Source organism: Nocardia sp. NPDC003979 (genome assembly GCF_053605015.1).
Map to the genome: position 1 here is coordinate 1 of NZ_JBSGIJ010000026.1, position 57070 is coordinate 57070.

Annotated in this window: 55 protein-coding genes and 1 pseudogene (1 of these 56 cut by a window edge); 31 read left to right on the plus strand and 25 right to left on the minus strand. The window is 68.3% G+C overall.

The annotated features are described in order from the left end of the window. Together ACWEVR_RS30795 and ACWEVR_RS30800 are read left to right on the plus strand one after the other, a co-directional pair. A pseudogene (locus ACWEVR_RS30795) lies at positions 1-216 on the plus strand (diiron oxygenase); the annotation flags it as partial. A 12-nt stretch (positions 217-228) separates the two neighbouring features. Then, positions 229-1821, plus strand: coding sequence for an FAD-dependent oxidoreductase (locus tag ACWEVR_RS30800; protein ID WP_452469770.1), 1593 nt, complete (start codon positions 229-231; stop codon positions 1819-1821). 72 nt (positions 1822-1893) lie between these two features. On the opposite strand, the gene ACWEVR_RS30805 is transcribed toward ACWEVR_RS30800, so the two are convergent. Further along, entirely contained in the window at positions 1894-2655 is a 762-nt protein-coding gene (locus tag ACWEVR_RS30805; RefSeq protein ID WP_452469771.1) for an SDR family NAD(P)-dependent oxidoreductase, read from the minus strand. Between the two features lie 524 nt (positions 2656-3179). Here ACWEVR_RS30805 and ACWEVR_RS30810 point away from each other — a divergent pair. Further along, positions 3180-5291 carry an Hsp70 family protein gene (locus ACWEVR_RS30810; RefSeq protein ID WP_452469772.1) on the plus strand — a complete coding sequence of 704 codons (2112 nt, stop codon included), beginning with the start codon at positions 3180-3182 and terminating at the stop codon, positions 5289-5291. A gap of 803 nt (positions 5292-6094) precedes the next feature. After that, entirely contained in the window at positions 6095-6889 is a 795-nt protein-coding gene (locus tag ACWEVR_RS30815) for an HAD family hydrolase (protein WP_452469773.1), read from the plus strand. 2 nt (positions 6890-6891) lie between these two features. Here the strand turns inward: ACWEVR_RS30815 and ACWEVR_RS30820 are convergent, their stop codons facing one another. Further along, a complete protein-coding gene (locus ACWEVR_RS30820) occupies positions 6892-7314 on the minus strand; it encodes a VOC family protein (RefSeq protein ID WP_452469774.1) in 423 nt (140 codons plus the stop codon). Between the two features lie 92 nt (positions 7315-7406). On the opposite strand from ACWEVR_RS30820, the gene ACWEVR_RS30825 reads away from it, so the two are divergent. Then, on the plus strand, positions 7407-8369 hold the full coding sequence (locus ACWEVR_RS30825; RefSeq protein WP_452469775.1) for a helix-turn-helix transcriptional regulator: 963 nt from the start codon (positions 7407-7409) through the stop codon (positions 8367-8369). On the opposite strand, the gene ACWEVR_RS30830 is transcribed toward ACWEVR_RS30825, so the two are convergent. Beyond that, on the minus strand, positions 8343-8702 hold the full coding sequence (locus ACWEVR_RS30830) for a hypothetical protein (RefSeq protein WP_452469776.1): 360 nt from the start codon (positions 8700-8702) through the stop codon (positions 8343-8345). The genes ACWEVR_RS30825 and ACWEVR_RS30830 overlap by 27 nt on opposite strands. Positions 8703-8755: 53 nt before the next feature. Continuing rightward, positions 8756-10156 carry an MFS transporter gene (locus ACWEVR_RS30835; protein ID WP_452469777.1) on the minus strand — a complete coding sequence of 467 codons (1401 nt, stop codon included), beginning with the start codon at positions 10154-10156 and terminating at the stop codon, positions 8756-8758. Between the two features lie 102 nt (positions 10157-10258). Between ACWEVR_RS30835 and ACWEVR_RS30840 the strand changes: the two genes are divergently transcribed. Beyond that, entirely contained in the window at positions 10259-10867 is a 609-nt protein-coding gene (locus ACWEVR_RS30840; protein ID WP_452469778.1) for a TetR/AcrR family transcriptional regulator, read from the plus strand. Positions 10868-10921: 54 nt separating this feature from the next. Here the strand turns inward: ACWEVR_RS30840 and ACWEVR_RS30845 are convergent, their stop codons facing one another. After that, entirely contained in the window at positions 10922-11572 is a 651-nt protein-coding gene (locus ACWEVR_RS30845) for a hypothetical protein (RefSeq protein ID WP_452469779.1), read from the minus strand. Positions 11573-11638: 66 nt separating this feature from the next. On the opposite strand from ACWEVR_RS30845, the gene ACWEVR_RS30850 reads away from it, so the two are divergent. Next, the gene (locus tag ACWEVR_RS30850) at positions 11639-11932 is read left to right on the plus strand and encodes a hypothetical protein (protein WP_452469780.1); all 294 of its coding nucleotides are present in this window, start codon (positions 11639-11641) and stop codon (positions 11930-11932) included. Between the two features lie 332 nt (positions 11933-12264). On the opposite strand, the gene ACWEVR_RS30855 is transcribed toward ACWEVR_RS30850, so the two are convergent. From ACWEVR_RS30855 to ACWEVR_RS30875, 5 genes are read right to left on the minus strand one after another with little or no spacing between them, the layout of a single operon-like run. Then, positions 12265-13116, minus strand: coding sequence for a sirohydrochlorin chelatase (locus ACWEVR_RS30855; protein ID WP_452469781.1), 852 nt, complete (start codon positions 13114-13116; stop codon positions 12265-12267). After that, positions 13116-14411 (minus strand): sulfate adenylyltransferase subunit 1, encoded by a 1296-nt coding sequence (locus ACWEVR_RS30860; protein ID WP_452469782.1) that lies wholly within the window; start codon positions 14409-14411, stop codon positions 13116-13118. Before ACWEVR_RS30860 ends, ACWEVR_RS30855 begins: the two co-directional genes overlap by 1 nt. A gap of 1 nt (position 14412) precedes the next feature. Further along, complete coding sequence (cysD, locus tag ACWEVR_RS30865) at positions 14413-15372, minus strand: sulfate adenylyltransferase subunit CysD (protein WP_424991830.1); 960 nt, start codon at positions 15370-15372, stop codon at positions 14413-14415. After that, the gene (locus ACWEVR_RS30870) at positions 15369-16088 is read right to left on the minus strand and encodes a phosphoadenylyl-sulfate reductase (RefSeq protein ID WP_067642387.1); all 720 of its coding nucleotides are present in this window, start codon (positions 16086-16088) and stop codon (positions 15369-15371) included. Before ACWEVR_RS30870 ends, cysD begins: the two co-directional genes overlap by 4 nt. A 20-nt stretch (positions 16089-16108) precedes the next feature. After that, positions 16109-17902 (minus strand): nitrite/sulfite reductase, encoded by a 1794-nt coding sequence (locus tag ACWEVR_RS30875; RefSeq protein WP_452469783.1) that lies wholly within the window; start codon positions 17900-17902, stop codon positions 16109-16111. 431 nt (positions 17903-18333) lie between these two features. Between ACWEVR_RS30875 and ACWEVR_RS30880 the strand changes: the two genes are divergently transcribed. The 4 genes from ACWEVR_RS30880 to ACWEVR_RS30895 all read left to right on the plus strand — a co-directional run bounded on the left by ACWEVR_RS30880 (position 18334) and on the right by ACWEVR_RS30895 (position 21231). After that, positions 18334-18759 (plus strand): SgcJ/EcaC family oxidoreductase, encoded by a 426-nt coding sequence (locus tag ACWEVR_RS30880; protein ID WP_067642320.1) that lies wholly within the window; start codon positions 18334-18336, stop codon positions 18757-18759. Positions 18760-18998: 239 nt separating this feature from the next. Then, positions 18999-20198 carry a radical SAM family heme chaperone HemW gene (gene hemW, locus ACWEVR_RS30885; RefSeq protein WP_452469818.1) on the plus strand — a complete coding sequence of 400 codons (1200 nt, stop codon included), beginning with the start codon at positions 18999-19001 and terminating at the stop codon, positions 20196-20198. Positions 20199-20266: 68 nt separating this feature from the next. Continuing rightward, positions 20267-20800 carry a DinB family protein gene (locus ACWEVR_RS30890; RefSeq protein ID WP_452469784.1) on the plus strand — a complete coding sequence of 178 codons (534 nt, stop codon included), beginning with the start codon at positions 20267-20269 and terminating at the stop codon, positions 20798-20800. Between the two features lie 188 nt (positions 20801-20988). Continuing rightward, positions 20989-21231 carry a hypothetical protein gene (locus ACWEVR_RS30895; protein ID WP_067486687.1) on the plus strand — a complete coding sequence of 81 codons (243 nt, stop codon included), beginning with the start codon at positions 20989-20991 and terminating at the stop codon, positions 21229-21231. A 57-nt stretch (positions 21232-21288) separates the two neighbouring features. On the opposite strand, the gene ACWEVR_RS30900 is transcribed toward ACWEVR_RS30895, so the two are convergent. Both ACWEVR_RS30900 and ACWEVR_RS30905 read right to left on the minus strand, forming a co-directional pair. Next, a complete protein-coding gene (locus ACWEVR_RS30900) occupies positions 21289-22962 on the minus strand; it encodes a hypothetical protein (protein WP_452469785.1) in 1674 nt (557 codons plus the stop codon). Continuing rightward, positions 22959-23354 carry a hypothetical protein gene (locus ACWEVR_RS30905; protein WP_452469786.1) on the minus strand — a complete coding sequence of 132 codons (396 nt, stop codon included), beginning with the start codon at positions 23352-23354 and terminating at the stop codon, positions 22959-22961. The genes ACWEVR_RS30900 and ACWEVR_RS30905 overlap by 4 nt, the downstream gene beginning before the upstream one ends. Before the next feature lie 252 nt (positions 23355-23606). Here ACWEVR_RS30905 and hrcA point away from each other — a divergent pair, with 252 nt between their 5' ends. The 12 genes from hrcA to ACWEVR_RS30965 all read left to right on the plus strand — a co-directional run bounded on the left by hrcA (position 23607) and on the right by ACWEVR_RS30965 (position 38882). Continuing rightward, positions 23607-24641, plus strand: a complete 1035-nt coding sequence (hrcA, locus tag ACWEVR_RS30910; RefSeq protein ID WP_067486696.1) for a heat-inducible transcriptional repressor HrcA — start codon at positions 23607-23609, stop codon at positions 24639-24641. 133 nt (positions 24642-24774) lie between these two features. Continuing rightward, positions 24775-25929, plus strand: coding sequence for a molecular chaperone DnaJ (gene dnaJ, locus ACWEVR_RS30915; protein WP_067486699.1), 1155 nt, complete (start codon positions 24775-24777; stop codon positions 25927-25929). A 6-nt stretch (positions 25930-25935) separates the two neighbouring features. Beyond that, positions 25936-26676: a 16S rRNA (uracil(1498)-N(3))-methyltransferase gene (locus ACWEVR_RS30920; protein WP_452469787.1), complete on the plus strand. Its 741-nt coding sequence runs from the start codon at positions 25936-25938 to the stop codon at positions 26674-26676. Positions 26677-26849: 173 nt separating this feature from the next. Then, the gene (locus tag ACWEVR_RS30925; protein WP_067487115.1) at positions 26850-27944 is read left to right on the plus strand and encodes a PhoH family protein; all 1095 of its coding nucleotides are present in this window, start codon (positions 26850-26852) and stop codon (positions 27942-27944) included. A 110-nt stretch (positions 27945-28054) separates the two neighbouring features. Next, positions 28055-28609, plus strand: coding sequence for an rRNA maturation RNase YbeY (gene ybeY, locus ACWEVR_RS30930; protein ID WP_067486705.1), 555 nt, complete (start codon positions 28055-28057; stop codon positions 28607-28609). A 5-nt stretch (positions 28610-28614) separates the two neighbouring features. Continuing rightward, positions 28615-29964 carry a hemolysin family protein gene (locus tag ACWEVR_RS30935; RefSeq protein WP_452469819.1) on the plus strand — a complete coding sequence of 450 codons (1350 nt, stop codon included), beginning with the start codon at positions 28615-28617 and terminating at the stop codon, positions 29962-29964. Then, positions 29957-30292, plus strand: coding sequence for a cytidine deaminase (locus ACWEVR_RS30940; RefSeq protein WP_452469788.1), 336 nt, complete (start codon positions 29957-29959; stop codon positions 30290-30292). The genes ACWEVR_RS30935 and ACWEVR_RS30940 overlap by 8 nt, the downstream gene beginning before the upstream one ends. Further along, the gene (gene era / locus ACWEVR_RS30945; RefSeq protein ID WP_067486714.1) at positions 30285-31190 is read left to right on the plus strand and encodes a GTPase Era; all 906 of its coding nucleotides are present in this window, start codon (positions 30285-30287) and stop codon (positions 31188-31190) included. The genes ACWEVR_RS30940 and era overlap by 8 nt, the downstream gene beginning before the upstream one ends. A 91-nt stretch (positions 31191-31281) precedes the next feature. Beyond that, a complete protein-coding gene (locus ACWEVR_RS30950; RefSeq protein WP_452469789.1) occupies positions 31282-34122 on the plus strand; it encodes an ABC transporter substrate-binding protein in 2841 nt (946 codons plus the stop codon). Positions 34123-34304: 182 nt separating this feature from the next. Continuing rightward, the gene (locus ACWEVR_RS30955) at positions 34305-35948 is read left to right on the plus strand and encodes a protein kinase domain-containing protein (protein ID WP_452469790.1); all 1644 of its coding nucleotides are present in this window, start codon (positions 34305-34307) and stop codon (positions 35946-35948) included. Continuing rightward, positions 35935-37149 (plus strand): DUF7373 family lipoprotein, encoded by a 1215-nt coding sequence (locus tag ACWEVR_RS30960; RefSeq protein ID WP_452469791.1) that lies wholly within the window; start codon positions 35935-35937, stop codon positions 37147-37149. Before ACWEVR_RS30955 ends, ACWEVR_RS30960 begins: the two co-directional genes overlap by 14 nt. Next, positions 37146-38882, plus strand: a complete 1737-nt coding sequence (locus ACWEVR_RS30965) for a serine/threonine-protein kinase (protein WP_452469792.1) — start codon at positions 37146-37148, stop codon at positions 38880-38882. The genes ACWEVR_RS30960 and ACWEVR_RS30965 overlap by 4 nt, the downstream gene beginning before the upstream one ends. A gap of 1 nt (position 38883) precedes the next feature. Here the strand turns inward: ACWEVR_RS30965 and ACWEVR_RS30970 are convergent, their stop codons facing one another. Next, the gene (locus ACWEVR_RS30970; protein ID WP_452469793.1) at positions 38884-40308 is read right to left on the minus strand and encodes an amidase; all 1425 of its coding nucleotides are present in this window, start codon (positions 40306-40308) and stop codon (positions 38884-38886) included. A 150-nt stretch (positions 40309-40458) separates the two neighbouring features. Here ACWEVR_RS30970 and ACWEVR_RS30975 point away from each other — a divergent pair, with 150 nt between their 5' ends. From ACWEVR_RS30975 to ACWEVR_RS30995, 5 genes are all read left to right on the plus strand, one after another. Then, complete coding sequence (locus ACWEVR_RS30975) at positions 40459-41325, plus strand: alpha/beta fold hydrolase (RefSeq protein WP_452469794.1); 867 nt, start codon at positions 40459-40461, stop codon at positions 41323-41325. Beyond that, complete coding sequence (locus tag ACWEVR_RS30980; protein ID WP_452469795.1) at positions 41312-41914, plus strand: TetR/AcrR family transcriptional regulator; 603 nt, start codon at positions 41312-41314, stop codon at positions 41912-41914. Before ACWEVR_RS30975 ends, ACWEVR_RS30980 begins: the two co-directional genes overlap by 14 nt. A gap of 65 nt (positions 41915-41979) precedes the next feature. After that, positions 41980-42750 carry a DNA repair protein RecO gene (recO, locus tag ACWEVR_RS30985; protein ID WP_067486735.1) on the plus strand — a complete coding sequence of 257 codons (771 nt, stop codon included), beginning with the start codon at positions 41980-41982 and terminating at the stop codon, positions 42748-42750. Positions 42751-42857: 107 nt separating this feature from the next. Beyond that, positions 42858-43670: an isoprenyl transferase gene (locus tag ACWEVR_RS30990; protein ID WP_067486738.1), complete on the plus strand. Its 813-nt coding sequence runs from the start codon at positions 42858-42860 to the stop codon at positions 43668-43670. Positions 43671-43744: 74 nt separating this feature from the next. After that, entirely contained in the window at positions 43745-44098 is a 354-nt protein-coding gene (locus ACWEVR_RS30995) for a hypothetical protein (protein WP_452469820.1), read from the plus strand. A 3-nt stretch (positions 44099-44101) separates the two neighbouring features. Here ACWEVR_RS30995 and ACWEVR_RS31000 read toward each other — a convergent pair whose 3' ends face one another. Further along, positions 44102-44845 carry an LGFP repeat-containing protein gene (locus tag ACWEVR_RS31000; RefSeq protein WP_357150055.1) on the minus strand — a complete coding sequence of 248 codons (744 nt, stop codon included), beginning with the start codon at positions 44843-44845 and terminating at the stop codon, positions 44102-44104. A 117-nt stretch (positions 44846-44962) separates the two neighbouring features. After that, a complete protein-coding gene (locus ACWEVR_RS31005) occupies positions 44963-45565 on the minus strand; it encodes a TetR/AcrR family transcriptional regulator (protein WP_452469796.1) in 603 nt (200 codons plus the stop codon). Positions 45566-45667: 102 nt separating this feature from the next. Between ACWEVR_RS31005 and ACWEVR_RS31010 the strand changes: the two genes are divergently transcribed. Next, on the plus strand, positions 45668-46633 hold the full coding sequence (locus ACWEVR_RS31010; RefSeq protein ID WP_452469797.1) for a hypothetical protein: 966 nt from the start codon (positions 45668-45670) through the stop codon (positions 46631-46633). Positions 46634-46759: 126 nt separating this feature from the next. Here the strand turns inward: ACWEVR_RS31010 and ACWEVR_RS31015 are convergent, their stop codons facing one another. Next, positions 46760-47866, minus strand: a complete 1107-nt coding sequence (locus tag ACWEVR_RS31015; RefSeq protein ID WP_452469798.1) for a Fic family protein — start codon at positions 47864-47866, stop codon at positions 46760-46762. A 296-nt stretch (positions 47867-48162) separates the two neighbouring features. Here ACWEVR_RS31015 and ACWEVR_RS31020 point away from each other — a divergent pair, with 296 nt between their 5' ends. Continuing rightward, on the plus strand, positions 48163-48429 hold the full coding sequence (locus tag ACWEVR_RS31020) for a hypothetical protein (protein ID WP_452469799.1): 267 nt from the start codon (positions 48163-48165) through the stop codon (positions 48427-48429). Between the two features lie 494 nt (positions 48430-48923). On the opposite strand, the gene ACWEVR_RS31025 is transcribed toward ACWEVR_RS31020, so the two are convergent. From ACWEVR_RS31025 to ACWEVR_RS31065, 9 genes are all read right to left on the minus strand, one after another. Continuing rightward, the gene (locus ACWEVR_RS31025; protein ID WP_452469800.1) at positions 48924-49682 is read right to left on the minus strand and encodes an ESX secretion-associated protein EspG; all 759 of its coding nucleotides are present in this window, start codon (positions 49680-49682) and stop codon (positions 48924-48926) included. Continuing rightward, complete coding sequence (locus ACWEVR_RS31030; RefSeq protein ID WP_452469801.1) at positions 49669-50985, minus strand: hypothetical protein; 1317 nt, start codon at positions 50983-50985, stop codon at positions 49669-49671. Before ACWEVR_RS31030 ends, ACWEVR_RS31025 begins: the two co-directional genes overlap by 14 nt. Next, complete coding sequence (locus tag ACWEVR_RS31035) at positions 50982-51362, minus strand: hypothetical protein (RefSeq protein WP_452469802.1); 381 nt, start codon at positions 51360-51362, stop codon at positions 50982-50984. Before ACWEVR_RS31035 ends, ACWEVR_RS31030 begins: the two co-directional genes overlap by 4 nt. Positions 51363-51373: 11 nt before the next feature. Next, positions 51374-52018 carry a DUF3558 domain-containing protein gene (locus ACWEVR_RS31040; RefSeq protein WP_452469803.1) on the minus strand — a complete coding sequence of 215 codons (645 nt, stop codon included), beginning with the start codon at positions 52016-52018 and terminating at the stop codon, positions 51374-51376. Between the two features lie 17 nt (positions 52019-52035). Further along, positions 52036-52536 carry a hypothetical protein gene (locus ACWEVR_RS31045; protein ID WP_452469804.1) on the minus strand — a complete coding sequence of 167 codons (501 nt, stop codon included), beginning with the start codon at positions 52534-52536 and terminating at the stop codon, positions 52036-52038. Next, positions 52533-54335, minus strand: a complete 1803-nt coding sequence (locus ACWEVR_RS31050; protein WP_452469805.1) for an alpha/beta hydrolase — start codon at positions 54333-54335, stop codon at positions 52533-52535. The genes ACWEVR_RS31045 and ACWEVR_RS31050 overlap by 4 nt, the downstream gene beginning before the upstream one ends. Then, a complete protein-coding gene (locus tag ACWEVR_RS31055) occupies positions 54335-54628 on the minus strand; it encodes a hypothetical protein (RefSeq protein ID WP_452469806.1) in 294 nt (97 codons plus the stop codon). Before ACWEVR_RS31055 ends, ACWEVR_RS31050 begins: the two co-directional genes overlap by 1 nt. An 85-nt stretch (positions 54629-54713) precedes the next feature. Then, a complete protein-coding gene (locus ACWEVR_RS31060) occupies positions 54714-55157 on the minus strand; it encodes a Fur family transcriptional regulator (protein WP_067487122.1) in 444 nt (147 codons plus the stop codon). Positions 55158-55162: 5 nt separating this feature from the next. Then, positions 55163-55513, minus strand: a complete 351-nt coding sequence (locus ACWEVR_RS31065) for an ArsR/SmtB family transcription factor (RefSeq protein ID WP_067486782.1) — start codon at positions 55511-55513, stop codon at positions 55163-55165. Between the two features lie 179 nt (positions 55514-55692). Here ACWEVR_RS31065 and ACWEVR_RS31070 point away from each other — a divergent pair, with 179 nt between their 5' ends. Then, on the plus strand, positions 55693-57070 hold the 5' portion of the coding sequence (locus ACWEVR_RS31070; protein WP_371851938.1) for a glycine--tRNA ligase. 23 nt of this gene lie beyond the right edge of the window; the window shows 1378 of its 1401 coding nt (coding positions 1-1378); the start codon lies at positions 55693-55695; its stop codon lies beyond the right edge, outside the window.

The following is a 57070-nucleotide window of genomic DNA, read 5'->3' on the forward strand; positions in this document are numbered from 1 at the left end:
TTCGAGATGCCCACGGCGGTCCGCAAGGAACTGTTCTACGGCTCCAAGGAGGCCAAACAGACCTTCGCCGACTACTACGTCGACGTGCGCGCCCTGGCCGAGGAGATCGGTCTGATGAACCCGATCGCCAAGAAGGTCTGGAAGCTGCTCGGCATCGATGGTCCGTCGAGCCGCTACCGTTCCGAGCCCAAGCGCTCCGCGAAGCACGCTGCCTGAGACGATAAATAGATGCCCTACGTTGTAACCCAGTCGTGCTGTAGCGACGCCTCGTGCGTCTACGCATGCCCGGTGAACTGCATTCATCCGACTCCGGATGAGCCGGACTTCCGTACGGCGGAGATGCTCTACGTCGACCCGGCCGCGTGTGTGGACTGCGGCGCCTGTGCCACCGCGTGCCCGGTCGACGCGATCACCTCCTCGAAGAAACTCACCGAAGAGCAGAAGCCCTTCATCGAGATCAACGCCGACTTCTACCGCGTGCAGCGCTCACGTCCCACGCTGGCCGCACCGGTGATGCCGCCCGCCATCGACACCGAGCGCTCGCCGCTGCGGGTGGCGATCGTCGGGTCGGGTCCGTCGGCGATGTACGCCGCCGACGAGCTGCTCACCCAGCCCCGGGTGGCGGTGACCATGTTCGACCGGTTGCCGCAGGCCTACGGCCTGGCCCGGCTCGGTGTCGCGCCCGACCACAAGCGCACCCGCAAGGTCGCCGACCTGTTCGACGTGATGTCGAAGCAGGACGACTTCGGCACCTACCTCGATGTCGAGATCGGCACGCACATCAGCCACGCCGAACTGCTCGAGCACTTCCACGCGGTGATCTACGCGGTCGGCGCGTCGGCGGATCGCAAGCTGAACATCCCCGGTGAGGGGCTGCCCGGCAACGTGTCGGCCACCGACTTCGTCGCCTGGTACAACGGTCATCCCGACCACGCGGAGGATCGGTTCGATCTGAACCAGAAGCGCGTCGTGATCGTCGGCAACGGCAACGTCGCCCTCGACGTGGCCCGCATCCTGACCGTCGACCCGGCCACCCTCGCCGATACCGACATCGCGCCCTACGCCCTGAAGGCGTTGCGCGAGAGCAAGATCGAAGAGGTGGTCGTGCTCGGCCGCCGCGGTCCGGCCGAGTCGGCGTTCACGGTGCCCGAGTTCGTCGGCCTGCTGGCCGCCGATATCGACATCGCGATCGAGGGCGAGCTGCCGCCGGTGACCCCGGAGCTGCCCTACAAGGTGGAGCAGAAGCTGCGTCTGCTGCACAGCGTGGCGCAACGCCCGTTCGGTGACCGCAAGCGCATCGTGTTCCGGTACCTGTCCTCGCCCGTGGAGATCCTCGGCGCCGAGACGGTGACCGGCGTGCGGGTCGAGCGCAACGAGCTGGTCACCGACGCCGAAGGTCGCACCAGCGCGGTGCCGACCGGCGACACCGAACTCCTGGAAGCGGGCGTCGTGCTCACCTCGGTGGGCTACCGTGGCGTGCCGACCAAGGACCTGCCGTTCGACGACGCGCGCGGCGTGATCCCGAACGAGGCAGGCCGGGTGCTCGACGCCCCCGGTGGCGATGTCGTGCCGGGAACGTATGTGACCGGCTGGATCAAGCGTGGTCCCACCGGGTTCATCGGCACCAACAAGTCCTGTGCACAGGAAACCGTGCAGCAGCTCGCCGACGACTTCAACCGGGGCGCGCTGCCTGATCCGGCGCGTGCTGCGAGTGAATTCGACAAGCTGGTGCGTTCGCGTCGTCCGCAAGCGGTGGCCGGTGGGGCCGCCGCACCGCGCGCGGCGAGTGGCGGCATCAAGCGCCTGCTCGCTCGCGGCTGATCGAACAGCCGAAGGGCCCGCTACACCGACTGCGCGGTGTAGCGGGCCTTCGTCGTTCTCACCGAGTGGTGCTCACTGTGCGGTGAAACCACCGTCGACGGTCACCGCGGCGCCCGTGACGAACGATGCCTCGGCGCTGAGCAGGAACGCGCACAGCGCCGCGATCTCGGCGGGCTGCGCGATACGCCCGATCGGGTGCATCGCCGCGATCGCCGCCTCTCCCTCGGGAGTGGCGCCCATCGACGCGCGGAACGCCGGGGTGTCGACCGCGCCGGAGACCAGCGCGTTCACGCGCACACCGGCAGCCGCGGTTTCCAGCGCCACCGACTTCGTCAGCCCGACCACGCCGTGCTTGGCCGCCACATAGGGCGCCACCGAGGCCATCCCGACCACGCCGAGGTTGGAGGCGTTGTTCAGGATGGCGCCTCCGCCGGAGGCGATGATCGCGGGCACCTGGTGCCGCAAGCCGTAGAACACGCCGGTGAGGTTCAGCTCCAGGTCGGCGCGCCAGGCATCGTCGCCGATCTCGGCGACGGGTCCGAAGGCGTTCACCGCGCCCGCGTTGTTGAACGCGGCGTCGAGCCTGCCGTACTCGGTGAGCGCGGCCTGGGTGAGCCGCTCGACATCGGCGTCGACGGTGACGTCGGTCGGCACGAACAGCGCGCGCCCGCCCTCGGCCCGGATCTGCTCGGCGACCTGCTCGCCCTGGTCCTTGCCCCGGGCGCCGAGTACGACGGCCGCACCCTCGGCCGCGACCCGCAGCGCCACCGCCTTGCCGACGCCGGAGCTGGCGCCGGTGACGAGGACGACCTGGTCGGCGAAACGAGTGGACATGCGTAGTACCTTCTCTCCCTTGATGTTTCGGAGCCCGGTGGATCGGCCTCCCGGACTTCGAGTCAACCGTCGGGCAGCGGTGCGTGCTGGCGGGTTTCGGCCGTTGCGTTGACATGTCACGCTTTCCGGGGGTTATACAAATCGAGCTTTTGGTTTTTCCGGCACGTGTATGCGAACCCGCAGTAAATGAATTGATTACCGGTCGGTAATTACTGTCGCAGCCGTGATAACAAACCGAAAGAATGTATTTTTGCTCGACTTCGGACGATTACTCCCGGGTAGCTGCTTCTCGGAGTCTGTAAGCGCTCGCGCGGACGTTCAGGGGACTGGACGGTCGACCTCATGGGGCTCTACCTGCGAATATGCGCCCTCTTGCATCCGAGGTGGAGTGTCGGGTATCAATCTCACAGCAATTCGGCCATGTTGCCGTTAATCTAGGCGAGCTGTTTGGAAGACGACCGCGGCCACATGAGTGCGCTCGCGTGCTGGACGTGGTCACGGTGCGTTGACGGGATAGCAAAACAATGACCAGAGGTCTGGGTTTGAGCATCGGCACGGTCAATGCGATTTCGGCGGTTGTCGCCGAGGATCCGGCCAAGCCGACGGTACGCGCACGCCGTACCGCCCTCACATTCGACGAAGCGGGCCGCCCCCGCATCGGCGCGATCAACGAATTCGCCTCGGCGATCACGGATTTCGCGGACCTGAGCCGCGAACCGGAGCCGATGGTGATCGCGGGGCGTTTCTACTCCGCCACCAACCTGATCGCCGCCGTTGCCACGGGGCTCATCGAACTGGCCGAGCCGGCCGCCGGGGTGGTGCTCACCTACCCGGCCACCTACACCGAGAAGCAGGTCGCCCTGCTCGGTCAGGCATTACACCTGGCGGGTGCCGGTCAGGTGCTGCTCGCGCCCGAACCGGTGGCCGCCGGCGAATGGCTCGAAGTCGAACACGGGCCGCTCGCACCGGGATTCGTACTCGTCTACGACCTGGGCGCCAACAGCCTCGACCTCACCGTGCTGCGCGTCGGTCCCGACTGGCCGCACCACCCGATGGTCGGCACACCCGTGCGGTCCACCGACTTCGGCGGAAAGCCGCTGGGCGAGATGGTCGCCCGGTATGCCGTCGAGTCACGCAACGGCCGCGCCACGGCGACACTCACCTCGATGGTGAACACCGACAGCCTGCGCGCCGAACACATTCGCGACACCTTCCCGCTGGTGAGCAAAACCGTTGCCGCCGCGGGTCTGCGGCTGGCCGACATCTCGCGCATCCTGCTCGTCGGCGGGGCCACGCGGCCGCCGGAGGTGGCGCGCACCCTCGCCGAGCTCGGCGTCCCGCTGGTGACCGTGGCCGATCCGGGTCAAGTCGTCGCGGCGGGCGCGGCCGCCCTGGCCGCCCGCACCTTCGCACCGGCCCAGCAGAGCGGCAACTCGGCGCCGCACGTGGCCGTCTTCTCCAGCGCCGCCGTGGTTTCCGCGCTCGCGATGTCGGCGATGACGGTGTTCGGCAGCCCGTTCGATCCCGGCCTGACCCCCGTCCTCGAACGGTTCCCCGCCCTCGGCGTCCCCGCCGACGCCCTGCTCTACGACATGAGCGCCGACCTGCTCGCCGCCCAGACCACGGGACTGGTCAACACGATCGACCCGGTCACCGGCAAGGTGCGCGTCGTCAGCGCGGCCGCGCGCACCGCGTACGAGATGATCGTCGGTGCGGCGTCGGGGGCACCCGAACGTGGGGCATCGCAGGCGGATTCCGAGGGTGGCGAACGGTTCCGGGCCGGCGGCGACTGCCGTTCCCCAGTTCTGGCTCGCACGTCCTACGGCGACCCCGCCCACTTCGTCAACCCGCTGCCGTTCGACAAGCCTTCCGCCGAGTCGCCGACCAACCCCGGCCCCGGGCCCATCACCAACCCCGGTCCCATCACCGACCCCGGCCCGATCGCCGGTGTCCCCTCGCCGGGATCGCCCAATTCCGGAATTCCCGCCGCCGGAGCCCCGACCCTTCCCGGGGATACCTCCCTCCCCGCGCCCGGCACCGGTGCTCCCGACACCTCGCCTCCCGCCACAGGTGGCATCGATATCGGCGTGTCCGACGGAATAGGCAGCGGTGCGGGGACTTCCGACAACCCGTACAACCCCGGCGGTACCGGCGGCATCCCATCCGGAGGCACGTCCGGCGGTTACCCGGGTGGTACCGGCGGAACCGATTCGGGCGCGTCGACCGGCGGCACGACCGGCGGAACGTCGGGCGGCGTCTCCGGCGGGACATCCGGTGGCGCGTCGGGTGGGACTGCCGGCGGAACATCGGGTGGGACCTCCGGCGGTTCGGACGCTGGCGGTTCCACGGGCGGCGCCTCTGGTGGTGACTCCGGCGGCGCCGGCTCCGGGGACACGTCCGGCGACAGCAGCTCCGGCGGGTCCACCTCGGGTGGAACGTCCGGTGGCTCCACAACATCCGGTGGCTCGACCTCGGGTGGTACGTCGGGCGGTTCGACTTCGGGTGGCACGTCGGGCGGTTCGACCTCGGGGGGTACCTCGGGCGGTTCGACTTCCGGCGGTACCTCCGGCGGCAGCGACTCCGGTGGCTCGTCCGGCGGCGACGGCGGTGGAGGCGGCGGCGGTTCGCGCCGCTGAGGTCGAAGACAGTACGTCGGGCGGCGGCAGATGCTCAGCGGCGATAGGCATTTCGTCGGGTGTGGGCAAGCATTTCGTCGAGCGGCGGCAGATGCTCAGCGGCGGTGCGCCTTTCGTCGGGCGACGGCAGATGCCGAGCGACGGACTGCATTTTGTCGGGTGGCGGCAGATGCCGAGCGGTGGCGGGCCCTTTCGTTGGGCGGCAGATGCCGAGCTGGCGGAGTGCATTTTGTCGGGTGGCGGCAGACGCCGAGCGGTGGCGGGGCTTTTCGTCGGGCGGTGGCAGATGCTCAGCGGCGGCCGGCTTTCGTCGGGGGGGCGGTAGTTGCCGAGCCGGCGGAGCGCATTTTGTCGGGCGGCGGTGGACGCCGAGGGGCGGCCGGCTTTTCGTCGAGCGGCGGCAGACATCGACGGCGGCAGGCATTACGTCGGGCGGCGGCAGGCATTACGTCGGGCGGCGGCAGGCATCGACCGGCGGCGGACCATTCTCGGTCTGTGTGGCCACCGATTGAAAGTCCCTGGGCTGCAAGGTGGTGCTCGGAGACCATTCGCACCTGTCGCCGCACACCGACACCTGCGGCCCTATCGGGAAATCTGCTGGACCGAGCACCCAGGTGATCCGACGCGGCATGGATCTGTGTCCGGGTTCCGCTAGGTGCTGCCGGATCTAACGTTGGTCGCGCACCCCGGCCGCTGAGAGGCCCAGGGGTACACGGGATTCGGCTGCGCTGGCTGGAGCACGGGTGCGTCAAGGGCGGTGAATTCCTGGGTGGATCGGGGTGGCGGCGGGGCAGAATGGGTGGATGGCTGCACTCGGGGGAGCGCCGAAACTGATCGCGCTCGATATCGACGGGACTTTGCTGGAGTCCGGTTGCCCCATCAGCGGGCGGGTGGTCGCGGCGGTGCGGGCGGCGGTGGCCGCGGGGTCGCATGTGGTGGTGACGACCGGGCGGACCGTGCTCACCACTCGGCCGGTGTTGCGCGAACTCGGGCTCATCGAGGGGCACGCGCTGTGTTCCAACGGTGCGGTGCAGATCGACGTGGCACGTGGGGAACCCGTCGCGGTGGAACTGTTCGACCCGGCACCCGCCGTCGGCGCGTTGCGAGCGCTGTTTCCCGAGATGATCTTCGCCGCCGAGCGGGTCGGCGTCGGCATCTGGGCGACGGGCCACAGTCCGGGGGAGTACTCGATCGGCGATTTCCAGCTCGTCGACCACCACATGCTCAGCAGCGAACCCACACCCCGGCTCAACGGATGGTGGCCCGGCGGCGACGTCGCGGAGATGGTGCGCCAGCTCGACAGCCTCGTGGTGCCCGAGACCTCCTGGGTCCACGGTGAATTCGGGCCGTGGCTCACCGTTTCACGTCGTGGCGTGTCGAAGGGCTGGGCGCTGGAACGCCTCCGGTGCGCTCTCGGCGTGGACGCCTCGGCGACTCTCGCCATCGGCGACGGCTTCAACGATCGCGAAATGCTGCGCTGGGCGGCACATTCGGTCGCCATGACGGGCTCACCCGACGACGTGCTCGCCATGGCCGACGAAGTCACCGGTCACGTCACCGAGGACGGTGTCGCCACCGTCCTCGAGCGCTGGTTCTGAGCTCAGGAACTCAGCGCCGCCGCCCGCGCGGCCGTCATCGCCACGAAATGCGGGTTGTACATGATGCCGAGGACGTTGCCGAAGGGATCGAGGACCGACGCCGTCACGAAACCCGCTCCGTCGCCGTGTTCGGTGATCGGTTCGTATTCGGTGGCGCCGAGTTCGAGCAGCCGGGTGAGGGTGGCGGCGAGATCGTCGACGTGCCAGTACACGATTCCGCCGCCACCGGGGGCATTGCGGGCGCCGGCCGGTGCGTAGGCCCGGTTGATGATGCCGAGTTCGTCCTGCCCCGGGCCGAGCCGGAACTCGTAGTAGCCGCCCGGAACCTCGTAATACGGTGCGAGGCCGAGGAATTCGGTGTACCAGTCCTTGGCGGCGGTGAGGTCGTCGGCGTAGTACGTGGTGGTGGCCATTCCGCGCAACATGTCTGCTCCTGGGTCGATGTTCTGGTGTTTCCCTGAACTCTGCCAGGCAAAGTGCTCACCGAATGAGCACTTTCTTCGGCAGAATCGTGGGTATGCGAGCGGACCGATTGGTAGCGACCCTGTTGTTCATGCAGGCGCGCGGCCGGGTGACGGCGGCCGAGGTCGCCGCCGAACTCGAGGTGTCGGTGGCGACGGCTCGCCGCGACCTCGAGGCTCTCTCGGCGGCGGGCATTCCGGTGTATCCGCAAGCCGGACGGGGAGGTGGATGGTCGCTGATCGGTGGCGCGCGCACCGACCTGTCCGGACTCACGGCGGGGGAGACCAGGGCGCTGTTCCTGCTCGCGGGCCCGGCGGCCGCGGCGGCTCCCGAGGTGAAGTCCGCCTTGCGCAAACTGGTCAGGGCCTTGCCGCAGACCTTCCGTGCCGATGCCGCGGCAGCCGCCGACGCGGTGGTCGTCGACCCGGCACGCTGGGGAAGGCCCGACCCGCAACCACCCGCCGTCCTCGACATGTTGCAGCGTGCCGTGGTCGATCAACGACGTGTCCGCATCGAATACGCGCGGGCGGGCCAGGCCACGATGCGCACCGTCGACCCGTGGGGCCTGGTCGAGAAGGAAACGATCTGGTACCTGCTCGCCGGCACCGAGCGAGGGCAGCGCACCTTCCGTCTCGACCGCATCGGCGCCGTGACCGTCCTCGACGTAGCCGCCGAGCGACCGGCCGACTTCGACCTGCACGCCGAGTGGTCCCGGGTGGTCGACCGGATGGAGCAGCGCCGCTCGGCCGTCGCCGCCCGGGTGGCGGTGTCCGAGCGCCTGGCTCCCATCCTCGCCGATCAGCAGGGCCGCAACTGCACCCTGGTCGGCAGCACCGGCGACGGCCGGGTGCTGGCCGAGATCACCGCCGACACCCCCAAGATGGTCGCCCGCCAGCTCGCGGGCTGGGCGGGCGACGTGGAGGTGCTCGGCCCCGCCGAGGTGAAAGCCGAATTGGTGGCTATCGGCGCGGAACTGGTGCGCGCCAACAGTTCACAACCTGGTGAACCCGGTCAATAGCGGCCGCACGGTCACCACCCCGACCGGCCCCGACCGCAATCCCTCGAGCACCGCGTCCGACATCTCCCCGAAGGTCTCGAACGACTCGATGGTGCAGTGCGCCATCACGTCCTGGATGTAGGGGTCCGACATCTGCCAGTGCGCGAGAACCGCTTCCGAGTCCGGATAGAGCTGGAAGCTGTGCGCCAGCCCGGCCTCGGCATCGAGAAAAACCTGCACCATCAGCTGCGGTCCGTGCTCTCGGACGAAGGCCACGGCGCGCCGCACCGCCTCGCCGAACTCCTCGGTGTGTCCCTCGGTGATCCGCATGGTGTTGTGAAACAGGATGCTCATGAGGTCATCGTGAAACCTCGAGCGTGGTTGATGTCAAGGCTGTCGTCCGCCTCCTAGTTCTGATTCGACGGCACGAGGAGGAGCAGTGCGACGGCCAGGCCGATCGCCGCGCCGATGGCGAAGACTGTATGGAAGGCGCGCACCGCGTCACCGGGAACGGCGGTGAAGACCGCGGCGAGTACGGCGACACCGACCGCGCCACCCACCTGACGAGCGGTCACGTTCATGCCGATGCCTGCCGCGAACTGTTGTGGAGGAACCGAACTCGCCGCAGCGGTACCGAGCACGGTGACCACGATGCCGATGCCGCCGCCGCCGAGCAGCCCGGCGGGCACCCACGCCGACCACAGTGCGGTGTCCGGGCCGAAAGCGTCGGTGCTCATCCAGGCGAGCGCGGCCGAGTACATCAGCGCACCGAGCACCGCGGCCCACCGCTGCGCCGACGCCGCGGTGATCCGGCCGACGATCACCGAGGTGACCATGGACGCGCTCGCGCCGACGGTGAGCGCAGCCGCAGATTCGAGGACCGAGTACCCCCACATCGCGTCGAGGAACAAGGGTCCCGCGAGTAGCCAAGCGAACATCGTCGCGCCGAACAGCATCGATCCGGCGTTGGCGAGGGCGAATCGGCGGTTTCGCCAGAGGTCGACGGCCACCGCGGGCGCGGGGTGGCGCAGCGAGCGAACCAGCGCGAATCCCACGAGGGCGGCGCCGCCGATCAACGCGACGAGCGTGCCCGGTGCGGTCCAGCCCCAGGTTTGCCCCTCGGTGATCGCGGCGACGACCGCGCCGAGACCGAGCGCGATCGCGACAATGCCGAGCGGGTCGGGCAGGGCCGTGTCGGCGCGCGGCTCGTCGATGGGCAGGCGCAGGGCAGGCACGATCAATGCCATCGCGACCGGTACGTTGACCAGGAAGACCGCACGCCAGCCGAGGGTCTCCACCAGCGCGCCGCCGATCGCCGGACCGATCACCGCGGCGAATCCGCCCGCGGTCGTCCAGGCGGCGATGGCGGCGCCGACCTTCTCCCTCGGGGTGGCGACCAGGACGAGCGCGAGCGCCGAGGGAACCATGAATGCCGCTGTCAAGCCCTGCAGCAGGCGTCCAGCGATGAGCCAGCCCGCACTCGGCGCGAGCCCGCACAGCACAGACGTGACGGCGAAACCCGCCAGTGAAAACGCGAACATCCGCCGCCGTCCGAGGTTGTCGGCGAGTCGTCCCGCAGGGGTGAGCAGGGCGGCGAAGGCGATCGCATAGCCGCTGACGATCCAGGTCAGCGTGCCGGCCGGGGTGTCGGGGTAACTGGATGCGATGGTCGGGAAGGCGATGTTCACCACGGACAGATCTATGAAGGCGATGAACGCCGCGCCTACGGCAACGGCCAGGGTGCGCGTCGCGGCACGGGTATCGGGAGTGGTCCGCGGATGCTCGGGCTGAGCTGACACGTCGGTCATGAGAGGGCCCCTTCGGGGAGAGAAATAAGAACGTACGATCGTTCGTAAATAAAGTACGACCGATCGTTCGTACGAGCAAGCGCGGGTGGGACAATGGCAGCTATGACCCAGCTCGAGCCCGGCGATCAGCGACTGGCGAAGGGGGCCCGTGCGCGTGCCACGATCGCGCGCCGCGCGGCCGAATTGGCCTCTGTCGAAGGTCTCGACGGCCTGAGCATCGGCATGCTCGCCGCGGATCTCGGTATCAGCAAGAGCGGAATCGCCACGCTGTTCGGCACCAAGGAGGCGCTCCAGCTCGCGGCCGTGCAAGCCGCCCGCGACGTGTTCGTCGAGCGGGTGATCGCGCCGAGCCTGCGGGAGCCGCGCGGCATCGACCGGGTCAGGACACTGATCGATCGATGGTTCGACCACATCGCTGATCCACCGTTCCCTGGTGGCTGTTTCCGGGTCGCGACAGTGACCGAGTTCAGTAGCAAGCAGGGCGCCGTGCACGATGCGATCGTGGCCGATCGAGAGGAGTGGCTCGGCCTGTTGACGACCGAGGTTCGCAAGGCTCAGGAAGACGGCGATCTGGCGATAACCGATCCTGATCAGCTGGTTTTCGAGCTCGACGCGCTGGTCAGCGCCGCTAATATCGCCCGCCAGCTCGGTGATTCGACCCGTTTGGCCGCCGCGCGGACCATCACCGCCCGTCTGCTGACGCAGCGGTGAGGAAATGCCGACGGCGCCACCACCGTGGGGTGGAGGCGCCGCTCGCGGGGTCGGTTATTCGGCTGTGAGGGTGAAAGCCGCGGTGCGGACCACGTCGCCGTGCTGGAAATCCAGGAACAAGCGGTAGGTGCCGAGGCCGGGAACGGCTGTGTGGAAGGAAATTTCGGGCCCGGAAGGCGTGATGCCGTCGCCGGGTTCGCCGTTGGGGTGCACGTGGACGTAGGCGAGGTCGCCCGCCCGCAGGATCACCAGGTGACCGAAAGCCGCCAGGTAGGGCTGCAGATCGGTGACCGGCGCACCATCCTTGCGCACCGTGAGGGTGAGCAGATCGCCCCCGGCGCGCAATTCGCCGTCGACGGTCACGGTGTACCCGTCGACCTCAGTGCTGCGATTCACCGCCGGAACCTGCTGTGGCGCATAGTGACCGGCGATGGCCAGGTCGGCTCCGAGAGTGATGGTGCGGCCGAGAGCGCGCGGCGCGATATCGGTGAACACCCGGTAGGCGCCCGCCTCCGGCAGTTCCAGCTGGATCGTCCAGGTGCCGTCGGCCTCCCGGCGCGGATGCACATGCCAGAACCCGGTCAGCTCACGCCGCGCCACGATCAGGTGTAGTTCGCGATCGTGGACGGGATCGAACTCGGTCACCGCCGACCCGTCGGGCCCGAGAATCCGGAACCGGAAGTCGATCACACCCGGCTGAGCCACGGCGGTCTCCAGATCGAGCGTGTACCCGTCCTGGGTGATCTGCAGCCCGCCAGGGAGTCCGGCAGCGTGCGCACCGTGGTCACCGTGACCGGCATGATTCCCCTGCGGTGCTGCGACTGCGTCGCCGGTGCCATGAGCACCATGACCGGAATGCGCACCGTGCGCGGCGTGGTCCCCGTGCGCGTTCTGGCTGTCGCGGCCGCCGGGTGCTGCGTGGCCGACGTGATCCGCATGGGCTGCCTGCGCCGCGTGTGCGCTGTTCCCGTGTCCTGCGTGCGATTCCTGCTGCGCCTGAGTGTGGTGTTCGGCATGGCCGTGGGCGCTGTGGGCGGCGTGTTCGCCGTGCGCACCGAGGTGTGAGGTGTGCTGTGCCGCAGCGCTTTCGGGAGTGGTGTCGAGGGCGTTCGTGTTGTGGGCGGTGTGGGAGTTGATGGTCATTGTCTTGCCTCTCTGATCCCTAGTGCGTTGACACGAATTTATACCCCCCAGGGGTATACAGTAAAGGAACGAGGGTGTGATCTGGCGCACTAGCGCAGCCAGCTTCGGGAGCATTTCGGAGATGCAGGCGAGGCGTCAAGGGCGCGAGGTATGCGTAGGAAAGTCGCCCGGAAGTGTCTGCGGATGCTGTGCGCTGAAGATCGGCGCGGAAATCGGGCGCGACCAGCTCCTCGGCGATGCGCCGGCGGGATTCGTCAGGCGGAGAGTTCGAGGTCTGTCGCGATCGCCGCGTCGTAGCGGGACCAGATCACCTCGGTGAGCGCGGGGTGCGGGCCGATGACATCGGCGTGTACGAGGCGCGGCGCGTGATGGAGCAGGCGGTCGGTGAGTAGCCCCGGGGCGAGGAACCACGGCGCGACGATGACCTGTTCGACGCCGCGCGCATGTAACCGGTCGACCGCGACATTGATGCTGGGTTCGACTGTGGCAAAGCACATTTCGGTGCGAAGACCGGTCATCACCGCAAGTCGTCGAGCAACGGCGGCGGTCCGGCGATTCGCCGATTCGTCGCGAGATCCGACGGCGGCAACCGCGACCCCCACGGTGGCACGGCCACTTTCGCGCGGAGGAACTGTCGGGGTCGTCCGGAGGTGCATCGAAACAGGCTCTGGCACAGGTAAACCCACCGACACCCCGGCGACCCGGTCGGCAAGCGCCGCGATCAATCGCGAATCCGCGCCGAGCACCTCGGTCTGGGTCAGGCGGACCAGCGGATGCCTGTTCGCGGACTCCGCCAGGAGGGCGGGCAGGTCGACTCGCGCGTGAAAAGCGTTGCCGAGCAACAACGGAACAACGATCACCTCGCGATGCCCGAGCGCGGCGAGCTCGTCGACGACCTGGTCGAGCGAGGGCGCGCTGAGGTCGAGAAAGGCCAACCGGACCGTCAGGTCCGGTCGGGATGCGGCGACCGAGGCGACCACCGCCGCCATCGTCGTCGCCGAACGCGGATCACGGCTGCCGTGGGCCACCGCGATCAGTGCGGGCCCGCCTCCGCCGCGCGGCACCGGAAGAACGGCACCGCGCGACGGGACGAGCGAGCGTGTCATCAGACCGTGGTACCGACCTCGACCGAGGTCAGCACATCGCCGACCAGGCCGGCCGCGAGGGTATTGCCACCGGCGGGATCGATCAGCAGGAACGAACCGGTGTGCCGGTTGGTGCGGTAGTCGTCGGCCGGGATCGGCTCGGCCAGCCGCAGCGACACCCGTCCGATGTCGTTGAGCTCCAACGTCTCCGGGCTCGGCTGCGCGGTGAGCGTCTGCTCGTCGAACCGCTCCACCAGCGCGCCGACGATCGCCTGCGTGGTCTTGGCGCCGTGCTTGAGCAGCAGTCGCGCGCCGGGACGCAGCGGCTTGTCGCCGAGCCAGCAGACGGTGGCGTCGAAGGTGTCGATCGCCTCCGGGGCGTCGGCGACCGAGGCGATGATGTCGCCACGCGAGATGTCGACCTCGTCGGCCAGGATCAGCGTCACACTGCGCCCAGCCTGGGCGACGGCCAGCTCACCGTCGGGGGTGTCGATGCGCTCGACGGTGGTGCGGATGCCCGAGGGCAGCACCACGATCTCGTCGCCGGGCGACACCGAACCGGCCGCGATCTGACCGGCGTACCCGCGGTAATCGGGGTACTCGGCGGTGCGCGGACGGATCACGTACTGCACCGGGAACCGCAGCCCCAGTGCGTGCGTGCCCGTCGAATCCGCATCCACCGGAACCGATTCCAGGTGCTCGATCAGCGAGGGACCGTCGTAGTACGGGGTGTTCTCGGAGCGGCTGGCGATATTGTCGCCGTGCAGCGCCGACACCGGGATCTCGAGGACGTCCTCGTCGGCCCAGCCCAGCTTCGAGGTGAGCGCGTTGAACTCCGCGGAGATCTCGGCGAACACCTCGGCCGGATTGTCGACCAGGTCGATCTTGTTCACCGCGAGCACCAGCTTCGGCACCCCGAGCAGCGCCAGCACAGCGGCATGGCGACGGGTCTGCTCGATGACACCCTTGCGCGCGTCGGTCAGCAGGATCACCAGCTGCGCGGTGGACGCGCCCGACACGGTGTTGCGGGTGTACTGCACGTGGCCGGGAGTGTCGGCGAGCACGAACGAGCGCTTGGGCGTGGCGAAGTAGCGGTACGCCACGTCGATGGTGATGCCCTGCTCGCGCTCGGCACGCAGACCGTCGACCAGCAGCGACAGGTCGGGAGTCGACAGACCCTTGTCGACGGAGGCGCGAGTGACGGCGTCGATCTGATCGGCCAGCACGGACTTGGTGTCATAGAGCAGCCGTCCGACCAGAGTGGACTTGCCGTCGTCGACAGAACCGGCGGTGGCCAGCCTCAATAGGTCGGACATATCAGAAATAACCCTCTCGCTTGCGGTCTTCCATGGCGGCTTCGGAGACGCGGTCGTCGCCACGGGTGGCGCCACGCTCGGTCAGCCGGGACGCGGCGACCTCGGCCAGGATGGCCTCGTTGTCGGCGGCGTCGGAGATGATGGCGCCGGTGGTCGAACCGTCACCGACGGTGCGGTAGCGCACGGAGCGGGTCTCGAGGACCTCGTTCTCGTTCGGGCCGCCCCACACGCCGGGGGTCATCCACATGCCGTCGCGCTGGTACACCGGGCGCTCGTGGGCGTAGTAGATCGAGGCCAGGTCGATGTCCTCGCGGGCGATGTAGCGCCAGATGTCGAGCTCGGTCCAGTTGCTCAGCGGGAACACGCGCACGTGCTCGCCCGGCGCGTGCTTGCCGTTGTAGAGGTTCCACAGCTCGGGACGCTGCCGCTTCGGATCCCACTGGCCGAAGGCGTTGCGCAGCGAGAAGATCCGCTCCTTGGCGCGCGAACGCTCCTCGTCGCGACGGCCACCGCCGAACACCGCGTCGAAGCGGTGTTCGGTGATGGCGTCGAGCAGCGGAACGGTCTGCAGCGGGTTGCGGATGCCGTCGGGGCGCTCGGTGAGGCGACCGTCGGCCAGGTACTCCTCGACCGAGGCCACGTGCAGGCGCAGGCCGTACTTCTCCACCACCTTGTCGCGGAACTCGAGCACCTCGTCGAGGTTGTGCCCGGTGTCGACGTGCAGCAGCGCGAACGGCAGCGGCGCGGGCCAGAAGGCCTTGAGCGCCAGGTGCAGCAGCACCGTGGAGTCCTTGCCGCCGGAGAACAGGATCACCGGCCGCTCGAACTCGCCCGCGACCTCACGGAAAATGTGGATCGCCTCGGATTCCAGCGCCGCGAGGGTGTCGAACTCGGTCAGGCCGAGGTCGCGTTCGGTGGTGTGGGTACTCACAGGCTCACTCCCAGAGGTGGTGACGGTCATGATTGGTGCAATCCGCATTCGGTCTTGGCCAGTCCGGCCCAGCGGCCGCTGCGCGGATCGGACCCCGGCTCGGGCTTGCGCGTGCACGGCGCGCAGCCGATGGACGGGTAACCCTCCTCCACCAGGGGATTGACGAGGATGCCGTTGGCCTCGATGTAGGCCTGCATCTCGTCGTCGGACCACGGTGCGATCGGGTTGATCTTCACCAGGCCGAAGGCTTCGTCGAAGGAGATCAGCGGTGCGTTGGCGCGGGTGGGCGCCTCCACGCGGCGAATGCCGGTGACCCACGCGTTGTAGCCCGCGAGGGACTTCTTCAGCGGGACCACCTTGCGCAACCGGCAGCATTCGGCGGCGTCGCGGGCGAACAGGTCCTTGCCGAGCAGCTCGTCCTGTTCGGCGACGCTGTGCTCGGGGCGCACGTTGATCACGTTCACCCCGTACACGGCCTCGACCGCGTCACGGGTGCCGATGGTCTCGGCGAAGTGGTAGCCGGTGTCGAGGAACAGCACGTCGACGCCCGGGCGGGTCTGCGCGGCCAGGTGCACCAGCACGCCGTCCTGCATGTTGGAGGCGACGATGTAGTTGTTGCCGAAAGTGCGGTCGGTCCAGGCGATCAGGTCGGCGGCCGAGGCGTCGGGGCCGAGTTCGGCCGCGCCCTGCTCGGCGAGCGCGCGCAGTTCGTCTTCGGACAGCTTGGCGGCGAGATTCGTTGTCACAGTTGAGATCTCCTCATCCACTAACGGAGGTCGGCCTCGTCGGCGCGAACCGCCCACACCGCGAAGCGTTCACCGTCTTCGCGGTTCTTGACGAAGTTGCGCACGACTCGCTCGATGTAGTCGCCGAGCTCGACACTGGTCACCTTGTGCTGACGCAGCTTGCGGCCGAACCCGCTGTCCAGGCCGAGGCTGCCACCCAGGTGAACCTGGAAGCCCTCGACCTGATTCCCGTTGCCGTCGTCGACGAGCTGGCCCTTGAAGCCGATATCGGCGATCTGGGACCGGCCGCAGGAGTTCGGGCAGCCGTTGATGTTGATGGTGATCGGCACGTCGAGCTGCGCGTTGATGTCGGCCAGGCGCTGCTCGAGCTCGGGGGCGAGCACCTGCGAGCGCTTGCGGGTCTCGACGAACGACAGCTTGCAGAACTCGATGCCGCTGCACGCGAGCAGGTTTCGCCGCCAGACCGAGGGACGTGCCTGCAGGCCGAGCGGTTCCAGTTCATGGATCAGGGCGTCGACCTGGTCGTCGGCGATGTCGAGGACGATGAGCTTCTGGTACGGGGTGAACCGGATGCGGTCCGATCCGTACTTCTCGGCGGCGTCGGCGACCTTGCTCAGGATGGTGCCCGAGACGCGACCGGCGATGGGGGAGAAGCCGACGGCATTGAGGCCGTTGCGCAGCTTCTGCACGCCCACGTGGTCGATCGGCTTGGCGGGCTGCTCCGGGGCGGGACCGTCGACCAGCTTGCGCTTCAGGTACTCGTCCTCGAGGACCTGGCGGAACTTTTCGATGCCCCAGTCCTTGATGAGGAACTTCAGGCGCGCCTTGGTGCGCAGGCGACGGTAACCGTAGTCGCGGAACAGCGACACCACGGCTTCCCAGACGTCGGGAACCTCGTCGAGCGGCACCCACGCGCCGACCCGCTTGGCCAGCATCGGGTTGGTCGACAGGCCGCCTCCGACCCACAGGTCCAGGCCCGGCCCGTGCTCGGGGTGGTTCACGCCGACGAACGCGACGTCGTTGATCTCGTGCACCACGTCCTGCTGACCCGAGATCGCGGTCTTGAACTTGCGAGGAAGGTTGGAGTACTCCTTCTTCCCGATGTAGCGCTTGACGATCTCGTCGATCGCGGGCGTGGGGTCGATGATCTCGTCGAGCGACTCACCGGCCAGCGGCGAACCGAGGATCACGCGCGGGCAGTCGCCGCACGCCTCGGTGGTGTGCAGGCCGACCGACTCCAGCCGCCGCCAGATCTCCGGGACGTTCTCGACCTCGATCCAGTGGTACTGGACGTTCTCGCGGTCCGACAGGTCGGCGGTGTCGCGACCGAACTCGGTGGAGATCTGGCCGATGGTGCGCAGCTGGGCGGCATTGAGCGCGCCACCGTCGCAGCGCACGCGCATCATGAAGTACTTGGCTTCGAGCAGGTCGATGTTGTCGTCGTCGGTCCAGGTGCCGTCGTAGCCCTCTTCACGCTGGGTGTAGAGACCCCACCAGCGGAAACGGCCACGCAGGTCGGCTTTGTCGATCGAGTCGAAGCCGCCCTTGGCGTAGATGTTCTCGATCCTGGCCCGCACATTGAGCGGGTTGTCGTCCTTCTTGGACTGCTCGTTCGGGTTGAGCGGTTCGCGGTACCCGAGGGCCCACTGGCCTTCGGAGCGGCGGCGGACCGGCTTGCCGGTGCGCTCGCGCGGCGCGACCGCGCCTTCGGGGCGCGGGCGGTCGGGCCGGACGCGGCGCTCGGTGACCGGGCGCTCGGGACGGGCCTGCGCCGTCGACTGTTCGGTCGAACCGGCGTCGGTGCTCGACGTCATGTGGGGTCGCTCCTGCGGGGGTGGGTGAACATCCGTGCTGAAGGCGCGAGGGGCTGGCTCGCGTCAGGTGGTCAGCGGGCCGATGAAAGTCGAAGGCACCGGGAGATTCCCGGGCGGACGCCGCTGCGCTACCGGTGGAAACCGGGCCGACAACAGGCGCTGCAAACACGCTGGAAGTCGACGTGGCGACGAGCCACGAGTCGTACTCCAGTTGCGTGCATGCACCTATTGTGCCATGTCAGGGGGGTCGTTCCGACCGCAAGGAGATATTTCCCGCACTTTTGGGGGAAATCGCCTGGACGACCGTACCGTTCTGTGACAGGGGTCATAGTTCGGGCGCGGGAAGTTACCGGCGATTCGCCCGATGGCATAGCTGTGTCGGGCGCCACAGCGGTTGACCTCAACCGCCGTTGAGGGCGCACAGTGTCCGCATGAGCAACGACGTCACCGTAGCGGGCCGGATCCCCGCCGATCTCGACACCGAACTCGCGGCCATTCGCGCCGTCGTCGGGACCATCGCGCACGCGCAGGACAACGAACTGATCGAGGAGTTCGTCTCCGTCTTCCGCGAGGACGCGATCTGGACCACGGGGCACGGCAAGCGGCTGTTCGGCCGCGCGGCCATCGCCGAGTTCACCGCCCAGGTGCTGCCCGGCGCGACCACCCATGGCAAGGCGACCTACGAGATCGAGCACGTGCTGTTCCTGCGACCCGACGTGGCCGCGGTGAAGATCCGGCAGAGTTACTTCACGCTGGATGGCGAGCTGTCCGGGCAGGGCACGCCCATGTACGTGATGACCAAGGAAGACGGGGTCTGGGTGCTCACGGCCAACCAGAACACCCCCGTGGTGGACTGACCGCCAAGCCTTCGTGCGCTGCCCGTCGCCGAAACCGGCGTCCGGGCAGTGTTCGGACTTTTCGGCGACAGGCGCATAGCTGGGCCACGGGTCACTCGGTCGGTCGAGCGGCCCGCGCGGTGCCGAGTCCGGTTGGGTCCCGCGTGGCGAAGCGCGGGCGCGACGACCGGTGCCGGGGCCGGACGCGCCAGTTCGCCGAGGCCCGGCAGACTGTAGGGGTGACTACCAGCGCAACTCCCGTGGCTCCCGGGGCGACACCGGCCGACGCCGAGCGCCCCGCGCTGCGCGACTTCGGGGGCGGCGCGTTCGGCGTGTACGTGCATGTTCCCTTCTGTGCCACACGCTGCGGATATTGCGACTTCAACACCTACACGGCGGGGGAGCTCGGCACCTCGGCGTCGCCGCAGTCGTGGCTCGAGGCGTTGCGCGGCGAGCTCGCCACCGCGGCGACCGAGTTCGGTGCGCTGCCGAGCGCGACCCCCGAGGTCTCGACGATCTTCGTCGGCGGCGGAACACCGTCGCTGCTCGGCGGAGACGGGCTCGCCTCGGTGCTCGACGCGGTGCGCGCGAACTTCACCCTCGCCACCGATGCCGAAGTGACGACCGAATCCAACCCGGAATCGACCTCGCCGGAGTTCTTCGACCGCCTCCGCGCGGCGGGATACACCCGGATCTCGCTCGGCATGCAGTCGGCCGCGGCGCACGTCCTGAAGGTGCTCGACCGCACCCATACGCCGGGCCGGGCGGTTGCCGCGGCGAAGGAAGCGCGCGCCGCCGGATTCGAGCACGTGAATCTCGACCTCATCTACGGCACACCCGGCGAGACCGACGCCGATCTGGATGCGAGCCTGGACGCGGTGCTGGCCGCCGGTGTGGATCATGTGTCCGCCTACTCCCTGATCGTGGAAGACGGAACCGCGCTGGCGCGCAAGGTCCGCCGTGGTGAACTGCCCGCACCCGACGACGATGTGCTCGCCGCCCGCTACGAGCGCATCGATGCCCGCCTGGCCGAGGCCGGGCTCGGCTGGTACGAGGTATCCAATTGGGCCGCGAACGATTCCGCGCGCTGCAGGCACAACCTCGGTTACTGGGCCGGTGGTGACTGGCTCGGTGCGGGTCCCGGCGCGCACAGCCACGTGGGTGGTGTGCGCTGGTGGAACGTGAAGCACCCCGCCCGCTACGCCGACCGCGTCGGCCTCGGTGGTCTGCCCGCCGCGGGCTGGGAAGCCCTCACCGACGACGAGCGCTACACCGAACACCTCATGCTCACCGTTCGCCTGCGCACCGGCCTTCCCCTCGCCGACCTCGCCCCCTCCGCCCGGCCCGCCCTCGACCGTGTTCTCGCCGACGGATTGGCCCAGGTCGTCGACGAGCACCTCGTCCTCACCGATCGTGGGCGGCTGCTGGCCGACGGCATCGTCCGCGATCTCCTCGGCTGAGCGCCACCAACGCTCTTTCGTCGAGAATTCGTTCGCTCGTTCGCGGGTGTCGTGGCACGATCCGGCCCGTGTCCACGTCACGAAGTGAGTTGCTGCGGTGGCAGTTCGATCTCGTCTGGTCGTTGTTCGAGTATCACCTCGAGCGGCTGCACGAGGAGGACTTCCTGTGGGAGCCGAGCGCGCTGTGCTGGACGATGCGCGAAGCTCCCGCGGGCGGGTGGGTCGCGGACTGGGCGGACACCGAGCCCGATCCGATTCCGGTACCGACGATCGGCTGGCTCACCTGGCACATCGGGTGGTGGTGGAGCGTGGCCACCGATCACCTGCGGCAGCGAGCACCACGTGACCGGACGGATATCGCCTGGCCGGGACCCGGCGACAGCACCATCGAGTGGCTCCGCCGCCTACGGCAGGAGTGGCTCGACACGCTGAGCGAACTCGACGACGCGGACTTCGACCTCCCCTCCGGTTATCCATGGCCTGCCGACGCCGGCCTGACGGTCGCGCATCTGGTCGGCTGGGTCGATGCCGAACTGATGAAAAACGTGGCCGAGATCGGACAGCTGCGGTTGCAACGCGCGGCACGCGATGCCGTTTCGTGACGTCTTTTCGCGGCGTGGTCGAGCTCACCGCGGCTTCGATGATCCCCCGGTCATCGGGATGATGTGGCCTGATGCACACCCTCCGGCGATGGTCTGCCACCGGGGTATCCGAAGCGATTCTTCGGTGGGTTCGGGGCCGAAGATAACGATTGGGGGCGTAGGCTTCGGGTCGAAACCTAGGGAGCTATATGTCCACCGAACGGCACATCACCCTCGTCCACGAGCAGAGCGAGTTCGCTGAAGCGCGCTCTGCTGAGAAGGCGGAGAACGCTCGTCAGTGCGCGGTCGCCGCGCGGACGGTCGCTTCGCATTCCAACGATGCCGAAGATTGCGTGTCACTGTTGGCCATGCTCGGCCTGGATGCCCTCGCGGGCAAAGAAGTGGGCGCCGCCCACTCACCCGCCCGCGTCGGCGCCGCCCGCCGCATCTGATCGGCTCACGGTCGCCCACCCCGGGCGACCGTGATCCGACCCCTCCACTCGTGGACATCAACACCCCCGCGCCGCGGACCCGTGCCCGTCATCCCGCGCCCCACCGATCACCCCATCGGTAATGGTCGGCGCCGGTCGACCGAGCAACACCTCGGTATTGGCCGAGGTAATCAAATACTCCGGCACCCCACGAGCGTGCTCCTCTGCGCCAGGCCCACCCGGCGCCAGGGCGACGCAGTGGAACCACCGCGCGGCCACCTGCCCCTGCCCCGCGCCGGACGCCCTCGTCTCGACTCCCGCATCGCCGGCCGTCGGCGCCTTTCCTGCCAGGGCCTTATCCGCCGCTAGTACGTTGCCCGTCGGGGCGTTGTTCGCCCGGAGTGCGTTGTCTGCCGGGGCGTTGTCTGCGGCGACCGCGTTGCCTGTCAGGGCATCGTTTGCGGACAACGCCACATCTGCAAGCGCGATGCGGTCCGCGAATGTGTTCCGTGCCGCAGCACCGGGGCTGTCAGTCGCGGTGTTCGCCTGGCCTGCCCCGCGTTGCCCGCTGCTGGAGTTCGGGGCACCGCCGTGGTGGTTGCCGCTGCTTTCCATAGGCCCGCCACCACCCGACCGAGTTGCCAGTGCACTGTCGACCCGTTGCGTGAAACCCTCCGCGGCGTTCGTTCTCGCTCCCGCACCCGCAGTTGTTGCGCTTCCATTCCTCGCCTCCCCTCGAAATCCCGCACTCGACATTGCCGGTCCTGTCGACGGCCCAGCCGCCTCCGCACCGCGAGCACTCGTCACACCGCCCTCGCTGCGGTTACGTCCCCGCTCTGCATCGTCGGATTGTTGTGGCCCATCAGCGTTCGACCCTGGGGATTCACAGCGCATCACATCGACCTTCGCCGCGCCGACGTCCACTGCGCCTGCTGTTCCTTCGCCACCGGCTCCGATGCGGATACCCGTCACAGCTCCGCTCGCGCTGTCGAGGTTCGCGTCGAATCGCCTTGTGCCAGTACCCGGCAGGTCAGCGGGGGAGCTGGCCACCGCGCCGGTAACTGCAGGCCGATCCACATCGCGACCCGAAGACGCTGCAAGCCACCATGTTTCGTCGCATGCTCCCAGCACGTTCGCGGCTCTGGCGGGATCGGTCCCGATGGGTCGGTAATGCTCGGCACCCGGGACTACGTCGGCCAGCAAGGGCGCGGACAGGTCGTTGCCAAGAGAACCGCCGTTGCCAGCAGTTGCGTAGGAATGAATTGGCTGCGGTATCAAAGGGATTCGGCTGAGGACCTCGCCGAAGGGCCGGATGTAGCGATCACGCACGGCCGCTCTCGCCTCTTCTTCCCGGATGCCGGCCTCCCGCATCCCACCCGGATCGGTGGACCACACCGGCGCAGCGGACTCCTCGATGAGCTCGGGAATCGCGTACTTGGTCGCGACGACCGCATCGGCCGCCGCTTGGACCAGAGCGGGGACGGGATGGACAGCGGAGAGGAGTTCTCGTGCCTGGTCGAGGTATCGCCGGACAGAAGACATCGCAGCCTCCGCTCCGACACCCGACCAGGCCGCCGGCAGCCCCACGCTGATCGCACGATCGAAGGCATCCAGCCCCTCTTCCCAACACCGCGCCAACGCCTGGAACGCGTCCGCCTGTGCAACAGCATCGGTGACATCGAGGGATGAGAACGCCTCGGTGATCTCTCGATGCCGCCAGTGGTGGACGTTCTCACCACCGCCCGGCATCATCGGGCACCGACCGCGAACGGATCACGCGTCCCCAGGGCGGCTTCCGCGTCGGCCAAGCGCAGCGCCCACTCTTCGTCGACCGCCACCAGCCGGTCCCGCGCGAACCGATGCGCCTCGCGGATATCACCGACGATCCGGCGGTGCGTCTCCATCGCGGCAGCCACCGCCTCCGCCGTCTCCCGGAACCGGCCAACCAGCGCGGGCCCGGAGATCAGCCGCCAGTCACCTTCGCCCAGACCCCAGTGCGTCTGCGCACGGATCTGCCGGGCGAGCAGCGAGACGCTCTCGACTACCTCGAGAAACATCACACACGCCCGATCGATCCCGCCGAATTCCTCCGGACGCACCACGACCGCAGAGTCACTCGCACCCCACTCGTCACCGAATCGCATCGCAAATCCTCCCGCCCCGGAAAAGCGCTGGTAAAGAGCCTGATTCACGACCGAACGTACGCTGGGCGCGATAACGCGACAAGCTCCGATCCGCGCCCTGTGGATAACTCCGCCCTGTGGAGAACTCACCGGAGAACGAGACAATTTAGACTGGACTGCAAGACGCCCCGAGCGCCCGCGTGCGAGTCTGTGCCCAGCACTACAACAACGCGGGCCGACGACGTATCCGGCACGAGCGAGGAGGTGGGGTCGATGGCTTCGAGCACCGAAGATCGGCGATTCGAGGTCCTGCGAGCGATTGTCGCGGACTACGTCGCCACCAAGGAACCGATCGGCTCGAAGTCGCTGGTCGAACGGCACAATCTCGGAGTGTCCAGCGCCACGGTCCGCAACGACATGGCCGTGCTGGAGGCGGAGGGTTACATCACCCAGCCGCACACGAGTTCCGGGCGCGTGCCGACCGACAAGGGTTACCGCGAATTCGTCGACCGGATCGCCGAGGTGAAGCCGCTCTCGGGCGCCGAACGCCGCGCGATCATGGAATTCCTCGAATCCGGTGTCGACCTCGACGACGTATTGCGCCGAGGGGTGCGGCTGCTGGCCCAGCTCACCCGCCAGGTCGCGGTGGTGCAGTACCCGACGGTGTCGGCATCGACCGTGCGCCACATCGAGGTCGTCGCGCTCAATCCCGCCCGACTCTTACTGGTCGTCATCACCGACACCGGCCGCGTCGATCAGCGCATCGTCGACCTGGGCGCGGTGATCTCCGAGGACGACCTCGCCGCCGTGCGCGGCCTGCTCGGCGGCGCGATGGACGGCAAACTGCTCTCGGTGGCCAGCGCGTCGGTGGCCGGACTGCCCGAACGCGCGCCGGCCAAGATCCGCGATGTGCTGGTCCGGGTGTCGACCGTGCTGGTGGAAACCCTGGTCGAGCACCCGGAGGAGCGCTTGGTGCTCGGCGGCACGGCCAACCTCACCCGCAATGTCGCCGACTTCGGTTTTCCCGGCTCGCTGCGCACCGTGCTCGAGGCGCTCGAGGAACAGGTCATCGTGCTGAAGCTGCTGGCCGCCGCCCAGCAGCCGGGTCAGGTGACCGTGCAGATCGGCGAGGAGACCCAGGTCGAGCAGATGCGCGGCACCTCCGTGGTGTCCACCGGATACGGCGCGGCGGGCGCGGTGCTGGGCGGTATGGGCGTGCTCGGCCCGACCCGGATGGACTATCCCGGCACCATGGCGTCGGTGGCGACCGTTGCCCGCTATATCGGTGAGGTCCTGGCCGAAAGGTGACCGCCGGGTCGGCGGCGACCGTGCGGGCACTGTTATGGTCGGTACTTCGACCGGGGTAAAGTTGAGTCGAACAGACTAAAGGATGCGCCCGGCGTTCGGCTGGACCACAGCGACCAAGGACTAGAGAACTCAAGTGGCACGGGATTACTACGGACTGCTCGGCGTCGGCAAGAATGCCACCGACCAGGAGCTCAAGCGCGCGTACCGCAAACTGGCCCGCGAACTGCACCCCGACGTGAACCCGGACGAGGCCGCGCAGGCCAAGTTCAAGGAAGTCTCCACCGCCTACGAGGTGCTGACCGACCCGGAGAAGCGCCGGATCGTCGACCTCGGCGGTGACCCGCTCGAAAACGGCGGCGGCGGTGCGGGATTCAGCGGTGCCGGGTTCGGCGGTCTCGGTGATGTGTTCGAGGCGTTCTTCGGCGGGATGAGCGGCCAGGGCGGCGGTGCGCGTAAGCCGCGCGGCCGCGTGCAGCCCGGCGCCGATTCGCTGATCCGCACCAGGCTGAGCCTGGCCGAGTGCGCGGTGGGCGTCACCAAGCACCTCACCGTCGACACCGCCATCCTCTGCGACCTCTGCCACGGCGCGGGCACCAACGGCAACTCCAAGCCGGTGCGCTGCGAAACCTGTGGCGGCGCGGGCGAAGTGCAGTCGGTACAGCGCTCGTTCCTCGGTCAGGTACTCACCTCCCGCCCCTGCCCGACCTGTCGCGGCGCGGGCGAGGTCATCCCCGACCCCTGCACCAAGTGCGGTGGCGACGGCCGCGTGCGTGCGCGCCGCGAGATCGCCGCGCCGATCCCGGCCGGTGTCGCCAACGGCATGCGGGTGCGCCTGGCCGCCCAGGGTGAGGTCGGCCCCGGCGGTGGCCATGCGGGCGACCTGTACGTCGAGGTCGTCGAGCAGCCGCACGACACGTTCGTCCGCGACGGCGACGACCTGCACTGCACCGTCCGGGTTCCGATGGTCGACGCGATCCTCGGCACCACCGTGGTCGTCGACACCATCCTCGACGGGCCGACCGAGCTCACCATCGCCCCGGGCACCCAGCCGGGCGAGGTCATCCACCTGCGCGGACACGGAATGCCCCGATTGCGTTCGGGTGCGCGCGGCGACCTGCTGGCCCACCTCGACATCGTGGTGCCGACCAAACTCGACGGCAAGCAGACCGAACTGCTTCGCAAGTTCAAGGGCATGCGTGACAAGGATCGCGCCGAGGTGATGTCGTCACAGTCCGAGCACAACAGCGGCCTGTTCGCCCGGCTGCGCGCGTCGTTCAGCGGTCGCTGACCGGCGATGGCCGCCACGGTCTTCTACCTCGACGACATCCCGGAGCCGGGCGCTGTCGCGGTGCTCGACGGCCCGGAGGGTCGCCATGCCGCGACGGTGCGCCGGACCCGGGTGGGCGAGCTGATCACCCTGTCCGACGGACACGGTGTGCTCGCCGACTCCGAGGTGATCGCGGCGGCCAAGGACCGCCTCGAACTCGCGGTACGCAACCGCAGGCTGGCCGAACCGGTAATCCCGCAGGTCACCGTGGTGCAGGCACTGCCGAAATCGGATCGTTCCGAGCTGGCCGTGGAGCTGATGACCGAGGCGGGCGCCGACCTGATCGTGCCCTGGCAAGCCGCGCGCTGCGTCGCCAACTGGGAGGCCAAGGCCGCCAAGGGCATTGAGAAGTGGCGGGCGGCAGCGAGATCCGCGGCCAGGCAGTCGCGCCGTGCCTACATTCCCGAGGTCGCCGGCCTGCACCGCACCCGTGACCTGCTCGAGTTGGTGCGCGCGGCGAAAGCCGACGGCGCGGTGATCGCCGCCCTGCACGAGTCGGGCACCGGCAAGTTCACCGAGCTTCCGCTCGCGCGGAGCAAGGAAGTGATTCTCATCGTCGGACCGGAAGGCGGCCTCGACGACGCCGAGCTGACCGCGCTCGCCGACGCGGGCGCCGACATCGTGTTGCTCGGCCCGACCGTCCTGCGCACATCCACCGCCGCCGCGGTCGCACTCGGCGCCCTCGGAGCGCTGACGAAGCGCTGGTGAGAGGGCGTGAAATCGCCCCGGAGGGGTACCCCGACCCGGTAGTGATGGGTCCTCTACCACGTCCCGGTTTTTAACCGCTGTGCGGTGTCGGTGGGCGGCGGTAAACTGGTCTCATCGAACACCAGGTCGAGACCGGAAGCAGGCTATAGCCACTTTTGAAGAACACAGGCGAGATCGGCGATCCCACCCTCCCCGTCCCAGGCGTCGGCACCGACGGCAACGGAGCATCCCCGGCGGCGCGAACCGTGCGTTCCAGCATCGAACTCGCCCCCGAATCCGTTTTCCCCTTCCTCGGCTCGGCCGACCAGAACCTCCGTCAGCTCGAGCAGTTGCTTCCGGCCGACATCCATGTGCGCGGTAGCACCGTCACCATCACGGGCAAGGCCGCCGACGTGGCCCTGGCCGAGCGTGTCGTCGAGCAGTTGGTCGCGTTGACCGGCCGCAACCGGGTGATCACCCCCGAAGCGGTCCGGCACACCGTGTCCATGCTCACCGACGCGGGCGTGTCCGAATCGCCCGCCGAGGTGCTGAGCCTGGACATCCTGTCGCGGCGCGGCAAGACCATCCGGCCCAAGACGCTGAACCAGAAGCGCTACGTCGACGCGATCGACGTGAACACCATCGTGTTCGGCATCGGCCCGGCCGGTACCGGCAAGACGTATCTGGCGATGGCCAAGGCGGTGCAGGCCCTGCAGACCAAGCAGGTCACCCGCATCATCCTGACCAGGCCCGCGGTCGAGGCCGGTGAGCGGCTCGGCTTCCTGCCCGGCACGCTCAACGACAAGATCGACCCGTATCTGCGTCCGCTCTACGACGCCCTGCACGACATGATGGATCCGGAAGCCATCCCGAAGCTGCTGGCCTCCGGTGTCATCGAGGTCGCGCCGCTGGCGTACATGCGTGGTCGCAGCCTCAACGATTCGTTCATCATTCTCGACGAGGCGCAGAACACCACGGCCGAGCAGATGAAGATGTTCCTCACCCGTCTCGGCTTCGGCTCGAAGATGGTGGTCACCGGCGACATCTCGCAGGTCGACCTGCCCAATGGACAGCGTTCGGGTCTGCGGGCGGCCTCGGAGATCCTCACCGATATCGACGACATCCACTTCTCGGAACTCACCAGCTCCGATGTGGTGCGGCATCGGCTGGTCTCCGACATCGTCGACGCCTACGACCGCTTCGAATCCGAGACCCGCGCGGTTCCCGCCCCGCACTACCCGGGCAACCGGGCCCAGCGCCGGGCGGCGGGCCGGGCGGATCGCCGGTAGTCACCAGCCGCACGCTGCGACGATGCCCATCGATACGACGCGGCGTACTCGTTACGTCGCGTCGTAGGGCGGTGCACAGGACTCGGTCCATCGGCCCGTACCCTGAACACGTGAGCATCGAGATCGCCAACGAATCGGGTATGGACATTCCCGAAGAAGACCTGGTCAGCGTCGCGCGTTTCGTGATCGGGCGGATGGACGTGCATCCGGCCGCCGAACTGTCGATGGTGCTCGTGGATCTCGACACCATGGCCGACCTGCACGTGCGCTGGATGGACCTGCCCGGCCCCACCGATGTGATGTCGTTCCCGATGGACGAACTCGAGCCGGGCGGCCGCCCCGACAGCCCCGAGCCCGGCCCGTCCATGCTCGGCGACATCGTGCTGTGCCCGGAATTCGCCATGGGCCAGGCGCAGAAGGCCGGTCACTCCCTCGACCACGAGCTGGCCCTGCTCACCGTGCACGGTGTGCTCCACCTGCTCGGCTACGACCACGCCGAGCCGGAGGAGGAGAAGGAGATGTTCGCGCTGCAGGCCCAGCTGCTCGAGGAGTGGTACCAGAGCCTGCGCGAAGAACAGCTGCGCGCCGAACTGGCCGAACGTGACGCCCGCCTGCTCGGTAAGGCAGGGTTCACCGCACCGGGTGACGCACTGGGCCCCGCGTGACCTCGATGGTGCAGATCCTGCTCGCCATCGGGCTGATCGGCCTCGGTGGTGTGTTCGCGGGTGTCGACTCGGCCCTCAATACCGTCTCGCGCGCACGGCTCGACGACATGGTCCGCGAGGAACGGCCCGGCGCCGCGCGCTTGCGCAAGATCGTCGACGACCGTCCCCGCTACGTGAATCTGATGGTGCTGCTGCGCATTCTGTGCGAGATCAGCGCCACCGTACTGCTGGCCGCCGCGACGCTGGAGCTGTGGAGCCCGACGACGGCGCTGCTGGTCACCGCCGCCTCGATGGTCGTCGTCTCGTATGTGGTGATCGGGGTCGGCCCGCGCACCCTCGGCCGCCAGCACGCCTATTCGATCGCGCTGGCCGCGGCCGTCCCGATGCAGATCATCGGTGCGGTGCTGAGTCCGGTGAGTCGGCTGCTCATCCTGCTCGGTAACGCCATCACTCCTGGTAAGGGGTTCCGCAACGGTCCGTTCGCGTCGGAGATCGAGCTGCGCGAGGTGGTCGACATGGCGCGCGAGCGCGGCGTGGTCGCCGACGACGAGCGCCGCATGATCCAGTCGGTCTTCGAGCTGGGCGACACCGCCGCCCGCGCGGTGATGGTGCCGCGCACCGAGATGGTGTGGATCGAGAACGACAAGACTGCCGCCCAGGCGATGTCGCTCGCGGTGCGTTCCGGGCATTCGCGCATCCCGGTCATCGGCGAGAACGTCGACGACGTGCTCGGTGTGGTCTACCTGAAAGACCTTGTGCCCTATGCCGATCGCGCCCGCAAGGTGGCGGTGCGCGAGGTGATGCGGCCGGCCGTGTTCATCCCCGATTCCAAACCGCTCGACGCGTTGCTCGACGAGATGCAGCGCCGCCGCAACCACATGGCCCTGCTGGTCGACGAATACGGCGGCATCGCCGGGCTGGTCACCATCGAGGACGTGCTCGAGGAGATCGTCGGCGAGATCGCCGACGAGTACGACACCGACGAGACCCCGCCGGTGGAGGACCTCGGTGAGGGCCGCTACCGCGTGTCGGCCCGCTTGTCGGTGGAGGACCTCGGCGAGCTGTACGGCCTCGACATCGAGGACGAAGACGTCGACACCGTCGGTGGCCTGCTCGCCCACGAACTGGGCCGCGTCCCACTGCCGGGTTCCAAGGTGACCGTGCACGGCCTGGTGCTGCGCGGCGAGGGTGGCGCCGACGCGCGCGGGCGGATGCGGGTGAACACCGTGCTGGTGCGCCGCGCGGCCGACAAAGAGAAGAAGACAGACAAGGCCCGCAACGGCAAGCCCGACGAGGCGCAGGCCGAAACCGACCCGGTGACAGTGCCCGCAGACAATGGAGAGACCGATGAGTGAACTCGACGCAGAGGACAACAAACTGCTGGTACTGGCGCGGGGCGCGCTCGGCCGTACCGGTGGCGCGAGCGGCGCGGCGGTGCGTGACACCGACGGCCGCACCTACGCCGCGGGTGAGGTGACCCTCGCCGCCCTTCGCCTGACCGCGTTGCAGGCCGCGGTGGCCGCCGCGATCTCCAGTGGCGCCGAGGGTTTCGAGGCGGCCGTGGTGGTCGGTGCGAGCGGGGAGGACGCGGGCGTCGCGGCGATGCACGAGGTGTCGCCCGGTGCGACGGTGATCCACACCGATCGTTCGGGTGCCGTGCTGAGCGAGGTGCGCGGTGGCTGACACCGAATTCCGTTCCGGCTTCGTCTGTTTCGTCGGCCGCCCCAACACCGGCAAGTCGACGCTGACCAATGCCATGGTCGGGTCGAAGATCGCGATCACCTCCTCGCGCCCGCAGACCACCCGGCATACCATTCGCGGCATCGTGCACCGTGAGCACGCCCAGCTCATCCTGGTCGACACCCCCGGTCTGCATCGCCCGCGCACCCTGCTCGGTCAGCGCCTCAACGATCTGGTGCGCGACACCTACTCCGAGGTCGACGTGATCGCGCTGTGCATCCCGGCCGACGAGAAGATCGGTCCCGGCGACCGCTGGATCGTCGAGCAGATCAAGCAGATGGCGCCCAAGACCACCGTGATCGGGGTGGTCACCAAGATCGACAAGGTGGGTCGCGACGAGATCGCCCACCAGCTGATGGCGTTGTCGACGCTGCTCGGGCCCGAGGCCGAGGTCGTTCCGGTCTCGGCGGTGAAGGGCGAACAGGTCGAGGTGCTCGTCGACGTGATCGCCTCGAAGATGCCCGAGGGACCGGCGTTCTACCCCGACGGCGAGATCACCGACGAGCCCGAGGAAACCCTCATGGCCGAACTGATCCGCGAGGCCGCCCTCGAGGGTGTGCGCGACGAACTGCCCCACTCGCTGGCCGTGGTGATCGAGGAGATCGAACCCTACGAGGCCAACGAGGACATGCTCGAGGTGCATGCTCTGCTGTACGTGGAACGGCCGAGCCAGAAGGCGATCGTCATCGGCAAGAACGGTTCTCGCCTCAAGGAGGTGGGTACCAATGCCCGCAAGCAGATCGAGCACATCCTCGGCACACGGATCTACCTGAATCTGCACGTGAAGGTGGCCAAGGACTGGCAGCGCGACCCCAAACAGCTGGGGAAGCTGGGCTTTTGACCGTTTGCGTGTCGGCGGTTCGGGGTATCGTTCGGCGAACACACCGATTGTGATCGGTGTTGTTCGCTGATCACCCGGGGAGGCTGTGCACGTGCCCGATGCCAACGATGTCGGCAAGCTGCTGGAACTGCTGCGGGCATTGGAGATCCCCGACACCCGCCCCCGGGTGTGGCGCACGCTGGTGCACGGCAGGCGAACGCTGCCGCGCCCGATCGTCGAGATGGTCGGCTTACAAGGCCACACCGCGTTGGTCAACGATCTCTACAGCTGGCTGGGGGAGTCCGGCGGCAGGCGGGCCACCCCACGTGCCAGGATCGACCTGCACGCTCCCGATCTGCCGCCCACCCGGCTGAGCCCGGATGTCAACGCGTTCAACGCCGGTCCGCACGCCGACGACCAGGAGATCCCGGACCACTGTCTGCCGATCATCCAGCAACTGGTCGCCGGTTTCGCCACCGACGACACCGCGATGGGCGCCATCAAGTTCCCGCGTTACCGCACCGCCGACTGGCTGACCAGACAGCGCGTCACCTCCGACGAATCCGAGGCGCCCGACGAACTGCGCAGGCGCCTGCCCAAGCTGCTGCGCAGTGGTTCGTCCGCCAACCGTGCCGACGCCACCGAAGGTGCAGCGGGCGGCATGATTTCGAGCGTGGTCTTCGCTGTGCTGGCCCTGTGGCCGGTGCTGCGCCTGTGGTTGTGGGTGTCGGGGCGTATTCCCGGCATGTCGAAGGTGACCCGCTGGTTCCTGCACCAGCGCTACCTCGCACCCGAATTGTCGGCCAGTTTCCTGGGTTTCGCCGCCCGGCTCACCGCCTCGCACCGGGTGGACGAGAACGAGGAACAGGTCGCCAAGCTCCTGATCCACGCCTTCCTGGAGGACCTGCGCGACGCGTATCGCCGCCGCATCTGGCGGCCGTCGAGCTGGCGGCGCACCGCCTACCCGGTTGCCCTGCTCGGTGGTCTCACCGAGGGCAGTGACGGTGCGCGCATCCTCACCTGGATCAACGAGATCCGCAACGAGACCGGCCTTTTCGATCCGCTGGTCGTCGTCGCCTTCCGCGACGAAGGGCCGACGCGTGAGGTGGGTGAGCTGGCGAACATCAGCGATCTGCGCACCCTGCGCACGCTGGAAAGCCTCGCCGATCAGCCGACCGCGCAGCCACCCGACCCGCTGCAGACCTGGATCAGAGAGATCGACAGCAGGCGCACACACCGCCAGGCCGACGCCTGGTTCCTGCCGCTGCGCGCGCTGATACCGCCGGATTCCACACCGCGCGTTGGCGATCCGCGTTTCCGCGGGCAGTCGTTACCGCCCGCCCCGCCGATGGCCTCGCGCAGCTGGTTCGTCGGCTTGTGTGTGCTGATCCCGATCGTGCTCGCGGTGGCCGCCGCGCTGGTGTACTTCCCGCCACTGCGCGGCGCCTCGTGCTCGCACTGGCCGTGGACGGGTGGGGTGAGCGTCAGCATGGTCGACGGCGAATGCGTCGGCTACAGCGACAACGTCGCCCAGACCTTCGCCGACGACCCGGAACTGTCGGCCATGCAGCGCGAGGTGTTCCGCCTGAACGAGGCGGCCGTCGATGCGCGCGAGAGCAACCCGAACCGGCCGCTGATCTCGTTGGTCTACTTCGCGGGGCTCAGCTACGTCGACACCAATGTGCGTTACCCGCACGCACAGGTCGAGGAACTGGCCGGGCTCGCGGTGCAGCAGCGCCGCGCCCTGCTCGCCTCCGACGAGTCGGAACCGTTGCTGCGGATCATCATCGCCAACGGCGGTTCGGATATGCGCCATGCCCGGTGGGTGGTCGAGAACAGGCTGCGTCCGCTCGTCGCCGACGACCCGAGTGTGCTCGGCGTGGTCGGCATCGACCGCAGCACCGACGAAACCCGCAAGGCCATCACACGATTGGGTGAGCTGGGCGTGCCCGCGGTGGCGACCACCCTGTCGGCCGACGGGCTCGAGCAGGCGTCGCCACTGTATTTCCAAGCGGCGCCGAGCAATTCGGTCCAGGCCCGGTTGGTCGCCGATTACATGCAGGGCGCGCGCGCCGACGACGGCACCCCGCGCTACGACAAAGTCACCATCTACCACCCCGAGGCGCCCGACGACCTGTACGTGACGACCCTGGTCGAGGACCTTCAGCAGGAGCTCACCGAACGCGGTGTGACGCACCGGAGTACGAGCTGGCGCGCACAGCAGGAGCTCTACGGTCTGCCGGCACCGTGCGAGGCGGAGTCGTTCGACCGGCGCGAACTGCTCTTCTTCGCGGGCCGCAACGACGACTTCCCGACCTTCGCCAAGGCGCTCAGTCGCGGTTGTATCAGCGGTGACGGACCGGCGCTGCTCGGCAATGACGCGGTGACGAGGCTGATCACCGATCCGCGCGCGACCATCGCCCTTCCGGCCAACCTGACGGTGCGCTACGTGGCCAAGGCGGCGCCGGTGATGCTCGGCGGAGCCGACTGTGTGAAGGGCGTCGGCAAACTCGGTGACCGGCCGGTGCCGTTCGAACACGAACAGTTGTGCGCCGAGCTCGCCGGTCTCATCGAGGACCTGCGCGCCTATCCGGACATGGCCGAATACCAGCCGACGTGGGCGGGGGACAGGACCGGGCTCGCCTTCGACGTGAGCGGGCTCTTCCTGCAGGCGGTACGCGCCAGCCGCGGCGTGCTCGGGGACCAGCCGCCGAACCGGACGGCGATCGCGGTGCAGTTGCGCGAGGCCGACTATCGCGGTGTCACCGGCACATTGGGCTTCTCCACCAAACGGGTCGCCGACGGGTCGTCGATCGCGGTGCTCGTCACCACCGCGGTGGGCGGGGGCGGACCGCAGCGCTGCCTGATGATGTTCCCCCGCCAACCCGGCCAAGACGGGTGCCCGTCCGGAACCAAGAGCGATCTCGAAAGCTGGCGCGAACCGGGTCGGTAGCCCGTTCACACCCGGAATTGCTGGACCGCACAGCCTGATCCGTGCTGTTATAGTCGCTCGGGCATGGTCGGGAACCGTTGATTTCCGGGGGCTGACCTGGTGCGGGCCGACCATTCCGGTCCTCGCGCCTGTTCTCTGCCGGAAGGGTCCCGGCAGTGTGGTGAACGTGGGAGACCGGGCGGGTGAGTATTGCCGAGGGCGCGGAGTTCGCCGGCTACCTGATCGAGCGGAAGCTGGGCTCCGGTGGCATGGGCACCGTGTACCTGGCGCGGCACCCGCGTCTGCCCCGCCACGACGCGATCAAGATCCTCGCCGACGACCACGCCGACGACGCGGAGTACCGGGCGCGGTTCCTGCGGGAAGCCGAATTCGCCGCCGGGCTGCAGCATCCGAATCTGGTCGCGGTGCGCGATCGCGGCGAAACCGACGGCAAGCTCTGGATCGCCACCCAGTACGTCGCGGGTTCCGACGCCGCCGACCTGATCCGGCGCGCACCCGGCGGGCTCGACCCGGCGCGCGCGGTGCACATCATCGGCGAAACGGCCCGCGGCCTCGACGAGGTGCATCGTGCGGGACTGCTGCACCGCGACGTGAAACCGGCCAACATCCTCGTCGCCGAACAGTCGGGCCTGCCCGACCGGGTGCTGATCACCGACTTCGGCATCGCCCGGCACGCCGAGGACACCGCGACGCTGTCGGCCGGTGGTGGCTTCACCGCGACGCTGTCCTATGTCGCGCCCGAACGACTGGGCGGTGACCCCGTCGATCGCCGCGCCGATGTCTATGCCCTCGGCTGCTCGCTGTTCCAATTACTTACCGGCACAGTCCCCTTCCCGCGGCAGACGCCCGCCGCGGTGATGTATGCCCACCTGCACGAACCGCCGCCGCGGCCGTCCGCGTTGCGCCCCGGGCTCCCGGCGGGCTTCGACGCGGTGATCGCGTGGGCACTGGCCAAAGACCCGGCGCAGCGGTTCGATTCGTGTGGTGCGCTGGCCGCCGCGGCCCGCGAGGCGATGAACGGGTCCGCACCCGCACCGTCGGCACCACAGGTCCAGAGCCCTGCCGCACCCACCTCCGCCGCTGTCCCGAACTCGGTACATCCATCCACCCCGCCTCCGCAGTACGTTGCGGGAGTCGCTGCCGCAGTGCCGGATCCACGAGCGCGCTTCCTCCACGAAGACCCGTTCAGGGCGGTGCTGCTACCGCGGCGCACCCCGTTCGCCCGGCTCGTCCGCCGCCGTGGTTTCCGGATCACGGCCGCGGCGGTGCTCATGGTCGGCGTCGTCACCGCCGCGATGCTCGGGACCGGTGGCGGCACCGAGTCGCCCCGCGCGCAGGCCACCACCTCGCCGCCGCCCCTGCCCCCGGCGACCGCGTGGGGCGCCTACAGCTTCATCGCCGACCTGTTTCCCGACCTGCTGCCCGTCTTTCAGCTCGGCGTCGGATACCAAGAGTTGACAGCCTGCTACATGATCAACGACAACGGCGACCATGTTCCGACCGACACACTCGCGCCTTTCGCGCGAATGCGCTGTGAAGGCAACCGCGACCCGGCGGTCTCGGTCACCATCGAATGCAAGACCGACCGCTCGCTGATGTCACCGCCGCCGAGCACGGACACGGTGGAGGGCAGCGAACAATGGCGCCGTGCGTCCGGGACCGGAAATCTGCACTGGGGCAGGAACACCGATATGGACGGGAATCTCCTCGGCAACCTGTCGATCTACTTCGATGATCCCGCCCGGTCGTTCTGCCGGATCAGGGTCCTCGGCGCCGCCAACGGCGCCGAACTGCGCCAAAGGTGGTGGGCCGATGCGCCGCTGTGATTCCCGCGCCGCCCGCGGTCTGCTCGGTGCCGTCCTGTTGACCGCCGCGGTGACCGGCTGCCGGGTATCCGGGACGGCAGAGCCGCTCCGGGTCGACCTCGCCACCTTGGATTATGGGCACTACCAGCATGTTCCGTTGCAGGCACCGCCGGGAACCGAATACTCGGGGCGGGTGATCGAGTCGCTCCGGATCGGCGAGGTCATGGTCAATCCGGCCGAAGCCGATTCCGCGCTGTCGGTCCCGACTTCCAGATGGGGTGCCGTTCCGCTGCCGACTCCGGCGAAGGTGTCGGGTGTGCTGTCCGAACAGGCACGTGCCGTGCTCGCCGAGCACGGCATGCACGCCGGTTTCGTCACCGGCGGGACCGACACGGCCCGCACCCGGCAGCTGACCGTGCTGGCCCTTCGCATGCCGAACGCGGCTGCGGCGACCGCGGCGGCGGCCGGCCTCGACGCAGGCGATGCAGCGGTAAGCGCCGAAAACGTCGCGGTGCCGATCCCGAAATACCCTGCGGCCAAGGCGCATTGGCGACCGACCGTGGCGAGCATGGCGGCCACCATCGCACACGGCGCGTTCGTGGTCAGCGTGTACGCCGTGCACACCACCCCCGATGCCGCGGCGCTGACCACTCTGATCGGCGCAGCGTTGGATGCGCAATTGCCCGAACTCGCCCGCTTCGTGCCGACGCCGCCCGAGCGGTTCGCCGACCTGCCGATCGACGGTGAGGGCATGCTGGCCAGGATGGTTCCGGAGAAGGTGGGGCGTTGGTCGGCGCCCGCGGTGTTGCTGGTCGACGCGGACAACATCGCCGGCGGGAAGGGCATGCTGCACGCCAGGGGCGTGGTGTACGGCCCCAACGCGACCTTTCTGATGAGTTCACGCCAGCATCGGAGCGCCGCGAATGCCCTGGCGTTGATGGGCTTCGACGGACTCAAACGCTACTTCGACGCCACCGAGGCGCGCCAGGCCTACGAGCGCGGTGCCACGGATTGGGCGGCGGACCTGCGACCGCTGCCCGGTCCCGCGGGTATCGAGGACATCCGGTGCGGCGACTCCGGCGCGTCCGATAGCGAGCCGGAGGTTCGCTATGTGTGCGCACTGCTGCACGGCCGCTATATCGCCACGATCTTCGCGCCGACCGAACAGCAGATCCGGCAGAAGGCGGCCGCCCAGTACAGCCTGCTGGAACTGGCCGAATGACCGCGCAGCTGCGCCCGGGTGCGGTCTTCGCCGGGTATGTGATCGAGCGAGTGCTCGGCAGTGGTGGCATGGGTACCGTCTACGCCGCGCGTCATCCGCGACTCCCGCGCTGGGATGCGCTCAAGGTGCTCGGTGACGCGCACAGCGCTTCCGCCGAATTCCGGGCCCGGTTCGTGCGGGAGGCCGAACTGGCGGCCAGGATCGACCACCCGAATGTGGTTGCGGTCCACGATCGCGGGATGGACCAGGGCGCGCTGTGGATCGCGATGCAGTACGTGGCGGGCACCGATGCCGCCTCCGTGCTGCGTCATGGCCTGCCCGATGCGCGATTGGCGCTGCACATCGTCACCGAAGCCGCCGCCGGGCTGGACGCGGCCCACCGCGCCGGACTGTTGCACCGCGACGTCAAGCCCGCCAACTTGATGCTGGAATCGCGCGCGGGGGAGCCGGACCGGGTGCTGGTCGCCGATTTCGGCATCGCCAAATCCGGCACCGACGGCACCGCCCTGACCGAGTCCGGCGTTTTCCTGGCCACCCTCGCCTACGCCGCGCCGGAACTGATCCGGCTCGACGCCGTCGATCATCGCGCCGACCAATACTCACTGGGCTGCACGCTTTTCGAGCTGCTCACCGGCCGCAAGCCGTTCCCCCGCGACACGCCCGCCGCCGTCATCAACGCCCACCTGACCGCGCCGCCGCCCCGGCCCACCGAGCTGAATCCACGCCTTCCACCCGCCGTCGACGCGGTGATCGCCCGCGCGCTGGCCAAGAACCCCGACGACCGTTACGCCAGCTGCGGCGCCTTGGCCGCGGCCGCGTCTGCGGCATTCGGCACGCCGGTGCCTCCGGAGGCTCACCTCGGGCAGCGCGAGGCGTTGCTGCCGCGGAACTCACCGCTCGGACAACTCGGCGCGTCGCCGGGGGCCGGTGTGTCGAGTGGTGCGCCGGGAGTTTCGAGCGGCGTGCCGGCGATGCCGAGCGGAGCGCCGGGTACGCAGGGCACTCCGCACGGCGTACGCAGCGTGCAAGGCCGTGTGTCCGAAACTCCGAGAGGCATGGGCACACAGGCTATTTCGCACGGTGGGCAGCAGGCGTGGGTTCCCGGCGGCGGCCCGACCGTCGACCGACCGCGCAGGCGACGTTCGCTGGTGGCCGGAGCGGCCTTCGTGGTCACCGTCGCCGCGCTCGCCGTGGGTATCGTCGCGCTGAACCGGGATGACGCGAAGACCCCGGAGATCGCTGCGACATCGGCCGCCCCGACGACGGTTGCCGAATCACCGTGGAAGGCCCACGAATACATTGTGCGGGCGTTTCCCGAGTTGCTCCCGAAGTCTCCGTTCACCAGTGGCTACCAGGGCACCCGGTGTGCCGCGATCGACAAGAACTACGACCCCGTACCGCTGGACCAACTCGGTGACATGGGCACCCTCAGCTGCAACGGCGATCGCGCTCCGGTCGAGCGGATGACGGTGGCCTGCAAGGGCAATCGCGCACCTGGCACCGCCGGTAAGTTCGACGACGCCTTCGCGACCAGGGAAGAGTTGTGGGAGCGGCCGTCGGGCCGGGGGCGGATCGTCATCCAGGACATCCCCGGCCGCGTTCCCGGTACCGTCGCCGGTGCGCTGAGCATCCAATTCGACGACACCGCCCGCAACTTCTGCCTGATCGTCGTCCTCGGCGGGACGGACGGCACCGACCTCTACAACCGCTGGTGGGTGAACGCCCCGCTCTGACTCACCACCACGCCGTCGGCCGCTGACGCTCCCAGTGCAGCACCGATTCGAGCTGTGCCGCGACAGAGATGAGGAGCGGCTCGGTGTTCGCCGTGCCCATCAGTTGCGCGCCGATCGGTAGTCCGGTCTCGGTGAAGCCCGCGGGCACGTTCACACTCGGCCAGCCGAGGACGTTCCACGGCCACGTATACGGGCAGGCGCCGGTGATGAGGGCATTGGTCGAGCTCGTACCGATGCCGTCGATGTCCTCGGCGCGCGGCGCGGGAGTGGCGGTGGTGGGCGCGAGCACCAGGTCGTAGTCGTCGAAGAAGCCGCCGATCCGCTTGTGCAGCAATGGTTCCAGGCGGCGGGCGGCGAACAGTGCCGGACCGTCGAGCAGGCGTCCGATGCGTGCGTTGGCGGTGGTCCGTGGGTCGACGACGGCGCCGGGCATGGTGCGGTGTACCCGGCTGATCCCGGCCATCGAGCGCGGTAGGAACGACGCGCCGACCAGCAGACCGTAGTGCAGATCGGCCACGGTCACCGTGTGTCCGAGTTTGCGCAGAGTGCCCGCCATCGCGTGCACGGCGGCTGCGATCTCGGGATCGAGCGCTGTCCTGGTCGCGGTGAACGGAATGTTCAGGGACACCGCAATTCTCAGCGTGCCCGGGTCGCGGCCGACGGCGGCGCGCGCGTCGATCGGGGCGGGGGTGTGCAGGTCGCCGTCGTGCGCGCCGGCGGCCACGTCGAGCAGCAAGGCCGCGTCGGCCACTGTGCGGGCCAGCGGTCCGTTGACGGTGAGCCCGTGGAACGCCTCCGGCAGCGGCCAGGTGGAGATTCGGCCGCGCTGCGGTTTGATGCCGACCAGGTTGGTCCACGCCGCCGGGATTCGCACCGAACCCGCGCCGTCGGAACCCAGTGCGGCAGGGACCGTTCCGGCCGCGACCGCCGCCGCCGAACCGCCCGAGGAACCACCCGGCGTACGGGTGCGGTCCCACGGGTTGCGGGTGTGGCCGAAGGCCGCGCCGCTGGTGAACGGCAGCTGGCCGAGTTCGCAGGTGTTGGTCTTGCCGACGATCACCGCGCCCGCCGCGCGTAACCGGCGCACCGATTCGGCGTCCTCGGTGGCGGGCGGGAACTCACCGCCGCAGCCGAAGGCGGTGGGTTCACCGGCCACATCGGTGTCGTCCTTGACCGCGACGGGCACCCCGAGCAGCGGCAATCGGACACCGGCGGCCAGCCGCGCGTCGGCCTCGGCGGCCTCGCGCAGGGCGGCCGCCCTGCGTATCACCCGGAAGGCGTTGAGCGTCGGTTGCGACGCCTCGATGCGGTCGAGTGCGTCGGTGACGGCGGCGACCGAATTGGTCGTGCCGCCGGCCAGGGCCGAGGTGAGTTCGGCGAGGCCGAGGTCGGCCGGTGGCGGCGCGATGCGGTCGGGCGCGGACATCTGAACTCCGTCTCTGCAGGTAGTCGCCTCGACGCTATCCCTCAACTGGTCACTCGTCCACATACCCTAGGTGGATGTTCCAGGTCTAGACATACATACGGTATGTATGTAACAGTGGTGGGGCCAAGCTTTCGATCAGGGGAGGACCCCATGGGAATCAGCTCAGCACTCGGCCCGGCACACGACCTCACGCTGTCGTCGGGTCGCATCCGCTATCACGACACCGGAACAGGATCACCGGTCGTCTTCGTCCACGGCCTGCTCGTCAACGCCGATCTGTGGCGCGGTGTCGTTCCCGGCCTAATCGCGGCCGGACACCGCTGCCTCACGCCCGACTGGCCGCTCGGCTCGCATTCGATTCCGATGCCCGACGCCGAGCTCACACCCGTCGGCCTGACCGACCTCATCGCGGAGTTCCTCGACGCGCTCGACCTCACCGATGTCACGATCGTCGCCAACGACACCGGCGGCGCGCTCACCCAGATCCTGATGACCCGCCACCCGGAGCGGATCGGCCGCGTCGTCCTCGCCGCCGTCGACTGCTATGAGGTCTTCCCGCCGCAGCCCTTCACGACCCTGGTCCGCCTGACGAAGATCCCGGGCGCCATCGCCGCGTTGCTCGCCCCGTTGCGCTGGCGGCCCGCCCAGCGACTACCGCTCGCCTTCGGCTGGGTGACCAAACACGCACTGCCCCGACCGATCGCGGAGTCCTACCTCGGTCCCGCCCGGCGTGATGCCGGGATCAGGGCGGACCTGCGCCGCTTCGCCGCGGGCGTGGACGCACGGCACACCCTGGCCGCCGCCGAACGGTTCGCCGAGGTCGACCTGCCGGTCCTCGTCGTCTGGTCCACCGAGGACAAGCTGTTCCCGATGTCGCTGGCCCGTCGGCTGGTCGCCGACCTGCCGGGGGCGAGCCTGCGTACCGTCGACGATTCCTACACCTTCCTGCCCGAGGACCAGCCGGAGTTGCTCGCCGAACTGATCGTGGAGTTCACTCGGCTGCATGCAGCGCCGTAGTCAGGAGGACCGCTCCCGCACCACCCGCGCCGCGCTCGAGCAGGCAGGCCGTGACCTGTTCGCCGAGCGCGGCTTCGCCGGTACCTCCGCCGAGCAACTGGTGGCCGCCGCCGGCGTCACCCGCGGTGCCCTGCACCACCACTACGGCGACAAGCGCGGGCTGTTTCTCGCGGTGCTCGAACAGATCGAGACCGAGGCCACGGCCGAGATCGCGCGCGCGATCGACGCGGTCGACCCCGGCGACGTCGTCGCGGGCATGACGGCCGGTCTGGCCTGTTTCCTCGATATCTGCGGCCGCCCGGAGATGCTGCGCATCGTCCTGATGGACGCCCCGACGGTCCTGGGCTGGCCCGCCTTTCGCGAGTTCGAATCCCGGCACGGGCTCGGCCTGCTCACCGCCGAACTCCAGCGCGCCGTCGATTCCGGCATCGTCCCCGCTGTCCCGGTCCCGGTGCTCGCGCAGCTGCTGCTCAGCGCGATCACCGAAGCCTCGCTCATCGTCGCGCACGCCGAGGACCCCGACCGCGCCCGCGCCGAGACCCAGCAGTCGCTGCTGCTGCTCATCACCGGTCTGCTCAGGCCGAGCTGACCGCTGGGAGGGGAGTCCGCCGTGTCCGTGGACGCGGTGTCGGGGCGACGTGGAAGACTGGGCGCGTGCGGTTGTATCGGGACGAGGCGGTGGTGGTCCGTCAGCACAAGCTGGGCGAGGCCGATCGCATCGTCACGCTGCTGACCAGGCAACACGGGCTGGTGCGCGCCGTCGCCAAGGGTGTGCGGCGGACCAAGTCGAAGTTCGGTGCCCGGCTCGAGCCGTTCGCCTACATCGACGTGCAGTTGCACCCCGGCCGCACCCTCGACATCGTCACCCAGGTCACCACCGTCGAGGCGTTCGCCGCCGACATCATCGACGACTACGGCCGCTACACCACCGCCTGCGCGATCCTCGAGACCGCCGAGCGTCTCGCCGGTGAGGAACGCGCTCCCGCCCCGAAACTGCACGCGCTCACCGCGAGCGCTTTGCGTGCCATCGCCGCGAAACAGCGCCCCCACGAGCTGATCCTCGACGCATACCTGTTGCGCGCCATGGGTTTCGCCGGTTGGGCACCCGCGCTCGACGAATGCGCTCGCTGCGCGACCCCCGGCCCGCACCGCGCCTTCCACGTCGCCGCCGGTGGCGCGGTGTGCGTGCACTGCCGCCCGCCCGGCGCGAGCACGCCCGCCGCGGGCGTGCTCGACCTGCTCGTCGCACTGCTCAAGGGGGAGTGGGCCTACATCGCGGAGGTTCCCGACAATGTGCGCCGCCAGGCCAGCGGTCTGGTCGCCGCCCATCTGCAGTGGCATCTGGAACGCCAGCTGCGCACCCTGCCGCTGATCGAGCGCAGTCGCGTCGAACCCGGCGCCGCGACGGCCGGTCGCGCGGGCTGAGAGTCGGAGCACGTGCGGGATCGGGCGTCGACGGGGGAGCCCGTGTTGTCGTGTGGCCCGGCCACGATGGTGGAGCCCGTGCGGAGTGCGGCGGGGGATCAGGCAGGATGGAGGCCGTGATCCTCCGTCGTGACCCCGCCGCTGGGAGCAGCTCGACCCGCACCGTCCGTCCGCCGTCGCAGCACCCCTCCGGTGCCCGCCCGCCCGCGATTCCGCCGGAGTTGGTGCCCAACCACGTCGCGTTGGTGATGGACGGCAACGGACGCTGGGCTCAAGAGCGTGGTCTGCCGCGCACCGCGGGCCACGAACGTGGCGAGGCCGTACTCATGGACGCGGTCGAGGGCTCCATCGAGATCGGTGTGAAGTGGCTGTCGGCCTACGCCTTCTCCACCGAGAACTGGCGCCGCAGCCCCGACGAGGTCCGCTTCCTCATGGGCTTCAACCGCGACGTGATCCGCCGCCGCCGCGACGAGATGCACGAGATGGGTGTGCGGGTCCGCTGGGCCGGGCGCCGACCGCGCCTGTGGCGCAGCGTCATCAAGGAACTCGAGGTGGCCGAGGAGCTCACCAAGGACAACGACGTGATGACGCTGACCATGTGCGTCAACTACGGTGGCCGCGCCGAAATCGCCGACGCCGCACGCGAAATCGCGCGCCGGGTGGCGGCGGGGGAGATCGACCCCGAGAAGGTCGACGAGTCGACCGTCGCCCGCTACCTCGACGAGCCGGACATGCCCGATGTGGACCTGTTCCTTCGTCCCTCGGGTGAGTTCCGCAGCTCCAACTTCCTCATCTGGCAGGCCGCCTACGCCGAATTCGTTTACCAGGACACGCTTTTCCCCGACTTCGACCGGCGTAACCTGTGGGCCGCGTGCCTGGAATACGCCAAGCGCGACCGCCGTTTCGGCGGAACCAAATGAGCGACGGAGCCGACATGGACGCCACGGTCACCCCCGAACTGGACCTGCAGGCGCGCACCGGCGCCTGCCTGCAGATGCAGGACATCGACGTGCGCGTGGACGCCGACGGTTCGCTCGGTTTCGAGTACGACGGCGCGCTGTCGTCGATCCGCGCCGTCACCCTGGCGCCGGGCCTCACGGTTCTGTCGATGACGTGTGTGCTGGCCTGGGACCGACCGCTGAAATCCCAATTGCACAAGCGGGTCGCCGAACGCAACGCCGAGATCCAGTTCGGTTCGGTCACCCTGATCTCGCGCGGCAAACTGGCCGACATCATCCTGCGCTACACGTTCCCGGCCGAGGGCCTCGACGATCAGGCCCTCACCACCATGCTGCTGCTCACGCTGTCCGGCGCGAGCAAGGCCAGGCAGGGCTTGCTCGCGCCGTAGCCGCTAGCCGGCCGGCTTCCAGGTGATCTTGCCGCCCTGGAAGTCCTGGGCCTTACCGCCCTGGTAGTCGTATTCGTCGCTGGTCGGGTAGCCGTAGCGGCCGTTCTCGGCGCCCGCGCGGATCCAGTCGGCCTGGATGCTGCCCCATACCGCGTGCGCGCCGGTGGTCGAGGACCAGTAGATGGCGCCGGTGGGGAACATGGTGAACTGGCCGTCGGCCTTGCCCGCCTTGGCCACATCGGTGAGCGGGAAGCCGAGCGGGCTCGACTCCCAGCCCAGCGCCGCCCACTTGTCCTTGATCGGGCCGCTGATCTGGTGCGCGCCGGTGCCGACGGACCAGTAGATCGAGCCGCGCTGGAAGTGGTTGAACCGGCCGTTGCCCGCCGGAGTGGAGAGTTCGCGGGTGACGGGGTAGCCGAGCGTCCCCGACTCGTTGCCGAGGGCCGCGTACTTGTCGCGGATCTGCCCCGCGACGGTGTTGGCGTTGGTGTCGGGGTGCCAGTAGATCGCCGCGTTGTTGGCGAAGGTCTGGTACTTGCCGCCCGCCGCCGCGTCGGCCTCCGGGCCGGTGGGGTCGCCGAGCGCGGCGCCGCCCACCTGGTCGTATTCGGTCTCGATCGCCCCGCCCACCTCGAATGCGCCGATCATCCTCGCCTGTGCCGTCCCGGCGGCGGCAGCGGCTGCCACGGTGACGGCGGCCAGGACGGTCAGGCCGCGTGTGCGAAGCGTTCGTCGGTGTAGTGCCACAGGAAACTCCCTGGTCGGATCGATATCGGCGATGTCCGGCGCACGGGACCCCCTCCGGTGCCGCCCCCGAACCTACCCCGAACGTGCCGGTCTCAACAGTGAGGTTCGCGACAACAGCTACGGCCGCGGCCCGGGAAGCATCACGTCGACGCCGCGCGCGAAATCCTCCGGCGTCACGTCGTCGAGCAGCAGATGCTGGAGGATGAAACCCGGTAGGAGGCCGATCAGTGTCTTGGCAAGGGCATCGACATCGGCGTCGGCGGGGACCCAGCCGAGCTCACGCATCCTGGTCGCGTACTCGACCCACAATTCCCGCATCCCCGCGATCGACTCGCGCACCGGGATCGCGGCGGCATCGGGCTGGACCATCGCCAGCGCCCACACCTGCGGCGCGAGCCGCAGCGGTCCGTCCGGGCCGCTGCGCGTGACGATCTCGCCGGTGAGCATGCGAACCACCTCGGCCGGGGTCGGCGGTTGCTCTGCCCTGATCTTGTCGGCGAGCAGCTCGCGCAGGGGTCCGAGGGTGCGTGCGACGAGCGCCCAGATGATCTGGTCCTTGCTCGCGAAATACCGGTAGACAGCGCCCGCCGACATCCCCGATTCGGTGAAGACGTCCTGCATGGATGTCTCGTGGAAGCCCTTGCGGGCGAAGCACAGTTGCGCGGCGTCGAGGATCTGCTGCCTGCGGCGTTCCAGGTGTTCTTCGCTGACTCTGGGCATGCCTAAAAGTAAAACGAATACTCGTTCTTGACAAGCGAGCGAGGGTGGTGTCATCGTTGAGGCAACAAAAAGAACGAACATTCGCTTTTAGGGAGAAATGCCATGACGATCACCCGCCGAGCAGTCGGTATCGGGCTCGCGGCCACCCTGCTGCAGGCTCTGATGCTGATCGCGTTCGCCTGGCCCGCTGTCAACCTCGCCCCTCGCGACCTCCCGATCGCCGTCGCAGGCCCGCAGGCCGCACAGGTCGGCCAGCAGTTGCAGCAGCGCAACCCCGACGCTTTCGAGATCACCACCCTCGCCGACGCGGACGCCGCCCGCGCCGCCCTCGCCGACCGTGAGGTCTACGGCGCGATCGTCACCGGTGGCGGCGCACCCCAGGTGCTCGTGGCCTCCGCCGCGTCACCCGCTGTCGCCCAGCAGCTCACCGCGCTCGCCCAGCAGTTCGGCGGCGCCACTTCCGTCCCGGTCCAAGACGTGATCGCCGCGGACCCCGACGACCCACGCGGCGCGGGCTTCGGCGCGATGGTGCTCCCGCTGGTCATGTCCGGCATCGCCGCGGGTGTCCTGCTCACCCTGGCGGTCTCCACCCTCGGCGCCCGCCTGGCAGGCCTGGCCACCTTCGGCATCGTCGGCGGCCTCCTCAGCACCCTGATCTTCCACACCTGGCTCTCGATCGTCCCCGGCTCCTACCTTGCCCTCGCCGCCATCGCCGCCCTGGCCTCCTTCGCGGTAGCCGCGACCATCGTCGGCCTCGCCGCCACCATCGGCCGTGCGGGCATCGGCCTCGGTGCCCTCCTCATGCTCCTCATCGGCAACCCCTTCTCCGCCGCCACCTCCGCCCCCGAACTCCTCCCGCAGCCCTGGGGCACCCTCGGCCAACTCTTCCCACCCGGCGCCGCCGCCACCCTGATGCGCTCGACCGCCTACTTCGACGGCGCGGGAGCCACCTTCCCCCTCACCATCCTCCTCACCTGGGCCATCGCCGGAACCGCCCTCCTCTGCCTGGGCGCCCTCCGCACCCGCCAGCCCCACCCCACCGAATCCCACCAACCCGTCCCCGCCTGACCCCGAACCAAAGATGCTCCGCGCGAACACCTTTCGCGTGGAGCATCTTTTGTGTAGGCGTGTGGAGTGTCCTAATTCGCCGGTGGCGATCCATCCCCGTGCGACCGTACGGCGGAGCCGGTCCGGCTAAGAGAGTTCGTATGAGGTGCTTCGGCCGCTCGACGGGGAGCGACGCAGGATTCCGTAGTCGATCAGTTCGTTGATGTCGCGGAGCGCGGAGGCTTGGGAAGTTTTGGTGATGATCGCCCATTTACGGGAGGTGAGTTTCCCGTCGAAACCGTCGAGCATGCGGTTGAGCATGGCGATCTGGCGGACGTTCAGCGGGGTGCTGTGCCATGTGCGCCAGAAGGTGGCCTTCGCGAGCGCGGCGTCGATTGTTCTGTCCGCCTGGATGATCGACTGGTGGAGGGCATCGAGAAACCACGAGAGCCAGGCGGTCACGTCGAGGCTTCCGCGCTGGGTCTTTTCGAGGACTGAGTAGTAGTTCTCGCGGTCGCGCTGGATCTGGGCCGAGAGGCTGTAGAAGCGGCGGGGGCTGGATTCCGACCGGGCGAGGGCGAGATCGCCTATAGCACGGGCGATTCGGCCGTTTCCATCATCGAACGGGTGGATGGTCACGAACCACAGGTGCGCGAGTCCGGCTTTCAGGATCGCGGGTTCGGCTGTGTCCGCGTCGAGCCATTCCAGGAACCGACGCATATCGGTGTCGACGCGGGTGGCCGGTGGCGCTTCGAAGTGGACGCGCTGCTTGCCGTACGGCCCGGAGATCACCTCCATCGGGCCGGTTTCGTCGGTGCGCCAGCCACCGACGCGGATCCGTGAAATGCCCGAATATCCGGTGGGGAAGAGCCCCGCGTGCCAGCCGAACAGTCGCTCGGCGGTCACGGGTTGTTCGTAGTGGCGGGTGGCGTCGAGGATCATGTCGACGACACCGTCGACCTTGCGGTCCGACAGGGCGGCGGCACCGATGTCCACGCCGAGTCTGCGTGCGATGGACGACCGAACCGACACCGCATCGAGCAACTCGCCCTCGATGGCGCTCGACTTCACGACGTCGGCGGTGAGTGCCTCGAGTCCAGCACGTTCCTGTGTCAGGTCGTCGGTCTCCGCGAGGCGACCGTGCAGGCGACCTTGAGCGAGCGCGACGGCCGCTGTCGGCTTGGCCAGCAGTGCGGCGTCGTACGTGAGGCGGGGCCAATCCGCCGCCTCCCAGATGTACGTACTGCCTGCCATGCAGCGATTCTACGCCTATTCGCTGCAAATTATGAAGCGAATAGGCTGTGTAATCGCTGCACGACGAATCCGCCGCCGGTGCGCCACGCACGGATGCTCGCTAGGCGCCCCAGCGCATGCTGTGCTGGAATGGCGTTGTGCCCGAGGAAGATCGTGGTCGCCCCACCTACGGAGCCGCCCCGCTTGTCGTCAACGGTCGGGAAGTCCGCGACCTCGATGAGCTGAGCGACCGTGAGTTTCTGAATCTCTTCGGACGGCGGCCCGGGATGTACCTCGGGCGAACCACACTCCGCGGGGTGACAGGTTTCCTGAACGGCTACGACTTCGGCGCGCGACGTACCGGCGGACAAGGTCTGGAAGGCTTCCGGGAGTGGTTGATGGCGAACTACGACGTGGCACCGAACCTCAGTTGGGAAGCGCAGATCACGAACTTGGCACTGCCCGATCGGGAGGCAGGCGCTCCGCTCACACAGGCACAGGAGGAGCGCGTGATCGCTATGACGCTCGAACTACTCGACGTGTTCCTCGCGGAGCGCGAGGCGGCATCGCCGGGGCGCCAGTAGTACACGTTTCGGGCCGCCTGGCACACAGACAACTTCTCTCCAGGGAGGAGAGTGCGGCGATATCGGCTGCTACTCCGTAGGACACGATCCGAAAGTTTTCGCTACCTGGTGGCCAGTCGAAGATGGCTTGTGTCAATGCCTTTCGGCAATTGAGGATGCCCCCGTCGAGTGTGAGAGGATGCGGGTATGTTCGAAGCATTGGGCAGTTTGATTGCGTTCGTGCTGGTTTTCGGGGGGATCATTCTCGCGATCGTGAAGATGTCGTCGGGGTCTCGGCGGCCGCCTGTCCGTGGTGGGATGCCGCCGTATTATCCGGGGCAGGTTCCGCCTATGGGGCAGCAGTTTCCGCAGCAGGGGGCGTACCCGCAGCCGGGGATGTATCAGCCTCAGCCCGGGTATCAGCAGTACCCGGGGAATCCGAATGCTGTGCCGCAGGGTTACCCGCAGCAGCCGGGATATCCGCCGCAGGGGATGCCGCCTCAGCGGTAGAGAATTCAGGGGTTGGGGCCGAATTCCTGGTGGTAGCGCTGGGCTCGGGTGAGCATGCGGTGGATGCCGGCGATCATTCGTGAGGTGGGGAGGGGTTCGGCGATGATGGGGTCGCCGGTTTTGACGTAGTAGCGGCCGTCGGGATAGTCCATCCACCAGAAGCTGCGGGCGGGGGTGGGGCGGGAGTCGAGGGCGGGGCCCGCGAGGGCGGAGATCTCGCCGACGGCGTGGCGGGGGCGGTGGAAGATCCGGTTGAGTTGTTCCAGGGAACTCAGGCGTCCCGCGCGGTATTCGAAGTGTTCTTCTTCCTCGGCGAGACGTTCGCGACGCACCTCGACGGGCGGTTTGGTGCCGGGCTTGGTACGGGGAAGGGCCGCGACGGTCAGTGCGGCGACTTGATCCGCGGTGCAACAGGTGAGAACGACATCGCTGCCGGTGTCCTCGGCGGTCCCCGGCGCCTGGGCGAGGGTGGCACCGGCCCGGCCGCGGATGGCGCCGTGGAATCGGATGACGTTCGAGACGTCCTGGCCCACATAACCTTTGGACTCGACCCTGGCATCGGGGACGAGCAGCACGTCGATGGCCTGTTCGATCGCCGGATCGTATTTGGCGAGCAGCTTTTCCACGGCTGCTTCACGGTGGCGTTTCAGTTCGTCGAAATCGGCGATGTCGGTGCGGTACTGGAGTGGGTAGGGGAGGCGGTCGCGGCCGTAACCGGACCAGAGGATCTCGAATTCGATGCCGGTGAACTCAACTCGGTGCACTGTCGTGGTCTCCGCCGATCACTGGGGGCACGGTTCTGATTCCGTCGGTTCCGATCAGCAGGTCGCCGTTGTCCTGGTTGATCAGGTAATCGGGAATGCCTTTGGTCCGCTCCTCGTCCGAGCCGCCGCCCCTGGCACCGGGCGCACCCATGGCACCCATCCCTGGTGCGCCGCGACCGCCACCGGCCGCCGCGCCTGCTCGTGACCCGGCGGCGGCAGCTGCGGCAGGGGAGTGATTGCCGGGACTCGACTTGCCCGGTGATGCGGGACCGCCTGCTGCCGAGCCGCCGCCACGGCCGGCGCTGCTGCCCCCACCTCGGGCACCGTTGCTCCCGCCGCCGGGTCCGGTCGCTCCGAGAGCGGTCACGCCGGGCCCGGTCGCCGTAGGGGAACCGGTGGACGGGGCCGAAGTGGACGGCGTGCTGGATTGCGGTGTCGCCGTGGAACTCTGCGCGGTGGTCGAGCCCGGGTCGGTGGCTTGCGGTGTGGTGGCCGCAGGATCGGAATTCGGGTCCTCGGTAGTCGCCGGGTCGTCGCCCGCGCCGGTGTCCTCAGGGCTGTTGCCTGCGGAATCCCCGGGAGTATCACCGGTATTCGAACCGCCACCGCCAGCACCGGGACCACCGGGCCCACCGCCGTCGCCTGCGATGACCGGTGCGGTCGGCAGGAAAGGCACCCCGACATCGGCCTGCCCCGCCACCTGGCTGTAGACGGTGCGCAGAATCCTGCGCGCCTCCTGCGTGGCTTCTTCGCGATTGTGATCGTCGACCTTCATCACCCCCTCGGCAGGCAACGTCTTACCGGTGACATTCTCGCGCTCGGTGAGCCCCGGCATCAATGCCTGCGTCTGCTCGATGCCGGTGCGCATCTCGGTGAGCTTCCAGCTGATCGCGGTCGCCGCCTGCGACAGCGGGATCGACCGTTCCGAGTAGTTGTTCACCGCCGCGACCGCCGCCGACGCCGCCGCACCGGTCCACCCGCCGCGCCCGTTGGCGCCGGTGACGGTGCGGGAGAACTCCTGATTGAACTTCAGGAAGGTGCCCATCAGATTCATGCCGATATTCGCCCAGGCCGTCACTGCGTCGTCGACGAGCCGGGGTTTCATCGCGGCGACGGCGGCCTGCATCTGTTCGAGCGACATGCTGTCGTAATTGTCGGGAGTGGTGATGTGCGGCGGTTGCAGGTCGCCGTCGAAAATGGTGGCGTAGTTGCCGTCGGCATAGCTGGCGTAGATCTTCGACCGTTCGATGTTCCACTGTTCCTGCGCGGCGATCACTCTGCTCTTGTAATCCTCATACGTCACAGGTGTTCCCCCGTCGCGGAGATCTGGTCGCCGGCCGCCTGGTCCTGGGCGACGAAATTCGCGATCGCCTTGGCGACGACCTCTTTCGCGGTCTGGACGACTTCGATGTGTTGCCTGAGGACAGTGTCCAGCGCTCGGTCGCCGCCGGATGCGGTCAGCGAGAATTTCTTCTCCAAGATCGCGCTGGAATCGAAGGAGCCGAAGCCGGTGATGCGCTCGACGCGCCCGACCATCAGGAACACCTCTTCCAAGCGAGAGATGTGGTCGTCGCACACACGATCGAGGTCGCGCCCGACCTCCGGATCGAGCATCAACTGACCCGCGTCGGCCTGTGACTTCAAATGACTCCACTGAGCAGGATCGATACCGAGAACCATGCTGCCACCCGTCAATTCGCCGGGAGGTAATGAACCAGGGCGGCGCTGATCCGGGTCACCTCAGCACAAGGCTCCGGCGGATTCTTGGCGGAGACCCGATTCTGCAGATGGAAATCGACCGAGCCGTCGGGCAGTTCGACGCTCACATAGCAAGCGAGATCGCTCGCCGCGCCGACCGGCCGAAACTGAAGGGCTTTACGTCCTCCGACCGTCACGTCGGTGAAGTCGGTGTACTTGGTTGTCTGATTCCGGGACTCGGCCAGGGTGTGCTCGGACGACATGAGCGCCAAGCTGTACAGGTTCGCGGAATCCTTCCACTCGCACACCTTCCACCCCGAAAAATCCACCCCCGCAACATCCTTCTTCTTACTCCCCACATTCAACCCCACCCCACCGACCGCCGAATCCGGCAGCGAACACGGATCCCACACCTTGGCCTCGGCATCCACCGAGGTAGGACTGGCCGCCACACTCACCTGACTCGGCTGCGGAGTGGCCGCCCCTTGCTCACTCCCGCACCCGGCGACGACGAACCCCACCGCCGCCACAACCCCGACCATGCCCGTACCCCGTCGAACTGCCATGTCTGTCATCCCTCCCGCAGAACCGGTACCGTGCACGACGTTCCCGCGATCGTAGCCACTGTTGTCTCCCACTGCGACACCCCGAAGCCTCACTCGGCCGCGCACGGTGAGGTGGAGGCCATGGTGAAGCGCACTTCCTGTTTGTCGGGTCCGACCCGGCTGCGCGACGACGACACCGAGAACCCGCGCGCGTCCCGGTAGTACCTGCTCACCGGGTCCGCATCGGGGTTCTGACTCGGCACGAGGGTGAACCCGCGTGCGGTCATCGCCTCGAGATTGGCCATCGCCCGGTCGATGAACTCCTGCGACGGGTCGACCTGCTCCCGCTGATACCGGGGGCGCCAGGGCGGGCCGTCCATGCTGATCGAGTCCATCCTGCTGCGGCACCCGGTGCTCGTGTCGACCGCCGCCGGGTCGATGGACAGCTCCTCCGGCCAGATCAGCTCGAAGTTGTCGGCCACAATCGGCTTGCTCTGGGCAACGGTCAGCCCCGAGCGCCGCATGATGTCCTCATTGGTCGGGCCGTGTTCCTCGACCAGCGAGCACCCCGTGAGCACCAGCGAAACCGTCAGCACAGCAATGATTCTCATCGGATCTCGATCCGGGCGCCGAGTTGCGGATTGTCGGTCACGCGCGGGTCGGCATACGGGTTCTCGATATCGAGGACGGCCTGCGCGGTGGCGGCGCGACCGGCGTCGAACGCTTCCTTGCCGCCGTTACCGTTGTCGCCGAGACCCACGTCCACCCAGGGGGTTTCGATGCCACGCTCCACATAGGCGGTGGCGTCCGTTCCCGCGATGACGCCGACGATATTGCCGAAGGCGGTCGATCCGGGATCGTCCCAATACTTGCCGTGGCCGTCGGTACCGAATACGACCTCACCCGCACGCGACGAGCTGTCGCCGTAGTAGCCGGTGTCGAGCCGGATCACCCCGGGAACCTCGTCGGGGTCGCCGCCGAGGACATCGGAGGCGTGCGGGTTGCCGGGCAGGCGCAAGCCGGGGAGGCTGAGCCCGGCATCCGGGTAGGACTGGACGACGCCGATGAGGTCGCCGGGCGCGGTCATCGAATAGCGCTGGACATCGGGATTCGGGTTGTTCCACCCACCTTCGAACACGCCGGTTCCCGCTGACGAAGCGTGCAGGATCCGATCGGCCCGCAGCCCGAGTTGCTCGGCGGATCCCACCACCGAGCCGCCGTAGGAGTGACCGACGTACGTCACGGGCGTGCCCGGCGCGTGGCTGCTCACCTCCCGGTCCACTTCCCGACCGAACTCGACCAGTTTCGGCGCCATCTCCGCGGCGAACGACGGGCTCGGCGCACCATCGGACAGGCTGGTGAGACTTTGCGGAAAGTCGCCCTCCATGTAGAGGAAGATCGGCCCGCCGGTCCGGTCGGCCAGGTTCCAGGCGGCCACATGATTCGACCCGGACGAATTGAGGTTGGTGCTCGTGCCCGGCACGTAGACACCGACGCCGGGTACCCCGGTTCGCATGCTGCCGAGCATCTCGATCATCCGCCCGTTGCCCTCGGTGCTGAACATGACGAACTTACGGTCGACCATGCCCAGCGCCGCGGCCGAGACTGTCGCCTCCGGATCCGGGATCGGCGACAGCATGGCTTCCAGCTGGCTGACCCGGGCGGCATCCGGCACGGACTTTGTTTTCTCCCTGGTGAGCGCGTTGCGGATGTTGATCTCGTTCGCCTCGACCCGCATCGCGAACGGCACCCCGTTGAGGTTGCCGAGGGTCTCCGGCGCGGCGATCACCAGCTGACGCCGGACTTCCGGACACGATCCGGCCAGGAAGGCGGCCCGCTCGTCGGGCGACAGCGCCGCCAACCGCGTCACCACCGCGTCGGGGTCGTGCATCGAGCCATCGGCCAGCGCAATGCTGGGCTGCCCATCGCGGATGGCGACCAGATCACCCACCGCTTCGCGCAACCGACCACCGAACAGGGTGTCGAGCCGCTCGATTTCGTCCAACCCGCTGCGCAGGTTGAGTTGGAAAACCCCTGCGGCGCCCTCTTTTTCGGGCTCCGTATGGCTCACTGCGCCGTCGTCCGAAACCGTGAACCCCTGCGATACGGCGAGGTTCTTCTGTTCCAGCACATACGTTTTCGCGTGCTTCAGACCTTGACACACATCAGCGGCGTCGTCGGCGATGCGCAGCAGCACCGTCCGCACCTCGTACCCGTGATCGACTTCCTCATCGATGCGCTGCGTGGCCGCGTCTTTCGTCCGGCCGTGCCAGCTTCCTGCCGCTGACAGCGCGCGCGAACAATCGTCGACCGAGGTGGACAGCAGGTCGGCGTTCGCGCGGGCAGCCTCGGCGGCCCGGTGCACGGCGTCGAGATTCCAGGTGTCGAGCTGGGGGATCGTCGGCCGCATCAGCGCGGCTCCAGCTTCGTGATCTCGGCGGCGGTCGCGCCGTCGGCGGCCTCGATGTCGGCCGAGAACTTGTCGAGCAGATCGGCCAGCGCCGAATACCTGGTCGCGATCGAGGTCATCGCTTGACGCGCCGGATCGGGTACGCCGCGCAGCGCAGCGAGCACGTCACTTCCCTCGCCGGTCGCCTCGTTCATCACCGCCAAGCTCAGCGCCTCGACCGCCCCGGCTTCCTGGCGCCAGGTGGTCGCCATCGCCGTCACCTGCCCGGGCTCGACCCCCAAGAATCCACTCACGAAATCCCCTCCTCCGCTACCGCGCCTCGTCGTTGTGATGGTTGGACGGGGCACGCGGAGTGAGGGTTCCATCATGTGATGTGAGTCACACGGAGGCGGACTCGCTGTTCTCGGCGGCGGCGCGCACGCAGTCGCGGCAGGTGCCGAAGATCTCCAATGTGTGGCTCACCTGGGTGAAGCCGTGCTCGCCGGCGATCGCCTCGGCCCACGCCTCCACGGTGGGGCCCTCCACCTCGACGGTGCTGCCGCACTGCCTGCACACCAGGTGGTGATGGTGGCCGCTCGAGCACTGGCGGTAGACGGACTCGCCCGAGTCGGTGCGCAACACGTCGACCATGCCCGCGTCGGCCAGCGACTGCAGGGTGCGGTACACGGTGGTCAGGCCGATGCCCTCGCCGCGTTTACGTAGTTCGTCGTGCAATTCCTGCGCCGAGCGGAACTCGTCGATATCGCCGAGCAGCGCTGAGATGGCACTGCGCTGACGCGTGCTGCGAACGCCGACCTGCTTGCCGGAGTGATTGTCTGCCAACGGTTTCACCCTTCCTCGGCATGGGCGACGGCATCCACGACGATGTGCGCCAGATGATCGTCGACGAGTTCGTAGAGCACCTCGCGACCCGAGCGTTCCCCGTGCACCACGCCCGCCGATTTGAGAATGCGCAGATGCTGGCTGACCAGCGGCTGGGTGACCCCCAGCGCGTCGACCAGCTCGTGCACGCAGCGCGGTGACTCGCGCAACTGGAGCACGATCGCGATCCGCACCGGGGCGGCCAGGGCGCGCAGCAGCTCACCCGCGTCCTCGAGCACCGTTCGCGCGGGTACCGGCGCGGGCGGCAGGGACTGATACGGGCTGTGCTGGTGCGCAGGCGCGGCATCGGTGGTCATCAACCAACTCCTTAATGGAAACCGATACCATTTTGACATGCAAGTGTGCGCATGTCGAATGTGGCGCGGCGTGGCATCGGTCGGCTGCTGATATCTCGCTGGACCCGGCCCGATACGCTGGACCAAATGCGTTCGGAAAACCGTGCAGGCTGGTTACCGAACAAACCGACTCGCAGTGGATGGAGAAATCTCGCGTGGCACCCAAGTCGAAGGTGGACACCGTTGCCAACCTCGCCAAGCGCCGGGGTCTGGTCTACCCGTGCGGTGAGATCTACGGAGGCACCAAGTCGGCGTGGGACTACGGTCCGCTGGGCGTGGAGCTGAAGGAGAACATCAAGCGGCAGTGGTGGCGGACCATGGTCACCAGCCGCGAAGACGTTGTCGGCCTGGACTCCTCGGTGATCCTGCCCCGTCAGGTCTGGGAGGCCTCGGGCCACGTCGCCACGTTCTCCGACCCGCTGGTCGAGTCGCTGCACACGCACAAGCGCTACCGCGCCGACCACCTCCTGGAAGCCTACGAGGAGAAGCACGGCCGCCCGCCTGCCAACGGCCTGGCCGACATCAACGATCCCGAGACCGGCCAGCCCGGCAAGTGGACCGAGCCGAAGAACTTCTCCGGCCTGCTCAAAACCTTCCTCGGCCCGGTCGACGACGAAGAGGGCCTGCACTACCTGCGCCCCGAGACCGCGCAGGGCATCTTCGTCAACTACAAGAACGTCGAGACCACCGCGCGCAAGAAGCCGCCGTTCGGCATCGCCCAGATCGGCAAGAGCTTCCGCAACGAGATCACCCCCGGCAACTTCATCTTCCGCACGCGCGAGTTCGAGCAGATGGAGATGGAGTTCTTCGTCAAGCCCGGTGAAGACGCCGAGTGGCACAAGTACTGGATCGACACCCGCCTGGCCTGGTACACCGACCTCGGCATCGACCCGGACAACCTGCGTCTCTACGAGCACCCGAAGGAAAAGCTGTCGCACTACTCGGCAGGCACCACCGACATCGAGTACCGCTTCCGCTTCCAGGGCAGCGAGTGGGGCGAGCTCGAGGGCATCGCCAACCGTACCGACTACGACCTCAAGACGCATTCGGAGCACTCGGGCACCGACCTGAGCTTCTTCGATCAGGCCTCCGGTGAGCGCTACATCCCGTACGTCATCGAGCCCGCGGCCGGTCTGACGCGTTCGCTGATGGCGTTCCTGGTCGACGCCTACGCCGAGGACGAGGCACCCAACGCCAAGGGCGGCGTCGACGTGCGCACGGTGCTGCGCCTGGACCGCCGTCTGGCGCCGGTCAAGGCCGCGGTGCTGCCGCTCTCGCGCAACGCCGACCTCACCCCCAAGGCGAAGGACCTCGCCGCACAGCTGCGCCGCAACTGGAACATCGACTTCGACGACGCGGGCGCCATCGGCCGCCGCTACCGCCGTCAGGACGAGATCGGCACCCCGTTCTGCATCACGGTCGACTTCGACACCCTCGACGACCAGGCCGTGACGGTCCGCGAGCGCGACTCGATGGCCCAGGAACGCATCGCCCTCGACCAGGTCGAGTCCTACCTCG

Excerpts from the sequence above, each read along its gene's own strand:
- ACWEVR_RS30800 (WP_452469770.1), top strand. The coding sequence starts at position 229 with ATGCCCTACGTTGTAACCCAGTCGTGCTGTAGCGACGCCTCGTGCGTC.
- ACWEVR_RS30805 (WP_452469771.1), bottom strand. The coding sequence starts at position 2,655 with ATGTCCACTCGTTTCGCCGACCAGGTCGTCCTCGTCACCGGCGCCAGC.
- ACWEVR_RS30810 (WP_452469772.1), top strand. The coding sequence starts at position 3,180 with ATGACCAGAGGTCTGGGTTTGAGCATCGGCACGGTCAATGCGATTTCG.
- ACWEVR_RS30815 (WP_452469773.1), top strand. The coding sequence starts at position 6,095 with ATGGCTGCACTCGGGGGAGCGCCGAAACTGATCGCGCTCGATATCGAC.
- ACWEVR_RS30820 (WP_452469774.1), bottom strand. The coding sequence starts at position 7,314 with ATGTTGCGCGGAATGGCCACCACCACGTACTACGCCGACGACCTCACC.
- ACWEVR_RS30825 (WP_452469775.1), top strand. The coding sequence starts at position 7,407 with ATGCGAGCGGACCGATTGGTAGCGACCCTGTTGTTCATGCAGGCGCGC.
- ACWEVR_RS30830 (WP_452469776.1), bottom strand. The coding sequence starts at position 8,702 with ATGAGCATCCTGTTTCACAACACCATGCGGATCACCGAGGGACACACC.
- ACWEVR_RS30835 (WP_452469777.1), bottom strand. The coding sequence starts at position 10,156 with ATGACCGACGTGTCAGCTCAGCCCGAGCATCCGCGGACCACTCCCGAT.
- ACWEVR_RS30840 (WP_452469778.1), top strand. The coding sequence starts at position 10,259 with ATGACCCAGCTCGAGCCCGGCGATCAGCGACTGGCGAAGGGGGCCCGT.
- ACWEVR_RS30855 (WP_452469781.1), bottom strand. The coding sequence starts at position 13,116 with ATGACACGCTCGCTCGTCCCGTCGCGCGGTGCCGTTCTTCCGGTGCCG.
- ACWEVR_RS30860 (WP_452469782.1), bottom strand. The coding sequence starts at position 14,411 with ATGTCCGACCTATTGAGGCTGGCCACCGCCGGTTCTGTCGACGACGGC.
- cysD (WP_424991830.1), bottom strand. The coding sequence starts at position 15,372 with ATGACCGTCACCACCTCTGGGAGTGAGCCTGTGAGTACCCACACCACC.
- ACWEVR_RS30875 (WP_452469783.1), bottom strand. The coding sequence starts at position 17,902 with ATGACGTCGAGCACCGACGCCGGTTCGACCGAACAGTCGACGGCGCAG.
- ACWEVR_RS30880 (WP_067642320.1), top strand. The coding sequence starts at position 18,334 with ATGAGCAACGACGTCACCGTAGCGGGCCGGATCCCCGCCGATCTCGAC.
- ACWEVR_RS30895 (WP_067486687.1), top strand. The coding sequence starts at position 20,989 with ATGTCCACCGAACGGCACATCACCCTCGTCCACGAGCAGAGCGAGTTC.
- ACWEVR_RS30900 (WP_452469785.1), bottom strand. The coding sequence starts at position 22,962 with ATGATGCCGGGCGGTGGTGAGAACGTCCACCACTGGCGGCATCGAGAG.
- ACWEVR_RS30905 (WP_452469786.1), bottom strand. The coding sequence starts at position 23,354 with ATGCGATTCGGTGACGAGTGGGGTGCGAGTGACTCTGCGGTCGTGGTG.
- hrcA (WP_067486696.1), top strand. The coding sequence starts at position 23,607 with ATGGCTTCGAGCACCGAAGATCGGCGATTCGAGGTCCTGCGAGCGATT.
- ACWEVR_RS30920 (WP_452469787.1), top strand. The coding sequence starts at position 25,936 with ATGGCCGCCACGGTCTTCTACCTCGACGACATCCCGGAGCCGGGCGCT.
- ACWEVR_RS30935 (WP_452469819.1), top strand. The coding sequence starts at position 28,615 with ATGGTGCAGATCCTGCTCGCCATCGGGCTGATCGGCCTCGGTGGTGTG.
- ACWEVR_RS30940 (WP_452469788.1), top strand. The coding sequence starts at position 29,957 with ATGAGTGAACTCGACGCAGAGGACAACAAACTGCTGGTACTGGCGCGG.
- ACWEVR_RS30960 (WP_452469791.1), top strand. The coding sequence starts at position 35,935 with ATGCGCCGCTGTGATTCCCGCGCCGCCCGCGGTCTGCTCGGTGCCGTC.
- ACWEVR_RS30965 (WP_452469792.1), top strand. The coding sequence starts at position 37,146 with ATGACCGCGCAGCTGCGCCCGGGTGCGGTCTTCGCCGGGTATGTGATC.
- ACWEVR_RS30970 (WP_452469793.1), bottom strand. The coding sequence starts at position 40,308 with ATGTCCGCGCCCGACCGCATCGCGCCGCCACCGGCCGACCTCGGCCTC.
- ACWEVR_RS30975 (WP_452469794.1), top strand. The coding sequence starts at position 40,459 with ATGGGAATCAGCTCAGCACTCGGCCCGGCACACGACCTCACGCTGTCG.
- ACWEVR_RS30980 (WP_452469795.1), top strand. The coding sequence starts at position 41,312 with ATGCAGCGCCGTAGTCAGGAGGACCGCTCCCGCACCACCCGCGCCGCG.
- ACWEVR_RS30990 (WP_067486738.1), top strand. The coding sequence starts at position 42,858 with ATGGAGGCCGTGATCCTCCGTCGTGACCCCGCCGCTGGGAGCAGCTCG.
- ACWEVR_RS30995 (WP_452469820.1), top strand. The coding sequence starts at position 43,745 with ATGCAGGACATCGACGTGCGCGTGGACGCCGACGGTTCGCTCGGTTTC.
- ACWEVR_RS31005 (WP_452469796.1), bottom strand. The coding sequence starts at position 45,565 with ATGCCCAGAGTCAGCGAAGAACACCTGGAACGCCGCAGGCAGCAGATC.
- ACWEVR_RS31010 (WP_452469797.1), top strand. The coding sequence starts at position 45,668 with ATGACGATCACCCGCCGAGCAGTCGGTATCGGGCTCGCGGCCACCCTG.
- ACWEVR_RS31015 (WP_452469798.1), bottom strand. The coding sequence starts at position 47,866 with ATGGCAGGCAGTACGTACATCTGGGAGGCGGCGGATTGGCCCCGCCTC.
- ACWEVR_RS31035 (WP_452469802.1), bottom strand. The coding sequence starts at position 51,362 with ATGGTTCTCGGTATCGATCCTGCTCAGTGGAGTCATTTGAAGTCACAG.
- ACWEVR_RS31045 (WP_452469804.1), bottom strand. The coding sequence starts at position 52,536 with ATGAGAATCATTGCTGTGCTGACGGTTTCGCTGGTGCTCACGGGGTGC.
- ACWEVR_RS31050 (WP_452469805.1), bottom strand. The coding sequence starts at position 54,335 with ATGCGGCCGACGATCCCCCAGCTCGACACCTGGAATCTCGACGCCGTG.
- ACWEVR_RS31065 (WP_067486782.1), bottom strand. The coding sequence starts at position 55,513 with ATGACCACCGATGCCGCGCCTGCGCACCAGCACAGCCCGTATCAGTCC.